The sequence below is a fragment of the Streptomyces sp. NPDC003393 genome (genome assembly GCF_053589015.1).
The window spans coordinates 1-55,744 of record NZ_JBSFRB010000010.1 but is presented as its reverse complement, the minus strand read 5'-3'; the positions used below and the strand labels follow the sequence as shown (position 1 = coordinate 55,744).

Below are 55,744 nucleotides of genomic sequence, written 5' to 3'. Positions count from 1 at the left end.
GCGTACCGAAGGACGTACCGCGCGCGACCGCCTCCTGCACGGCGGCGATCACCTCGGGCCGCCCGTGCCCGAGGATCATCGGCCCCCAGGAGCAGACGAGGTCGACGTACTCCCGCCCGTCGGCGTCCTTCAGATACGGCCCGCTGCCGGACACCATGAACCGGGGCGTGCCGCCCACGGCGCGGAAGGCACGCACCGGCGAGTTCACGCCGCCGGGTGTGACGGCCGCCGCACGATCGAACAGCGCCTGCGAGACGGGGGCTTCGTATGGATATGGCAGTTCGCTCATGACCTGCGACTTCTCCGATTTCTCGGGCTTCTCGGGTTCACGGGGTCCACGGGGGTCCCGGGGTTCGACGGAATCCGGTGGGCAGTGACCTGTTCAGGGTAGGCCAGCGGGGGCGGGGCGCCGGGCGGCGGCGGGGCGGCCCGGCACGCCGGGACGGAGCCCACGGAAGATCCACGCGCCCGAAGAAGCGGATTCGCCCGCGCCCATCTGAGAAACTGGGCTCCTCATACGTATGGACAGGGCGTAGGCCGTGTCGAGGGCCGCGAGGATCCTCGAAGCTCCCGCGGGCAGATGTTTCGGCGCACGTTTCGGCGTGCGGCCGTGGGGGAGGTCACTGACACGATGATCGGGTTGCGCGGCGGGGGCCGCGCGTCCTAGAAAAGCAGTCGGGTGGAGATATGCATCGCGGTGGCGGACTGGGCGAGGGGACTGATGACCTGGGTCCTCGACGTGCCCGGCGGGGAAGGCACCGGCGCGCCGCGGAGCAGGCGGCCGAAGCACGTCAGGCACCGAGTGAGCCCGAGCGGCCCGACCGGCGGATCGACCGGGCGGACCGCCGGGTCGACAGCCTTCGGGCGGGGAGCGGGAATGGTGGTCGGGTGGGGGTGACGTACAAGTACTTCGGCGCGCCGGACGGTGCGACCGCGGCCCGCGTCCCGATCTCGATGCGCCCCGAGGAGCTCGGCGGCGACGAACTCGGTATGAACGGCATGTTCACCAAGATCAAGCCGGAGACCATGGCCGCGATGGTGCTGACGGGCATCGAGGGCGTCCCCCTGCACAAGGTGCCGCCCCTCGAACTGGTCGTCCTGCATCCCGACTACGCCGTCGTCAAGCTCCCCATGACCGTCGTCGACCCCCTCCGCGGCATCGGCGAGGAAGCGGTCGGCGCGGCCGCCTTCATCTGGTCCACGGTCCCCGACCGCGGCGGTCCGAGGGACGCGTTCAACGTGTACCAGCTGCTGCACGAGTGGCAGGACTTCTCCCACCGGCTGCACGAGGCGGGGCACCAGCCGTACTGCCTGGTGTGGCCCTGAGCGCTTGCTGCGGCCGAGCGTCCCGGCATGCCGAACGGGCCGCCGACCGGAGTCGGCGGCCCGCACGCGAGCCGGCCACGGCCGGCCGGAGCCGGCGTCGTGGTGGGTCAGCAGGGGCGGATGTACCAGGTGGAGTACGGGTACGTGACCGCGCCCTTGCTGTAGGCGCCCGGCGTCGTCTGGATGGTGTGCTTGCTGCGGTTCTTGAACTTGGCCCTGGTGCCGTGCGTCTGGTGGTTGATGTAGGAGGTGGGGATCCAGGTGCCCAGGTAGAAGTCGTTGCAGGACCAGTAGTTCTTCCACGTCCAGTCCGACTTGCCGGCGTGGTGCATGTGCACGCAGATCGCCTTGTACGGGCAGGAGTGGGACGCCGCCGTCTGCGCCTGGGCGGGCGCCGCGGCGAACCCGGTCCCCAGGACCGCCGCGGCGGCCACCGCCGCACCCGCGACTCGCTGCTTGATTCCCATGCGGATGTCTCCCCCAGTGTCGGGTGTGCATTGCCTGTGCCGACAGGGTCTTCCCGGCTCCGCCCCGGCGGCGACGGGTTTCGGGCGCACCCGAAAGACTCTGCTCAGCCGCACGACTCCCCGTGCAGCAACGCCGTGCCCAGCGGGGTGAGGGTGTGCAGCACGGTGCCGCCGTCGCGCAGGCTCTCGGCGAGTTCCGCCTCCCGCAGTGCCCGCACGTGTTCGCTGGCCGTGGCCGGGGACACGGCCAGCCGGCGGGCGATCTCGCCGGTCGTCGCCGCGTACTCCAGCACCGCCAGCACCCGCGCCCTGGTGGGCCCCAGCAGCCGGGTCAGCGCGCCGGCGCGCGTGGTGCCGCGGGTACCTTCGGGCAGCCGTGGCTCACCGCGCCGGATCGGGTAGACGAGCACCGGCGGCAGCACCGGATCGGCCAGTGCGACCGGGTTGCGCCAGCAGAAGAAGGAAGGGATCAGCAGCAGTCCGCGGCCCCGCAGGTGCAGGTCGTACTCGACCGGGTAGCGGCTGCGCAGCACCGGGGGGTCCCACACCGCGGCCGGGCGCAGCGAGTCCAGCAGGCCGTGGACACCGCCGTCGCGCAGTGCCCGGGCGCGCAGGGACCGGTCGGCGTCGACAGCGGCGTCGACCCGGGTCCAGTCCGGCTCGATCATCTCGCGGTACAGCGCCCGCATGATGTCCGCCGTCTCGGTGAGAGGTTCCCGGTCGCCGGCGGCCAACGCCCGCTGGAAGGCCGTCGGACGGCGCACCCCGGCGGTGCGGACGGTGAGCATGACCTCCGTACGGACGCGATCGGGAGGTGTCGCGCACAGCGCCTCCAGGCCCGCCTCCAGTCCCGCCGCGCCTTCCGGCGGCGTGAGGAAGTCCGGGAAGTAGGAGGCGAGGGGCGGCGCGACGGACAGCAGCAGACGCGTGGCGCGGGCGAGTCCGCAGCCGGACAGCGCGGCTCGGGCACGCTCGCGCCAGGCCAGGAAGCAGGGTGCGGGCCGGCCTCGCCCCGCCAGGCGGTGGGCGGCCATCAGCGTCTCCCAGATGGGGTCGGGCGCGGTGGCCACCCGGGTGCGGGCGAGGTCTGCTTCGGTGAAGTGGACGTGCAGCATGGATCCCCCGTGGTGGTTCTCTGGGGCATCCGGCACTTTCCGTCCCCGCGGACCGATGGCACCGGGCCCCGTCTCCCCGTTCGTGCGGTGCGAGGTGCCCGGGTGGGGGGGGTCGGAGGGCGGTCGAGGAGTGGTCACAGCGGTCGGCCCACCCGTGGCACGTTCGCGAGAGCGAAGATGGCGGAGCGGAGCGGAGGGCGTCCACCCAGAGTCGGTAAAATGTCCGAACAGGCCACACATTCACCTGAATTCGCCTACGCGTTGTACAGATGCGTTCTGACGTAGGTCACTTGGTCGCGGTCGCTGGTTTCGCGGGGCTGAACTGCGCGGCGAGCAGGGCCGCCAGGGCGAGGACGAAGCCGGCGGTCTGCGCCAGGTTCAGCGACTCGCCCAGCGCGATGCCGACGACGGTCGCGACCAGCGGGGACAGCAGCACCAGCGGTGCGGACGCCCCGACGGGCAGCTTTCCGATGCCGCGGAACCAGAGCGTGTACGCGATCAGCCCGCCCATGCCGCCGAGCCACAGGTAGCCGCCGGCCGCACCGGCGTCGATCCGCTGCGGTACGCCCTCGACCGCGAGCGTGAGCGGGAGCAGCAGCAGACCGCCGGCCGTCAACTGCCAGCCGGTCAGGGTGAGGGGACCGACCCCCTGCGGGCGCCCCCAGCGCTTGGTGAGGACGACGCCGCCGGCCATGGTGGCCGTCCCGCCGAGGCCGGCGAGCACGCCGACGGCGTCCAGGTGGGCCGTGGGACCGAGCACGACGAGTCCGACGCCGGCCACGCCGATCACGCCCCAGATCCAGCGCCAGGCCGTCGGCCGCTCGTGGAGGACCGCGATGGCCAGCCCGGCCACCAGCAGCGGCTGGGCGGCGCCGAGGGTCGCGGCGACACCGCCGGGGAGCCGCTCCGCCGCCAGGAACAGCAGCGGGAAGAAGGCGCCGATGTTGAGCACGCCGAGGACGGCGGCCTTCCACCACCAGTCCCCGCGCGGGAGCACACGGGTGACCGCCAGGGCGAGCAGCCCGGCGGGCAGGGCGCGCATCAGCCCGGCGAACAGCGGATGCCCGGGCGGCAGCAGTTCGGTGGTCACCGCGTAGGTGGTGCCCCAGGAGGCGGGGGCGAGGGCGGTCAGCGCGATGGTCCCCAGCGCCACCCGCGGTGCGTACGAGGCCCGCGTCGGGGCCGGCGATCGCTCGGTCAGGCCATGCATGTGAGGAAGTCTCGGCACAGGCCACCATGAATGCAAAGCATGCTTGTCATGGCAGCCATGAAGGACGACGATGAATGCCGTGGATCTCCAGCAGATGCGGTACGTCGTCGCCGTCGCCGAAACGCGCAACTTCACCCGCGCCGCGGAGCGCTGCCGCGTGGTGCAGTCCTCGCTCAGCCACCGGATCGCCGGACTGGAACGGGAGCTCGGCGTCAGGCTGTTCGCCCGGTCCAGCCGCCGGGTCGAGTTGACCGGCGCCGGAGCGGCGTTCCTCGTCGGTGCGCGGGAGTGCCTGGCCGCCGCCGAGCGCGCGGCCGCCGATGCCGCCGCCGCGGCCGGCGTGGTGCGCGGCCGGCTCGCCGTCGGAGTGATCATGACCACGGCCGCCGTCGACGTGCCCGAGGTGCTCCAGCGGTACCGCGCCCGGCATCCGGACGTCCAGGTCCTGCTCCGTTCCGGACGCAGCGACGAACTGGCGGCGGCGATCCGGAGCGGCGACCTGGACATCGCCTTCCTCGGGCTGCCGGAGGACGAACGGCCCCAGGGGGTGGAGAGCGTCGTCCTCGATCACGACCGGCACGTTCTGGTGGTCCCGGCCGGGCACCGGCTCGCGGGCGCGTCCCGGCTGACGCTGCGGCAGATCGTCGAGGAGCCGTTCGTGGACTTCGTGGCCGGGACGCCCGCCCGGGCCCAGTCCGACCAGGCGTTCGCCGCCGCGGGCCTGGTCCGCGAGGTCGCGTACGAGACCGGTGCCGTCGAGCTGATCACCCGGCTGATCGCGCGCGGGCTCGGTGTGGCGCTGCTCCCGTCGGCGTTCATCCGGCCGCTGGCCGCCGACGACCCCGAACTGGCGCTGGTTCCGGTGGCCGACGGACCGCACCGCGTCGAGTGTCTGGCCTGGAGCCGGTTCAACCCGAGCCCGGCGACCCGGGCGATGCTCGACGTGCTCGGGGTCAGGGCGTCGTCCGGGTGACGCGCCACGGACGTCCCGGAGGCCGCCCTGTCCGCACCCGCTCGTGTGCCGCCGTCGGCTGTGCTCCTTCCCACCCGTCATCACCCGACCGGTGTACGGCCTCCCACGGGCGAGGTCGCCCGTGCCAGCCTGGACGTATGTCCGAGTGACGACGGCCGGTTTCGTCCGGCGGCGTGTCACTACCTACTGTAGGGTCCGGCTCGCCGTCCAACCGTCCACGGGGGATCCATGCAGGAAGCGCATTGTCCAAGACCGGTCCCGTCGTCCGGTGAACAGGCGGAGGGCGGGCTCGGACCGACCGTCGCCGTGCTCGTCGTGAGTCTCACCATCGCGGCCGTCGGCGTGTACGAGCTGTGCGGCTTCGGGCTGCACAGCCTCGACCGGCGGCCGCATCTGTTCAGCGACGGTTTCGCCACGGCCGGGGTGATCGCGGCCACGGTGGCGGCCGGCGCGGCGGCGGGCAACCTGGCGTGGCTGCTGACGGCGTCCCGCAGACGCGCGGCCCACGACGACCGGGGCGGCGACGCGGACGGGCCCGAGATCTCCGACGGCGACCCCGCCTTCGCCGACGGCGGTCGCGCCCCCGTCCCCGGCGAGTGAGGGTCCGAGAGGTCAGCCGCCGCCCCGCAGCCCGCTGAGCCCACCGCCGTGATGTCCCCGGTCGCGGTCCCGTTCACGGTCCCGTTCCGCCCCGACCGTGAACCCGATCACGGCTCCGCCGCCCTCGCGAGGGAAGGCGAACGGTGCGCCCCCGTGGGACAGGGCCACCTCCCGCACGATGGACAGGCCGAGTCCCGAGCCGGGCAGCGAACGGGCGTCGGGGGCGCGGTAGAAGCGGTCGAAGACGCGGATCAGGTCGCCCGCGGCGATACCGGGCCCGCGGTCGAGGACCTCGACGCGGACCGTGCCCGGCCGGGCGGGTCCGCAGACCGCGATCTCGATGGGTGCCGTGCCGTCCCGGTCGAACTTCGCGGCGTTCTCCACCAGGTTGGACACCGCCCGCTGGAGCATGGCGGGGCGGCCGTCGGTCGTGGTGTCGCCGCTCGCGCGGACCACGATCCGGCGTCCGGTGCGGCGGCGGGTGAGACCGGCCACGTCCTCGGCGATCTCGGACAGGTCGACGCGCTGCGGCGGCTCGGTGTCGGACTGGCCGGCCGCGAGGTCGACCAGTTCGTTGACCAGGTCGGTGAGTTCGCGGGCCTCCTGGGCGAGGTCGGTGACCAGTTCCTCGCGGCTCTCGGGCGGCAGTTCGTCGATGCGGCGCAGCAGCGAGATGTTCGTGCGCAGCGAGGTCAGCGGCGTACGGAGTTCGTGTCCGGCGTCCTGGACCAGCCGGCGCTGGTCCTCCTCGGACTGGGCGAGCCGGCCCAGCATGCGGTCGAAGGAGCGCCCGAGCCGGCCCACCTCGTCGTAGCCGGTGACGGGCACCTGGACGCCGAGCCGCCGGGTGCGGGCGACGTCCTCGGCGGCGGAGGTGAGCACCACCAGGCGGCGGGTGATGCGCCGGGCCAGCCACCAGCCGCACAGCCCGGCCGCGATGACCACGACCACCATCAGGATCAGCGTCCGCTGCTGCAGGGCTCGCAGCAGGTCCTCGGTGTCGCTGAACTCCTGGGCGATCTGCACGGCGCCCCGGCCGTCGCCGAGCGCGACCGTCGCGATGCGGTACACGTCGTGGGCGACGACCACGTCCTGGTACTCGATGGTCCTGCCGGCCGTGGCGGCGGCCGCGGTCTCCAGGTCCCGCGCGGTGACGGGCAGCTGCGGGGTGCCGTGGTCCACGATCTGTCCGCGGGCGCCGAGCACCTGGACGTCGGTGCGGCTGGGCCGGACCACCTCGTGGCCGGGGCGGGAGGAGGAGAAGTCCTCGGGCGTGCGGTCGTAGCGCCGCACCTCGTCCCGCACGTCCTGCACGACCTGCGTGAACACCGACTGCTGGTCCACCCGGACCAGACGGGCGGCGGAGCTGTACGACAGGATGCCGACGAGAATCGTGACGGCGGCGGTCACCACGGCGAACGCCACCGCGAACGTGGTCCCCAGCGACGACAGACGGGGCCGCGGCCGGGCCCACAGCCGTGCGAGGCGGCCCACTCAGTCCTCCCGCAGCACGTAACCCACCCCACGCACGGTGTGGATCAGCTGCGGCGCGCCCGGCTCGTCGAGCTTGCGGCGCAGATAGCCGACGTACACGGCGAGGTTCTTGGAGCCGGGGCCGAAGTCGTAGCCCCAGATGCGGTCGTAGATGGTCGAGTGGTCGAGCACGATCCCGGCGTTGCGGACCAGAAGTTCGAGCAGTTCGAACTCGGTGCGGGTCAGCTCCAGTTCGCGGGTGCCGCGCCACACCCGGCGGGCCTGGAGGTCCATGCGGATCCCGGCCGCCTCGATCTGCCGCGCGGGCAGCTGAACCCCCTTCGCCGGCGCGTCCTCGGCCGGGCCGCCGGCCGCAGGGGTGCCGACCGGGCTGGTCCGGCGGAGCAGGGCGCGCAGCCGGGCGAACACCTCCTCCACGTCGAACGGTTTGACGACGTAGTCGTCGGCGCCGGCGTCCAGGCCGGCGATCCGGTCGGCGGTCTCCACCAGGGCGGTCAGCATGAGGATCGGGGTGCGGTCGCCCTCCGCCCGCAGCACCCGGCAGACCTGGAGCCCGTCGATCCCCGGCATCATCACGTCCAGGACGAGCACGTCCGGCGGGGTCTTGTGGGCCTGAGCGAGCGCTTCGACGCCGTCGGCGACCGCCGTCACCTCGTAGCCCTCCAGGATGAGGGCCCGCTCGAGGGCGTGGCGGATCGCACGGTCGTCTTCGGCGAGCAGCACAGTCTGAGGCACTCGTCCAGTCTGCCAAGGCCACAGCGGTACGGGCCGGGTGAGCGGGCCTACGATCACCCCTTTTTACCGGGCTCTCACCGGCCCGGGGGCACCCGGGCCGGTCGCTTGCCCTTCTCTCACCTCGGGCCGCCGCGGTCCGCGCCACCGGTCAGGCGCGGAGCGCGGCCAGCTGCTCCTCGAACGGCACCACGGTCAGGTCGTCCGCCGTGCGAGGCGGCCCCGGCCGCTCGGCCGGTACCGCGGTCATGAGCGCCGCCAGCTCCCCGGCCGCCCGCTCGATCCGCTCCGGCAGCCCTTCCGCGCCCCAGTCCTCCGAGGCGGCGTAGACGCCGGTGGGGACGACCACGGCGTGCAGGTACGCGAACAGCGGCCGCAGGGCGAGGTCCAGGACCAGGGAGTGCCGGGCGGTGCCGCCGGTGGCCGCGATCAGCACCGGCTTGCCCGCCAGCGCGTCCTCGTCCCGCGCCCCGAGGACGTCGAAGAAGGACTTGAACAGCCCGCTGTACGACGCCGAGAACACCGGAGTGACGACGATCAGTCCGTCCGCGGCCGTCACCGCGTCCAGCGCCGCCGCCAGGGCGGGGCCGGGGAAGCCGCTGGTGAGGTTGTGCGCGATCTCGACGGCGAGGTCGCGCACCTCGATCACCTGCACGTCCGCAGCGGTGCGCCCGGTGGTCGCGGCGGCCAGCCGGTCGCCGAGCAGACGGGTGGAGGACGGGACGCTCAGCCCCGCCGAGACGACGACGAGTTTCGTGGGGCGGTTCATCGGGCGGTCGCCTCCGGGGTGCTGTTCGCCGCGGCCAGCAGCGAGGTGTGGGTCGGCGCGTCCGGCACGTCGGCCGGGCGGCCCTTGGCGAACTCCGCGCGCAGCACCGGCACGACCTCCTCGCCGAGCAGATCGATCTGCTCCAGCACGGTCTTCAGCGGCAGCCCCGCGTGGTCCATCAGGAACAGCTGGCGCTGGTAGTCGCCGGCGTACTCGCGGAAGGCCAGCGTCTTCTCGATCACCTGCTGCGGGGAGCCGACGGTCAGCGGCGTCTGGGCCGTGAAGTCCTCCAGGGAGGGGCCGTGGCCGTAGACCGGCGCGTTGTCGAAGTAGGGGCGGAACTCGCGCACCGCGTCCTGGGAGTTCTTCCGCATGAACACCTGGCCGCCCAGCCCGACGATCGCCTGCTCGGGCGTGCCGTGCCCGTAGTGGGCGTAGCGGCTCCGGTACAGCTCGACCATCCGCTTGGTGTGGTCGGCCGGCCAGAAGATGTTGTTGTGGAAGAAGCCGTCGCCGTAGTACGCGGCCTGCTCGGCGATCTCGGGGGACCGGATGGAGCCGTGCCAGACGAAGGGCGGGACGCCGTCCAGCGGACGGGGCGTGGCGGTGAAGCCCTGCAAGGGGGTGCGGAACTTCCCCTCCCAGTCGACCACGTCCTCGCGCCACAGCCGGTGCAGCAGGGCGTAGTTCTCGATGGCGAGGTTGATGCCCTGCCGGATGTCCTGCCCGAACCACGGGTACACCGGGCCCGTGTTGCCGCGGCCCATCATCAGGTCCACCCGGCCGTCGGCCAGGTGCTGGAGCATCGCGAAGTCCTCGGCGATCTTCACCGGGTCGTTGGTGGTGATCAGGGTGGTGGAGGTGGACAGGATCAGGCGCTCGGTCCGCGCGGCTATGTAGCCGAGCATGGTGGTGGGGGACGACGGCACGAACGGCGGGTTGTGGTGCTCGCCGGTCGCGAAGACGTCCAGGCCGACCTCCTCGGCCTTCAGCGCGATGGCGACCATGGCCTTGATGCGCTCACGCTCGGTCGGCGTGCGGCCGGTGGTGGGGTCCGGCGTGACGTCGCCGACGCTGAAGATCCCGAACTGCATGGTCGCTCATCCTCCAGGTTGTTGATTGTTCAACCATACCCTGGAACGGTCCCCCACCCGGAGGTATTCCACGCGCCGCCCACCACCGGGCGACCGGTCAGGGCACCAGCACCAGCCGGCCCTGAAGGTGCCTACGTCACCCGGAGGTGAGCCATGGCGACCATGACCGCGGCCCAGCGGCGCGAGCAGGCAAGGGTCGAGTACGACGCCTTCCTCCGCGACTGCCCCACCAACCAGCTCCTGGACCGCATCAGCGACAAGTGGGTCAGCCTCGTCGTCGCCGCTCTCTCCGCCGGTCCCATGCGCTACAGCGACCTCGGGCGCAAGATCGCCGGCGTCAGCCCCAAGATGCTCACCCAGACCCTGCGCACCCTGGAACGCGACGGAATCCTCACCCGCACCGTCACCCCGTCCGTGCCCGTCCGCGTCGACTACGAACTCACCCTCCCGGGCAGCAGCCTGGCGCGGCTCCTGACCGCCGTGAAGGACTGGGCGGAGACCCACATCGAGGAGGTCCACGCGGCACGGGAGCGGTACGACGAGGGAGGCGCCGGCAAGCAGAACACCGCGGACTGACGCGAACCGGAACGACCCCGGGGCCGGCGCCGGGAGCTACGCGGCGTCGACCGCCGCGGGCAGTGGCTCCGGCAGCGCGGGCCGCTCGCGCCACGGCAGCAGCAGCGGGGTCACCAGCAGGAGCAGCCCGGCGACGCCGATCGCCGCGCGGGGCGTGGTGAGCGCGGCCAGCAGACCCCACAATGCGGTCAGTGTCGCGGTGGTCGCCCTGCCGGTGACCGACCAGGCCGACAGCGTCCGGGCCACCCGGTCCGGCGGGGCCTGTTCCAGCCGGTAGGCGGCGTACACCGGGCCGAACACACCGCAGCACGTGATCAGCACCAGCTCCACCGCCATCACCAGCACCAGCCCGGACACGCCCGGCCGGACGAGGACCAGGCCCACCGGCCAGCACACACGCAGCACCCCCGCGGTGAGCAGGACCCGTCGCTGCCCGAACCGGGCGACCAGCGGACGCGCCAGCCGCGAGCCGACCAGACCGCCCACGCACGGACCGGCGAAGGCGAGTCCGTACTGCCACGGCGCGAACCCGAGCGGGCCCAGCATCAACACCGCGAGCAGTGGCGAGGACACCATGATCAGGGCGTTGACCAGGACCGTGTTGAAGAACAACGGCCGCAGCGACGGGTGCGCCAGGATGAACCGCCACCCGTCGAGCAGATCACCCGGGCGCGGCCGGCCGGCCGGCGTCCGGCCGCGCGCGGCCCGCGGCTCGGGCTCGCTCCCGCCGATCGCCCGGATGCCGGCCGCCGACAGCAGATAGCTGACCGCGTCGGCCGCCACCGTCACCACCGGACCGAACAGCCCCACCAGGGCGCCCCCGACCGGCGGCCCCAGCACCGACGCCGTCCACGTCGTCGACTCGAAACGGCTGCTGGCCACCAGCAGGTCCGCCGCCGGCACCAGGCTCTTCAGATACGCCCCGCTCGCCGCCCCGAACGCGATGTCGGCCGCGGCCACCACCACCGACACCGCGAGCAGCCAGCCCACCCCGAGCCCGCCGACCGCGAACGCCACCGGCACACTCGTCAGCGCCGCGAACCGGACCAGGTCCGTCGCGATCATCACCGGCCGCTTGCGCCGGAACTCGATCCACGGCCCGAGCGGCGCCGCCGCCACCGCACCCACCGCCGGCCCCGCCGCCGACAACAGCGCCACCTCGGCCGACCCTGCGTGCAGCACCACCACCGCGATCAGCGCGAAGGCGTCGAAGGCCAGCCAGGTCCCGAACGTGCTGACCGCGTACGCCGCCCACAGCCACCCGAACCGCCGCCCCAGCACCCGCCGTCCGGCAGCCACGCCCACGCCTCTCACCGCTCCTCACCGACTCGCACGGCAGCGCGCCCGCACACCGCGGCGCCCGCACGCCGGGACACGCTCGCGCCGACCGGCCCGCGCCATCCAAGCCCCCGGCCGGTCCGCACGGCAAACAACCGTCCGGCCCGCCCAGCCACAACCAGCGGTTGTGCCGCGATCGGTCTAGGGTCGACCGACGTGGACCTCAACGCCGTACGCACCTTCGTCGCCGTGGCCGACGCGGGCCGGTTCCAGGACGCCGCCACCGATCTGTCGATCACCCAGCAGGCCGTCTCCAAGCGCGTGGCCGCGCTGGAGAAGGACCTCGGCGCACGGCTGTTCACCCGGACCGCGCGCGGCGCCCGGCTCACCGTCGACGGACAGGCGTTCCTGCCCCACGCCCGCGAACTGCTGCGCGCCGAGGAACGGGCGGCGGCCTCCGTACAGCCAGGCCGACGCGCCCTCCGGGTCGACGTCATCGGCCGCAAGCTCGCCCCCGCCGCCCTGCTGCGCGACTTCCTGCGCGCGCACCCGAGCACCGGACTCGACGTGGTGACCCTCCACGACGTCGACGCGGCCGTCACCGCGATCCGCTCCGGCACGATCGACGCCTCGTTCCGGGCCGTCGCCATGCCCGGCCGGCCACTGCCCGACGACATCCGGGCCACCCCGGTCCACGACGAAGCCCTCCACCTGCTGACCGGCCCCGGCCACCCCTTCGCCGACGCCCCCGCGGTCGCCCCGGCCGAGCTCGCCGGGCACCGGATCTGGATGCCCGAACTCCCTCCCGGCACCGAATGGGCCGCCTACTACGCCGATCTCGCCACCGCGTTCGGCCTCGCCATCGACGTGGTCGGACCGCACTTCGGCACCGAGCCGCTGCCCGACGTGCTCGCCGACTCCTCTACGCTCACCACCTTCGTGGGCGAGCTCACCCGGGTCCTGTGGCCCGCCGACTACGACCTGCGCCGCATCCCCCTGCGCCACCCCACCCCGGTCTACCCGCACTGCCTCCTCCACCACCGTGACAACCCGCACCCGGCGCTCACCGCCCTCCGCGACCACCTCGTGCGGACGCGACACGAGCGGCGGCTCGAAGGCGACGAGGTGTGGACACCGGCGTGGGCCCGGCGGGCGACCCGGTAGCACCACCCGGCGGCCGCGTCCCGGAGCCCCCGGCAGTACGCCCCCCCGTGGCCGCGCCCCGCGGCCGCACCGCGGCCACCGCACCGCCCGGCGCCCGTGCGAAGCTGCCCCCATGCCGCTGCTCCTCCGCTCCGCCGCCCTCTTCGTCGTCGCCGCGCTCTTCGAGATCGGCGGCGCCTGGCTGATCTGGCAGGGCGTGCGCGAGCAGCGCGGCTGGCTGTGGGCCGTCGGCGGGGTCCTCGCGCTCGGCGCGTACGGCTTCGTCGCCACCTACCAGCCCGACGCCCACTTCGGCCGCATCCTCGCCGCCTACGGCGGGATCTTCGTGGCCGGCTCGATCCTGTGGGGCGTCGTCGCGGACGGCTACCGCCCGGACCGCTGGGACCTGACCGGGGCGCTGATCTGCCTGGCCGGCATGGCCGTGATCATGTGGGCGCCGCGCAACGGCGGCTGACGCACGGGGGCACCCGGACGAGCCGTACTCTGGCTGAGCCGACCACGCAGACCGGGCAGACCCCGCCGACCCCTCACAGGAGCAGTTCATGGCCGCCAGCGCCGCACCGTCCGCCGCCTCCCGCATCGCCGTCGTCACCGGCGCGAGCAGCGGCATCGGGGCCGCCACGGCGCGGCAGCTCGCCGCCGCCGGCTACCGGGTCGTCCTGACCGCCCGCCGCAAGGACCGCATCGAGGCGCTCGCCGAGGAGATCAACACGGCCGGCCACGCGGCCACGGCCTACCAGCTGGACGTCACCGACCGCGCGGCCGTCGACGAGTTCGCGACGGCCTTCCGGACCGTGGGGGTCCTGGTCAACAACGCGGGCGGCGCACTCGGCGCCGACCCGGTCGCCACCGGCGACCCCGCCGACTGGCGCACGATGTACGAGACGAACGTCATCGGCACCCTCAACCTCACCCAGGCCCTGCTGCCGAAGCTGGTCGCGAGCGGCGACGGCACCGTCGTGGTCGTGTCCTCCACCGCCGGTCACGCCACGTACGAGGGCGGCGCGGGCTACGTCGCCGCCAAGCACGGCGCCCACGTCCTCGCCGAGACGCTGCGCCTGGAGATCGTCGGACAACCGGTCCGCGTCGTCGAGGTCGCCCCCGGCATGGTCCGGACGGAGGAGTTCGCGCTGACCCGCTTCGGCGGCGACCCGGAGAAGGCGGCGAAGGTCTACCAGGGCGTGGCCGAGCCGCTGACGGCGGACGACGTGGCGGAGACGATCACCTGGGCGGTGACCCGCCCCAGCCACGTCAACATCGACCTTCTGATCGTGCGCCCACGCGCGCAGGCGTCGAACACCAAGGTGCACCGGGAGCAGTGAGACGACGATGACGATGCCCGACACCGGCCGGGGCGGGGCCCCCGAGCAGGACATGACCCCGGAGCAGGAGCGCCTCGCCCTGGAGAAGAAGCGCGAGCGCTACGTCTGGTACTACCTCGGCTACTTCCTCTTCGGCATCCACATCGTGGCGTTCGTCATGATCTACGCCGTACGACACGCGAAGTAGACCGGGACCGAAGGTCACGACCGCCACCTGGAGTAACCGACCGTGGAAAGACACATACCTTTCGACGCCCTGCGCAACCTTCGTGACCTCGGCGGCTACGGCACCGAGGACGGCCGGCACGTCCGCCCGCGCCGCCTCTTCCGCGCGGACGGCCTGGGCAAACTGCGCCGGGGCACCGCGGACTGGGACCGCTTCCTCGCCCTCGGCATCGGCACGGTGATCGACCTCCGCCACGACTGGGAGGTCGAGCGCCAGGGCCGCGTCCCGGAGCACCCGTCCTTCACCTACCACAACCTCAGCATCGAGCACCGGCCCTACGACCAGCCGTCGCTGGGACCCGAGGTGGAGCCGGGCCCGTATCTCGCGGAGCGCTACATGGAGGTGGCGCAGGACGGCACCAAGGAGATCCGCAGGGTCCTGGAACTGATCGCGGACGCGGCCGTCTCCGACACCCCGCTGGTCTTCCACTGCGCCTCCGGCAAGGACCGCACGGGCGAGATGGCCGCCCTGGTCCTGGCCCTGCTCGGAGTCCCCGAGCCCACGATCATCGAGGACTTCTCCCTCACGGAACTGGCCACCCCCGCCCTGCTCGCCGACTGGCGGGCACGCAACGGCGGCCGTAGCCCGGCCTGGCCGGGCTACGGCCGCGCCCCCGAATCGGTGATGCGCCTGTTCCTGTCCGCCCTGAAGCAGAAGTACGGCTCGGTCGAGTCGTACGTGGCCAACGCCCTGGACCTGGACGCCCGGGCCCTGGCGGCCACCCTCCGCGCCCACCTCCTGGAGCCGGCCCCGGCCACCTGGCCCCCGCTCGGCTACCGCCGGGCCACGGCCGCCGACGCCGCCACCCTGGTGCGCCTGCGCGACAGCGCCGCCCTGCGGCAGCTGGCGCTCGGCATCGACCAGTGGAAGCCGGGAGAGAAGGACGAGGCCCACTTCCTCGCCCGGATGCGGGAGGGCGAGGTCTGGCTGGCGCACGCGGGCGACCAGCTGGCGGGCGCCTGGGAGCTGTGGTGGGACGACCCGGCCGCCTGGGGCCCCCGCCCCGCGGACGCGGGCTACATCCACCGCCTGATGACCGCCGCGCACACGGCGCCGCCCGGAACCGGACGCCGCCTGCTGGCCGAGGCGGAGTCCCGCATCGCCGCGACGGGCCGCCCCTACGCCCGCCTCGACTGCCTCGCCTCCAACCCCCGTCTGCGCGCCTACTACGAGTCATCGGGCTACACGGTCGTCGGCGAACAGCCGGCGAAGGCGGACGGCGGAGGCAGCCCGTACGCCGTGACGCTGCTGGAGAAGCGGCTGGTGTGACCGGCTCAGCCCTTCACACACACCACCTGCTTGAGCTTGGCCACCACCTCGACGAGGTCCCGCTGCTGGTCGATGACCTGCTCGATCGGCTTGTAGGCGCCCGGGATCTCGTCGACGACGCCGGAGTCCTTGCGGCACTCCACGCCTCGCGTCTGCTCCTCCAGGTCCTTCGTGGAGAAGCGGCGCTTGGCGGCGTTGCGGCTCATGCGTCGACCCGCGCCGTGCGACGCGGAGTTGAACGCCTTCTCGTTGCCGAGGCCCTTCACGATGTACGAACCCGTGCCCATGGAGCCGGGGATGATGCCGTGCTCGCCGGAGCCGGCCCGGATCGCGCCCTTGCGGGTCACGAGCAGGTCCATGCCCTCGTACCGCTCCTGAGCCACGTAGTTGTGGTGGCAGGAGATCTCCGGCTCGAAGGCGGGCTTCGCCTTCTTGAACTCCTTGCGGATCACGTCCTTCAGGAGCGCCATCATGATGGTGCGGTTGCGCTTGGCGTACTCCTGCGCCCAGAACAGGTCGTTGCGGTAGGCCGCCATCTGCGGGGTGTCCGCCACGAAGACCGCGAGGTCGCGGTCCACCAGTCCCTGGTTGTGCGGGAGCTTCTGGGCCACTCCGATGTGGTGCTCGGCGAGTTCCTTGCCGATGTTGCGGGAGCCGGAGTGCAGCATCAACCAGACGGAACCGGTCGAATCCGTGCAGACTTCGACGAAGTGGTTTCCGGACCCGAGCGTTCCCATCTGATGAGTGGCGCGCTCCTCGCGGAACTTCACCGCCTCCGCCACCCCGTCGAACCGCCCCCAGAAGTCGTCCCACCCCGCCGTGGCCAGCCCGTGGAACCGTCCCGGATCGACCGGGTCCGCGTGCATCCCCCGGCCCACCGGGATCGCCTGCTCGATCTTCGAGCGGAGGCGGGACAGGTCGCCCGGAAGGTCGTTGGCCGTCAGGGACGTCCTCACCGCCGACATTCCGCAGCCGATGTCGACGCCCACCGCCGCCGGGCACACGGCGCCCCGCATGGCGATGACCGAGCCGACCGTCGCACCCTTGCCGTAGTGGACGTCGGGCATGACGGCCAGGCCCTTGATCCAGGGCAGGGTCGCGACGTTGTGGAGCTGCTGCATCGCGACGCCCTCCACCGCCGCCGGGTCCGTCCACATGCGGATGGGGACCTTCGCGCCCGGTACCTCCACGTACGACATATCGTCCTCATTCCCCCGTGAAACGTACAGAATTCTCAGAAGTCGCGAACAGCAATACCGGCGCCAAGGTCTACGAAACAGGGCAACGGACCGGCGTCCACGGCAGTGCGTGCGATACACATTGTCTCCAGGTGCCGCCCCCGCCCGGCAAGCGAATAACCAGCGGGGACCGGGCCACCAGCGGACCGACACCGACACGCACCGAGACCGTCGAGAGGAGCCTGCCCGTGCTGCGGAAGGCGTACGTACCCGGCGCGGCCGCGCTCCTCGCGGCCCTGCTGCTGACCGGCTGCACCGACGGCTCGTCGGATGCCGGCCGGACGGACAACGCCAACCCGGACGGTCCCGGTACGGCGACGGTGGAGGCGCAGCCGGGCAAGTACCGCACGCTGCCCGAGGCCTGCGGCGCGGTCGGCCACGGCACCCTGGACTCGCTGCTGCCCGGCATCAAGCAGATCACGGACCCGGACCAGCGGGACCGCGCCTACCAGGGGCAGGCCGCCCTCACCTACGACACGGACCGCAAGGTGGGCTGCCGTTGGAAGGTGGATTCCACGGAGGCCACCGACCGGCTGCACATCGACCTGGAGCGGGTCGTCTCCTACGACAGCTCGGTGAGCGACGAGAGCCAGGCGCAGTCGGTCTTCGCCACGAAGCAGGCGGACGCGGACCTTCCCGTACCCCCCGTCACCTCCTCCGGCTCGGACACCACCCCCGGCGGCACCCCGTCGTCCGGGACGCCCTCGTCCGGGACGACCTCGCCGTCCTCCTCCGGCACCAGCCCTTCCGCCACCTCGTCGTCCTCGCCGCCCGCCGCGGACCCCGCCGATCTCCGGCCCCGCACCCTCGGCGACCTCGGCGACGAGGCGTTCCTCGACGACCAGCTCAGCAGTTCCGGTTCGACGGCCGAGCAAAGGACGGTGACTGTGGCGTTCCGCACGTCGAACGTCATCGTCACCATCGAGTACGAGGAGCAGCCGGCCGCCGTCGGTGTGCTCCCGGACAGTGAGGAAATGCAGGACAAGGCCCGGAAACTGGCCGCGCGACTGGCGGATTCGCTGGGCGGCTGACGCCTGCCGTCCGGCATGGGCGGCCCGGCCGTGATGCCCGGGAAGGCGAACCGCACGGCTGTCTCACCGCGTACCGTGGCCCCTCGGACCCGATCCGACCGCAGGAACCACGAGCGTCATGAGTGAAGGAACCATGCAGCGAGCAGCCCAGCGAGACCATCGTGCCCAGCGACCCGAGCGTGCCCGGCGACTGAACCGCCTCGTTGTCTGCGCGGCGGCGGTACCCGTGATGCTGCTGGCCGCGGCCTGCTCCTCGGACTCCGGCTCCGGTGACGGCGACGCCGGGAAGAAGACACCGGCGGGTGACGCCACGGCGTCCGCGAGCGCGAGCGCCTCCCCGACGGTGCAGGCGGCCAGGTACGTGAAGCTGCCTGAGGCGTGCAAGGTGCTGTCGGGCAAGACGCTGGGCGAACTGGTCCCGAAGGGGACGAAGTCCGCCAAGGAGGGCACCTCCAGCGATGTCTCCTCGCGTGCCAGCTGCTCCTGGAACAGTCTGAAGAACAACGGGGTGAAGGGCTCTCAGTTCCGTTGGCTGAACGTCTCGTTGCTGCGTTTCGCGTCGGACGTCAACCGCGGTTCGGGCGAGGAACAGGCCAAGGCGTACTACGCGCAGCAGGTCCAGGACGCGAAGTCCGTCGCGGGTGCGAAGAACACCAAGTCGGAGCCGGTGTCCGGGACGGGCGACGAGGCGACGGCGGTGCGCTACGACCTGAAGAAGAAGGAAGGCACCTTCAAGCAGCAGACGGTCGTGGCGCGGGTGGAGAACGTGGTCGTCACCCTGGACTACAACGGTGCCGGTCTGGCCGGTGACAAGAGCCCGGACGCCGACGGCCTGGCCAAGGACGCGAAGTCGGCGGCCAAGGAGGCGGTGGCCGCGGTGGCGAAGGCGAACGGTGACGGTGGCGCCGCCTCGTCGACGTCGGGCTCCGCGTCTCCCTCCAAGTCCGCGTCTCCGTCGAAGTCCCCCTCGAAGTCGCCGTCGCCCTCGTCGACGAAAGCCGCCTCGAAGGGCTGAGCGGGCCCAAGTCGGCTCGTAGTCGGGCATTCTCATCCGCCCGCCCGCGCGTCGGACGAGTGTGCCACTCTGTTGCGCGCAACAACACGCAAGGGGAGGGGAGTACGAGTGGCCGGGCCACTGAAGCTGACTCGGATGCACCGCATCCTCATCGGCGTGGTCGTGACCGGCGCCGTGATCATCGCCGGTATCGGCTTCGCGGGTTCGTACGCGGCCGTCCGTGAGCTCGCGATCAAGAAGGGCTTCGGGAACTTCAGCTATGTGTTCCCGGTCGGCATCGACGCGGGCATCTGTGTGCTGCTGGCCCTGGACCTGCTGCTGACCTGGATTCGCATCCCCTTCCCGCTGCTGCGTCAGACGGCGTGGCTGCTGACGGCGGCGACGATCGCGTTCAACGGCGCGGCGGCATGGCCGGACCCGCTGGGTGTGGGCATGCACGCGGTGATCCCGGTGCTGTTCGTGGTCGCGGTGGAGGCGGCCCGGCACGCGATCGGCCGCATCGCCGACATCACCGCCGACAAGCACATGGAGGGTGTCCGTCTCACCCGCTGGCTGCTGTCCCCGGTGCCGACGTTCCTGCTGTGGCGCCGGATGAAGCTGTGGGAGCTGCGCTCCTACGACCAGGTCATCAAGCTGGAGCAGGAGCGTCTGGTCTACCAGGCGCGGCTGCGCTCCCGTTTCGGCCGTGCCTGGCGCCGCAAGGCCCCGGTGGAGTCGCTGATGCCGCTGCGGCTGGCCCGTTACGGGGTGCCGCTGGCGGAGACGGCCCCGGCCGGTCTGGCGGCGGCCGGGATCGAGCCCGTGCTGATCCCGCCGACGCCGGAGGCCGGGGCGACGGCGGCGGGTTGGCCCGCCGTGACGGGCGCCGTCCCGCAGCAGCGGGCGGCGACAGCCGCCGGGCAGCGCCCGCAACTGGTCGCCGAGCAGGAGCCCGGTGGGCCGGCGTACGAGGAGCAGTTGCCGCCCGACGAGCAGAGCCCCTGGTTCCAGGCGCCCCACCAGGTCGACTACCACGGCGGCTACGATCCGACGTACGACCCGGAGCCCGTGTACGAGGACTGGTACGAGGAGCAGCAGCCGGAGCGGTTCGAGCAGCCCTCCATGGAGGACACGGGCAGCTTTCCCATTCCGGTGGGCCCGAACCGTACGCGCGAGCTGGGCGAGGGCGGCGGCCCGCCGGAGCCCGCGCCGCCGGACGAGGAGTCGTATTACCAGGTCTTCAAGCAGTCGATCAGCGGCAGCGGCTATCCGACCCCGCGCGAGTTCAGCGACAACGTCGAGGCGACCTACGGCATTCCCGTGCCCGATGCCGAGGCCAAGAAGATGGTCATGCGCTTCCAGAACCGCCACACCGCGGAGCTGGAGGACGACCACATCGCGTAGGGCGGGACGCCCGTCGCACGGGAAAGGGGGCCCCCTGAGGAGGGCCCCCTTTCCCGTCGGGTTTTCCTTCGGCGGTTACTCGCCGAGCAGCCTGCGCACCCGCTCCTGGCCCACCGCGAGCAGCAGCGTGGGCAGACGCGGACCTGTGTCACGCCCCACCAGCAGGTGGTAGAGCAGCGCGAAGAACGACCGCTGGGCGGTCTTGATCTCCGGCGGCAGCTCCTTGGGCGTGGCGTCGGCGGGGAACCCGGCCTGCACCTTGGGCACGCCGTACACGAGGTGGGTCAGCCCGTCGAGGGACCAGTGGTCGGCGAGCCCGTCGAGCAGCAGCCGCAGGGACTGCTGGGACGCGTCGTCCAGGGACTTCAGCAGTTCGGCGTCGGGCTCGTCGCGGACGATGGTGCGCTGCTCGGCGGGGACGTGGGTGTTGATCCACGCCTCGGCCTTGTCGTAGCGCGGGCGGGCCTCGTCCAGCGAGCCGAGGGGGTTGTCCGGGTCGAGCTCGCTGAGGATGCGCAGCGCCTGGTCCTGGTGGCCGGCGGTGATGTCGGCGACGGACGCGAGCGTGCGGTAGGGCAGCGGGCGGGGGGTCTTGGGCAGCTCACCGGCGGCGGTGCCCACGGCCCGCGTGTACGCGGCGACGTCGCCGGGGAGGGCGGAGCCTCCCCCAGCGCCCGACGCCTGGGAGGTACCCCCAGCGACCTTGCCGGCGAGCTTGTCCCACTCGTCGTAGAGGCGCTGGATCTCCTGGTCGAAGGCGATCTTGAAGGACTGGTTCGGCCTGCGCCGGGCGTACAGCCACCGCAGGAGCTGCGGCTCCATGATCTTCAGCGCGTCGGCGGGGGTGGGGACCCCACCCCGGGACGACGACATCTTCGCCATGCCGGAGATCCCGACGAAGGCGTACATCGGGCCGATCGGCTGCTCGCCGCCGAAGATCCCGACGATCTGCCCGCCGACCTGGAAGGAGGAGCCCGGCGAGGAGTGGTCGACGCCGGACGGCTCGAAGATCACGCCCTCGTACGCCCATCGCATGGGCCAGTCGACCTTCCAGACCAGCTTGCCGCGGTTGAACTCGCTGAGCCGGACGGTCTCGGAGAAGCCGCACGCCGTGCAGGCGTAGGTCAGCTCGGTGGAGTCGTCGTCGTAGGAGCTGACGGTGGTGAGGTCCTTCTCGCAGTTGCCGCAGTACGGCTTGTACGGGAAGTAGCCGGCGGAGCCGGAGCTGCCGTCGTCCTCGGCGGCGGCGCCCGAACCCTCGGCGGCCTCCAGCTCGGCCTCGTCGACCGGCTTCTGCTTGGCCTGCTGCTTCTTCTGGTCGGCCGGCTTGGGCTTGGTGCGGTACTGGGCGAGGATCGCGTCGATGTCGCCGCGGTGCCGCATCGCGTGCAGGATCTGCTCGCGGTAGGCGCCGGAGGTGTACTGCTCGGTCTGGCTGATGCCCTCGAACTCCACGCCCAGCTCGGCGAGCGAGGCGATCATGGCGGCCTTGAAGTGCTCGGCCCAGTTCGAGTACGCCGAGCCACGGGGGGCCGGGACGGAGGTGAGCGGCTTGCCGATGTGCTCGGCCCACGACTCGTCGACGCCGGAGACGCCGGCCGGGACCTTGCGGTACCGGTCGTAGTCGTCCCAGGAGATCAGGTGCCGTACCTCGCGGCCCCGGCGGCGGATCTCGTCGGCGACGAGGTGCGGGGTCATGACCTCGCGCAGGTTCCCCAGGTGGATGGGGCCGGACGGGGAGAGCCCGGACGCGACGACTACGGGTTTGCCCGGGGCCCGGCGCTCCGACTCCTCGATGACCTCATCCGCGAAACGGGAGACCCAGTCGGTGGTCTCGGTGCTCTGAGCCACGATCGGCACGTCCTCTTTGTCTGATGGTTCTCTGCGGGATTCTCCGTGAACAGCCGCCACGGTCGCACGGCTGACCGCCTTCATTGTCCCAGGCGGCCCCACATCCACGAAAACGCCTCATCACCACGCCGGACGGGGCGGCACGGCCCGGGGTCGGCCCGGCGACCGGAAAATTCGCTTTACCCCGCATGGGATACTGGCGGGGACCATCCATCCCACGAGGAGAACGGCACCCATTCCTATGGCCTCGGTCACGTCCCTCACCGCTTCCGTCCATCAGCGCCTCGCGAACGCACTCTCGGCCGCCCTGCCGGAGACCGCCGACGCGGACCCGCTGCTGCGACGTAGCGACCGGGCGGACTTCCAGGCCAACGGGATCCTGGCGCTGGCGAAGAAGGCGAAGGCGAACCCGCGGGAGCTGGCGGCGCAGGTCGTCTCGCAGGTGGTCACCGGTGACGTGATCAAGGAGATCGAGGTCTCGGGCCCCGGCTTCCTCAACATCACCGTCACCGACGGCGCGATCGTCGAGAACCTGGCCGCGCGGGCCACCGACCCGGCGGGCCGGCTCGGCGTGCCGCTCGCGGACCATCCGGGCACCACGGTGATCGACTACGCCCAGCCCAACGTGGCCAAGGAGATGCACGTCGGACACCTGCGCTCGGCGGTGATCGGCGACTCGGTCGTCCAACTCCTGGAGTTCACGGGCGAGAACGTGGTCCGGCGCCACCACATCGGCGACTGGGGCACCCAGTTCGGCATGCTCATCCAGTACCTGGACGAGCACCCGCACGAGCTGGACCACAAGGCGTCCACCGAGGACACGGCCGCCTCCGGCGAGGAGGCGATGTCGAACCTCGACCGCCTCTACAAGGCGGCCCGGAAGAAGTTCGACTCCGACGAGGAGTTCAAGACCCGCGCCCGGCGCCGGGTGGTCGACCTCCAGGCCGGCGACCCGCACACGCTGGCCAAGTGGCAGAAGTTCGTCGACGAGTCGAAGATCTACTTCTTCTCCGTCTTCGAGAAGCTGGACATGGAGATCCGGGACGCCGACATCGTCGGCGAGTCCGGCTACAACGACATGCTGGCCGAGACCTGCCGCATGCTGGAGGAGTCCGGCGTGGCGGTCCGCTCCGAGGGCGCCCTGTGCGTCTTCTTCGACGACATCAAGGGCCCGGACGGCAACCCGGTGCCGCTGATCGTCCAGAAGTCCGACGGCGGCTACGGCTACGCGGCCACCGACCTGTCGGCGATCCGCGACCGCGTCTTCAACCTGAAGGCGGACACGCTGCTCTACGTCGTGGACGCCCGCCAGTCCCTGCACTTCAAGATGGTCTTCGAGACGGCGCGCAGGGCCGGCTGGCTCGGCGACGGCGTCAAGGCCCAGCAGCTGGCCTTCGGCACGGTCCTCGGCAAGGACGGCAAGCCGTTCAAGACGCGTGCGGGCGAGACGATCCGCCTGGTCGACCTGCTCGACGAGGCGATCGACCGCGCCTCGGCCGTGGTCCGGGAGAAGGCCCAGGACCTCTCCGAGGAGGAGATCGCCGAGCGGGGCGCCCAGGTGGGCATCGGTGCGGTGAAGTACGCGGACCTGTCGACGTCGGCGAGCCGGGACTACAAGTTCGACCTGGACCAGATGGTCTCGCTCAACGGCGACACCTCGGTCTACCTCCAGTACGCCTACGCCCGTATCCGGTCCATCCTCCGCAAGGCGGGCGAGCTCCGCCCGGCCGCCCACCCGGAGCTGGAACTGGCCCCCGCCGAGCGGGCGCTGGGCCTGCACGTGGACGCCTTCGCGGAGACGGTGCGGGAGGCGGCGGGAGAGTACGCCCCGCACAAGCTGGCGTCGTACCTCTACCAACTGGCGTCCCTGTACACGACCTTCTACGACAAGTGCCCGGTGCTGAAGGCCGAGACGCCGCAGCAGGTGGAGAACCGCCTCTTCCTGTGCGACATCACGGCCCGCACCCTCCACCAGGGCATGGCCCTGCTGGGCATCAGGACGCCGGAGCGACTCTGACACGCAGCCCTTAGGGTCTGTGGAGACCCGTCTCCACAGACCGAAAGGCAGCCCGATGCCCGAGCGCGTCCCCGATCCGTCCGTGGCCCACTTCGGCGAGGACGGCATGCGCCGGTTCACGGTGCCGGCCTCCTACCGGGTGCAGCTGCCCGACGCGGCCCGCGAGGCGCTGGCGGGCACCGGGGTTCCGCTCCACGTGGCGCCGTACTTCGCCGCGGCGGGAGAGACCGACGGACTGACCCTGGGAATGGCCGCCGGGCACCACGGGCTGTCCGCGCCCGCCGGACGGGAGAACTGGCTGCGCATCGGCACGGACCCGTTGGCCCACCTGTGCGTACGACCGGACGGGGCGGTGCAGGCGGTGTTCCTGGGGTGGGAGGCGGACGACATGTTCGTCAACTCCGGCGTCCCTGTCTTCGACGCCTCGCTCACGGCACTCGACCGGCGGCTGCCGGTGATCGCCGCCTCGACGAGTCTTCCGGTGGCCGCCGCCGCGTTCCGTGAGCTGAACGCCGAACTGCGGCAGATCGACGCCGCCGCCTTCGCGGAGCGGGAGAACTGGTGGCCGAGGGTGCTGGACGACGTCCGGCACACCCTCAACTTCCCTTTCTCGTCGGCCTTCGAGTACGTCGACGCACGCGGCGCCAAGCAGATCGTCACCGACGCGACGGGACCCGGCCGTGCGCACCCGGAGGAACTCGTCTGGGAACGCCTGCGGGCCGAGGGTGTCACGCCGGAGCAGGTGCGGCGCGTCTACTGCGAACTGGAGCCCTGCATGCTGCCGGGCCATTACTGTGCGGTCTGGCTCCAGGCCACCTTCCCGCACGCGGAGTTCACCCACAGCTTCGACTACGGCTCCACCGCCGAGTCCCGGGAAGCGGGTCTCCAGGAGTTGATCACGCGCGCGGCCGAGCAGGAGGGACGCCGGTGACCGACCGGAAGTGGGAGCGCCCCGCGGCGGGGCGTGAACCGGCCGCCTCCGCCTTACTGGTCTGGCTGGCGGATGCGGACGCACCACGGATGTGCGTCGTGACCGGGAGCACGGGATGCGGCAAGTCCAGCCTGCTGGCCTGGCTGATCGCGCACGGGACGCGGGAGGGAACACGGCCCGACCGCCGCGTGCACGCCTTCGTGCCACTCGCCGGACTCACCGCACTGACCGCCGCCTGGACCCTGGCCCAGCAGCTCTCGGTGGCCGCCCGCACCCCGGGTGAGCTGGTGAGCGCGCTGGCCGCCGACAGGCGCCGCACGGTGATCGTGCTGCCGGAACTGCATGCGGCGGCGGATCCCGCGGGCATCGCCGAACTCGTTCTCCTCCTCGTGGGCCTGGCGCACGTCCGGCTGATCACCGAGGTGCGGAGCGAGAGCGGCGAGGTCCAGAGCCTCATGGCGGCCCGCCCGGCCGTCATGGACCTCGACGAGGCACGGTGGACGGACCCGGAGCGGTACGCGGCCTGGGCCGCCACGCAGCCCTCCGGCCGCAGGGCGGCGGACGGGAGTGCGCCGCTTACGTCGAGGCCGGCCGTCGGCCTGAACGACCCTGCCGCGGTCTGCGCCGCGGACCCGTGGCAGGTGTCCGTCCGCTACGAGCGCTCCGAGCGGGATCATGGGGGGCTGCGCACGGCATGGCTGCGGGCAGGAGCGTCCCTGACCCGGGAACAGACGGCCGCCGACCGGGCCGTCGTACTCCTGGCGGCGCTGGGAGACGATGCCGACCCGCGGATCCAGGAGGAGCTCGCCGATCTCGCCGGCGGGGCCGCGTGGCGGGTCGCCTGGCGCAGAGTGCGCGGTGACGTCCGCCCACCGTGGCCGGGACCGGCCTGTGCGCTGGCGGCCGGGCGTGGGCTGCTCGCCGGAAAGGTGCTCGTCGCCGATCACCAGGGCACGGTCCGTCTGCTCGACGAGTCGGGCGCCGCTCCGGTCGGCCGGTTGCCGAAGCCGGTCCCGCAGATCCGCGCGCTCGCCGCCACACCCGAGGGAGACGTGCTGATCCTGGACATACAGGGCCGTCTGCACACCCGGCGCAGCCCCTCCGTACCGAGGGCCACAGGCCTGTCGGCGCTGCTGGAGGACGGCCCGACTCCTCTCGAACGGCTGGTGTCGGCGGCGACATCCCGGCCGGAGGAACCCTCGACGGCGTCGGCGGTCTGTGCCGGACTGCTCGCCGTCGGGAGTGCGACGGGCCGGGTGCACGCCTTCGCGGCGGACGGACAGGGGGACGGACTGTGGACTGTCCGTCCGCACGAAGGCGGTGTGACCGCCCTGGCGGCGCTGGACCTTCCCCTGCCGGCGGACGGTGCGACCCTCCCCCTGGTCTACAGCGGCGGTTCCGACGGAACCGTGCGGGCCTGGGGTCCCGGGACCGAACCGCTCGCCACTCCCCTCCGGTCCCGGCCGTGCCCGGTGACGGCCCTGGCGGCGGCGAACACGGAGAACGGCCCGGTGCTCGCCATCGGATGGGCGGACGGGCTGGTCGAGCATCACGACCTGGACGGCGACGCCGCGGTCCGCACCTACCGGCCGGGACCTCCCGTGCGCTCGCTGGCAGCGACGGCCTCGGGGATGCTGCTGGTCGGCACGGACGACATGATGGTGTGCCTGCGTCCCGCCTGAATCGCGGAAGCGTTGTCACAACCGTGCCATAGAGCCACCACGCCGTCTTGCGCTCCAACGCCCCCTTGTCGTTAGGGTTTTCGTACTCATATGGAGATCGGGAGGGCGAGGGGGCGTCACGGGGGATGGGGTACACGCTGCCCGGTTGGCTGGATGAGGTCCTGGACTTCATCGGCATCAATTTTCCGAACGTCGACGAGGACGACTACCGCGACATGGCCGATGCCATGCGGGACTTCGCCGACAAGTTCGAGGGTCACGGCGCCGACGCCCACAAGGCGGTGGGCCGCATACTCGCCTCGTCCCAGGGGTGGGCCGTCGACGCGATGGAGAAGCACTGGTCGCAGGTGAAGGCCGGCCACCTGGACAAGGTCCCGGAACTGGCACGCCTGTTCGCCGACGCCTGCGACGTGGTCGCGGACATCATCTTCGGGATGAAGACCAAGGCCGAGGCCGAACTCGCCGTCATGGCCGGTTCGGTGGGCCTCTCGGTCGGTCTGGCATTCGTCACCGGCGGCCTGTCCGCGGTCCTCGGGGCCGCGGAGACGGCGGCGATGCGGCAGTTGGTGAAACGCATCATCGACGAGGCGGCCGATCGGATCGTGGACGAGTTGGTCGCCCGCGTCACCGCACCGGTCAACGCCAAGCTGGAGGCGATGGTCGAGGACGCCGTGCTGGACCTGGCCGAGGGCGCGTTCTCGCTCCCCCCGGCGCCCGGAAGCGGAGCCGACGGCGGCAAGCACGGTCACGGAGGCATGCAACTGGCCTCCGCCGGCGGGGCGAGCGGCTGGGAGCTCGCCTCCGCGAGCGGCGGCGGGGGGCCCGACGCGGACCTCTTCATCGACCACATGGAGTTCGAGGACGGAGCCGGCAAGGTCTCCGGCCACGGCAGCGAACTCCACCTGGCCAGCTCCACCCCGCTCGGCCGCGCCAAGGGCGCCTTCGGGCGGACCAAGGGCAAGGACCCCTTCACACAGACCTTCGACTCCGTCCTCGACGGGGCGCTGAAGGGCTCCGAGAAAGCCCTCGCCAAGATCGCCAAACACGTCACCGAGACGGTGCCGGACCGAGTGAAGGCGACCTCCCGCCTGCACAAGGGCAAGGACGTCCAGATCGGGGAGCGCGCCAACAGTGTCAGGACGTACCTGCTCAACGCGGACGGGACCGTCGAGCGGCTGCACGCCGACGGCAGGACGCCCACGCGCATCAGGGGCGATGAGGCAGGGCTGCCGGACATCGTGGGCAGCGACGGCAGGGTCTGGCGGCACCGCTCGACGGACAAGGGAGCCAACCCCTTTCCGCTGACCCCCTCACCCGACAATCCGAAGGTCACATCCAGACGGCTGGACCCGGACGAGACCAGCGACCTGGCGTACGCCACCCAGTTGGCGCGGTACAGCAAAAAGGACTACGGCGGCGGCAACTACGCTGCCGCGCACTATGTCGACTCCAATGGGGAATCGTTCATCCTGGTCGGCCACAGCAAGGGAGTCCACTCCGAGCGGACCATCGGGTACCCGGTGCTCAGAGACGGCAACCCGGACGGAATACAGTCCCTCTACACGGAACGGGAACCTTGTCAGGACTCGAGTTCCTGGTGCGACCAGTGGCTCGCCGAGCATTTCGGAGAGGACCAGCAGGTCACCCACTCGCACAGTTACGACCAGTCCCCCGTCGACGGAAAGCGCCCGAGTTCCTACAGCATCGACGGTGAGCACCGGGCGTACAGAAGGAACCTGGAGGCCTGGCACAATCAGCACGGCCTGGGTGCGGGGATGATGACGGAGTCGGACGGTGCGGCCATGGAAGCCGCGAGGAAAGGCAAGCGGGGCTGACAGATGCTCTTCGACGTCGATCACGATGCGTTGGTGGAGGTAGTCGGCGCGGACAACGTGTTCCGGCTGCCCGAAGCGACAGCCGTGCGGTACGGCTTCTCCGGCGAGACCCTCGACTTCCTCGCCCGCGTCGGACTCCCCGGCGCCGAGGACTTCGAGCTCTCGTTCGGCCTGCCCGCGGAATACGACGCCGGCTTCGTCTGGGACTGCGCGGAGCGTGCGGAACAGGGCTGGACCTTCCCCGACGGAGTGGAGAAGGTCGTCAAGATCGGTAATTTCCCCATCAACGCGGTCGTCGTCGACCCGGCGACCGGGCTGGTGTATCAGTACACCGATGCCGCGAAGGAGGCGATCCCGGTCCACGGCGACGTCTCCTCGCTCGCCAGGACCATGATCTCTTTCCTGGGCTACATCGACTCCTACAGCCGCGGCGAGGACGAGGACGACGAGGACGTGGAGTACGCACGCCGTAAGCGCGAGGTCGACGCCATGACGGCGGACATCCGTCTCACCGACCCACTGCCCTTCGCCCACGAGTACAGCGAGTGGGTGGAACTGTTCGACAACCTCGAGGGCGGCATCTACACCTGACACTTCGGCGCGTCGGCCTCGAGTCCTGCCGGGCCTTGCGGCCCACGGCCGCGTAGACGTCGATGTCGGCGTCCGTCACATCGTTGATGTCGGCGTGACGCACTTCGTCGATGTCCTCGAGAGCCCCCAGGCCGGAGGCCGTTGTCCGCCGGACCGGCATCCCGCCGTCGAGGGGCACCTCGGCTGGACACCTGTCCCGGCAAGCCATCCGTGACAGGTCGCCGTCACCCTTGCGAACGTACGCTGCCGGGTGCGGAAGAGCTCCTGCAACCCGCAGCGACAGCCCCGGCGTGGACTGGAACGCGGTCAAGGCCTTCGGCTGACCCCTGCGCACGCCACCGGGCCCCGGCCCCCTTTCCCAGGGGCGGACGGGGCCCGACCGCCGCCCGGCCTCCGGCTCGCGTCCTACGCCTTGCGGCCCAGTGCCGCGTAGACGTTGATGTCGGCATCCGTCACGTCGTTGATGTCGGCGTAACGGACCTTCTCGATGTCCTCGAGACCCTTGAGGTAGGAGGCTTCCGGCTGCTCGGGCACGGGGGCCGCGTGGTCGGGGCGCCAGTGGTGGGCGGGGACGACTCCGGGCTCCACCGGCTTCAGGCCGCTGTCCGTGAAGAAGCGCTCGACCTCGGCCCTGGAGCGCAGCACGAACGTGAAGCCCCGTTCGGTGTAGGTGCGTTGCACCGCACGGATGTTCTCCGGGTTGAGGTCCTCGGTGAGATGGCTGAGGACCAGCCGGCTGCCGGAGGGCAGAGCTTCGACGAGTTCGCGCACGATGCCGTACGCCTCCGCGTCCTCGACGAAGTGCAGGATCGCGACCAGGCACAGTGCGATCGGCTGGTCGAAGTCGAGGGTCCTGGCGGCCTGTTCGAGGATGTGCGCCGGGTTCCTCAGGTCGGCGTCGATGTAGTCGGTACGGCCCTCGGGGCCGCTGGTCAGCAGCGCGCGGGCGTGGGCGAGGACCACGGGGTCGTTGTCGACGTACACCACCCGGGAGTCCGGGTTGATCCGCTGGGCGATCTGGTGGACGTTCTCCGACGTGGGCAGGCCGGTGCCGATGTCCAGGAACTGGCGGATGCCGTCCTGGGTGGACAGCGTGGTCACGGCGCGCCGCAGGAAGTCGCGGTTGTGCCGTACGTCGAGATAGCCGCGCGGATTGGCGGCGAGCCCGGCGGCGGCCGCGGCGCGGTCGGCCGGGTAGTGGTCCTTGCCACCGAGGAAGACGTCGTAGACCCGGGCGGGATGAGCCTTGCCGGTGTCGATCCTCCTTCGCAGCTCGGCGGGGTCCTGACTGAGGGCGTCACCGGACATGAGCGTCTCCCTGACAGTTGCGGCTGATCTTCAACAACCTAACTCCCACGGAGACTTGATGGTGCCCAGGACGGCGAACCCGGACGGGCCGCTTTCCCTGAGACCGGGTGACGGTCCTGGAGCCGCCCTCGACCACGACGGCGGCTCCACCACCCCGCCGGGAGGCGCCGCCGACTGCTCGTCGGGCATTAGGGTCACCGCCATGACCACACTGATGACGTACGCCGGTCCGGTCGGTGATCGGGCTCCTGTGGCGCGCACGGGCGGAATCCCCTTGGCGCCCGACGCCTTTACCTGGCCGTTGTGCGCCGCCTGCTCCGGGCCGATGATGTTTCTCGCCCAGTTGCCGGTGGACGGCCCCGACGCTCAGGGTTCGGGTTCGGTCGTGGACGCACGGCACATCCTGTCCGTCTTCATGTGCCAGAACGACCCTGGGCTGTGTGAGGAGTGGGATTCCCTCGCCGGTGGCAACCGAGCCTTCCTCTTCCCGAGATCCGGTCTCGCGGCCGTCGTCGTGCCGACGGATGGCGTGACCGTTGCTCCGGAGACGTGCGGCATCGACTGCGCGGTCGTGGCCGAGGACGACTATCACACGGCGCGAAGCCATTGGTCCGAGGCCCACGGCCGACCTGTGCGGGATGTCCTCGGTCAGTTGGCCGGGACTCCGTCGTGGCTGCAGGCCGACGAGACTCCCGCGTGTCCTTCGTGCGGCCGCGCGATGGGTTTCGTGGCTCAGCTGGAAGAAGGACACGACCATCGGACATCGATGAACTTCGGTGGAGGCGGCCGAGGGTACGCCTTCGCCTGCACGCCCTGCGGGAAAGGGTCCTTCCTCTGGCAATGCTGAACTGTTCAGCACCTGTGCGGCACAGCACGGGTCCACGACCCTCACCTGACCATCGCGGGTACCACCATCAGGGTCCCGGCCAGGGGCGGCCGGGGCCCGGCCTCCACCCGGCCTCCGCCGGAGATGGGCACCGCCCGTAGGCGCGGGTCGAGTCGGTCGCCGGCGACTGCTGTGCCCGGTGCTGCGGGCGTCCCGGACCGCGTTCGAGCGGGAGGGCGTTCCCGCAGCTCAAAGCTGGTTCGGCCGTCCCGGCGTCCCGCATCCGCGGCAGGCTGTGGCGCGCGAGGCGGGTCACGGGCGAGGCTGTCGGCATGCCTGTACGACCTCGGACCCCGACGATGCCCGCACGCACTGTCCGTACCCGCCGACTGGCCGCGGCCGCGGCCCTTGTCGCCCTCGCGACCGGCGCCCTGACGGCCTGCCACGACGGCGAGGGCCTGCGCGACGAGGGCCCCTCGCACACCGTGCGGCAGCCGTGCCCCGCCACGGCCCCGGCTCAGCGCAGCTTCTGCGCGACCTCGGTGGCCCAGTAGGTGAGGATGTTCCGCGCCCCGGCCCGCTTGATGCCGGTCAGGGTCTCCATGATGGCGCGGTCCCGGTCGATCCAGCCCTTCTCGGCGGCGGCCTCGATCATCGAGTACTCGCCGGAGATCTGGTAGGCGGCGACGGGCACGTCCACGGCGTCGGCGACCCGGGCGAGGACGTCCAGGTAGGGACCGGCAGGCTTCACCATCACCATGTCCGCCCCCTCCTCCAGGTCGAGGGCCAGCTCGCGCAGCGACTCGCGCAGGTTCGCCGGGTCCTGCTGGTAGGTCTTGCGGTCGCCCTTCAGCGAGGAGCCGACGGCCTCCCGGAAGGGCCCGTAGAAGGCGGAGGAGTACTTGGCCGTATAGGCGAGGATGGCCACGTCCTCCCGCCCGATCTGGTCCAGCGCGTCACGGATGACACCGATCTGCCCGTCCATCATCCCGCTGGGCCCGACGACATGGGCGCCGGCGTCGGCCTGCACCTGGGCCATCTCGGCGTACCGCTCCAGGGTGGCGTCGTTGTCGACGCGGCCCTCGGCGTCCAGGACGCCGCAGTGCCCGTGGTCGGTGAACTCGTCCAGGCACAGGTCGGACATGACGAGCAGCTCGTCCCCGGCCTCGGCCCGCACGTCGCGCAGCGCGACCTGGAGAATCCCCTCCGGATCGGTCCCGGCCGTCGCGAGGGCGTCCTTCTTGGACTCCTCCGGCACGCCGAACAGCATGATCCCGGAGATCCCGGCCTCCACCGCCTGGGCAGCGGCCTTCTTCAGGGTGTCCCGGGTGTGCTGCACGACCCCGGGCATCGCCGCGATCGGCACGGGCTCGCTGACACCCTCCCGCACGAACGCGGGCAGGATCAGGTCCGCCGGGTGCAGTCGCGTCTCGGCGACCATGCGGCGCATCACGGGGGTGGTACGCAGCCGACGAGGACGCGTACCGGGAAAGGATCCGTACTTCGTCATGCCCTCTACGCTACGCCCGCCGCTCCCGTGCCTTTGCCGACGCCGAGTCGGTCGCCCGCGCACGCCTCGTCGTCCGCGTTGAGCTCCAGCAGCTCCCGGGTACGGCGCGCCAGGGCGTGGCGTACGGCGTCGGGGGCCAGCACCCGCAGGGGTACGGCCAGGCCGGCGAGGTACCGGGCGAGCCCGTCGGCGTCGGGTCCGCCGACGTCGACGATCGTGGCGTCCGGACCCTCCGGCCGGTGCGTGCCGACCGTCGCCGGGATCACGCGCAGCGCCTCGTCCAGGGGCAGGGCCAGCCGGATCGTCGCGCTCAGCGGGTAGGGGCCGTTGGCCGTGGAGCGGGAGACCAGCTGAGCGGGGTCGGGCGGGTCGGCCAGTTCCACAGGCTGCCCGGTCGGCTGGAGCCGCGCGACCCGGTCCGCCCGGAAGGTACGCCACTGGTCGCGTGCCACGTCCCGGGCGACGAAGTACCAGCGGCGTCCGGTGTGGACGAGACGGTAGGGGTCGACGTCCCGGACGGTGGCCCGTCCCTGCACGTCCCGGTACGACAGGCGGGCGCGCTCGCCCCGGCGGCACGCGGCGGCCAGGTCCAGCAGCATGCTCGGCGCGATCTGCGGCTCGCTGGCTCGCGGGGTGTGCACGAAGGCGGCATCCATCTCGCCCAACCGGTCCGCGATCCGCCGCGGCAGCACCTGCCGCAGCTTCAGCAGGGCCGACAGCGCAGCCTGGTCACCGCCCAGAGCGCCGCTCAGCGCCGCCTCGCGCAGCCCCACGGCCACGGCGAGGGCCTCCTCGTCGTCGAGGATCAGCGGCGGCACCCGGGAGCCGGCCCGCAGCCGGTAACCGCCCCACGGACCGGGCTCGGACTCGACGACGTAGCCGATCTCCCGCAGCCTGGCGACGTCGCGCCGCACCGTGCGCTCGGTGACCCCGATCCGCTCGGCCAGCTCGGCACAGGTCCACGACGGCCGGGCGGCCAGCACGGAGACCAGCCGGAGCAGACGGACGGAGGCACTGATCACTCTCGGAAGTCTTCCACGGACGGGTCAGGATGAGGACCGGAACTGTCCGGGTCATGGCCTACGGTCCTGCGCATGACGACTGAGAACACCGCCTCCGCGCCCACGTTCCGCTACGCGGCGGTCACCTTCGACTGCCCCGACCCCGCCGAACTGGGCCGCTTCTACGGGGAGGCCCTGGGCCTGCCCGTCGCCTTCTCCACCGACGACTTCGTCTTCCTCGCCCGGGAGGGCGCGCCCGGCCTGGGCTTCAACCGCCTCACCGACTACCGCCGCCCCACCTGGCCGGACCCCGCGCAGGAGAAGCAGGCCCACCTCGAGGTGGGCGTCGACGACCTGGAGGCCGCCGAGTCCCGCCTGCTCTCCCTGGGCGCCGCCAAGCCCGACCACCAGCCGTCCCCCGACCGCTGGCGAGTCCTCCTGGACCCCGCCGGCCACCCGTTCTGCATCACCACGCTGGTCTGACCGCCGACCGTCCTGCCTGCCTGCCCGCAGGCGCCCGACGCCGAACCTCTGCGATGCGCCGCCACCGCGGTGCAAGCGGCCGACGAGCACCGGGCGACGCCATCGTGCACCTCCTGCCCCCTGCCGTGGAACGCGGGGGGAGGACGGCGGCGCCGCGCCGTCCCCTTCACAGGGGCGACACCTGGTCGAGCCGTCGGTCCGGCGTGGCATGCTCAGGTCGATGGATGGAGCAACACTGGGGTACCCGGTGGGCGGACCCGCGTCCGCCTCCGGGTGGGGGCGCCACGAACCGGCGGTGCTCGACACCGCGGACCATGACAGCGCCGTACCGCACTCGCCCGGTGACGGGCAACACCGTGCGGCTCGACGCGCTGGGCCGACCGGTCCGGTACATGCGCGAAGCGGAGTCCGGACCGCGGGAGTTCGCCGCACGCCTGCCCGGCGACGGCCGGTGGCCGACCGCCTCGGCCGGCGTGGCGTGCGAACTCGCGGAACCAGGCTTCCTGTACGCATCAAGGCCCTGGCCCCGGAGGGGCGCGGACGCGCCCGCGCTGTCGGCCACGGGGTGACGGAAATCGATGACTGACGCCGGCCTGCGCTCCGAATCCGCCCCCGACCGCTCCGGAGCCGCGCTCCTGCGCCGGCTCGTCAGGGCCAACGCGCTCAGCGCGGTGGGGGACGGCGCACGGTACGCCGGGCTGCCGCTGCTCGCGGCGGAGGTCACCGACGGTGACCCGTTCCGGGTCTCGGTGGTCGCGGCCGCGGGCCGGGCCGCGTGGCTCCTGGCACCGGTCATCGGCACCCTGGTGGACCGCATGCCCGGTCGCCGGGCCATGGTCGGCGCCGATCTGGCGCGCTGCCTGATGCTGGCGCTGCTCGGCGTGCTGGCGACGGTCCACGCAGCACCCGTCGCGGTCCTGGTCCCGATCGCCTTCGTGTCGGGCATCGCGGAGATCTTCTTCGACGGCGCGGCCCAGGCGATCGTGCCCGCACTGGCTGCCGACCACGAGTTGGAGCCGGCCAACGCGCGGATCATCGCAGCACAGATCACCGGTACCGGATTTCTGGGACCGCCCCTGGGCGCCGCGCTGTGGGCGGTGTGGCAGCCGCTGCCGTTCCTGCTGGACGCACTCACCTTCCTCGGCTCCGCGGCACTGCTTCGGAGCCTTCCCACCCGGGCCTGGGGCGTGCGCGCGGACGGGGACGAACGCGCCCGCCGCGGCATTGCGGGCGTGCTCCGCGACAGCTGGGCCGGGCTGGCTCTGCTCGCACGGCACATGGTGTTCCGCCGCCTGATGGTGGTCGTCGCTGTCCTCGGCATCGGACAGCAGGCGGTCTACGCCATCCTCGTGGTGTACGTCGAGCGACGGCTGGGGCTACCGTCCTACGGCTACAGCCTGATGCTCGTGGCGGCGGCGCTGGGCAGCCTCGCGGGGGCGAGGACAGCGGCCCGAGCGGCCCGCAGGCTCGGCACCCGGGGCAGTCTCGTGCTCTCGGTCAGCGGGTCGGCGATGAGCTATCTCGTCGTCGCCGTACTGCCGTGGTGGCCCCTGGTCGGGATCATGCTGGCGGTGAACAGCGCCGCCGTCGTGCTGTGGAACGTGTGCACCGTGTCACTGAGGCAGCGGCTCGCCCCGGCGGACATGCTGGGCCGAGTCATCAGTGGGTACCGGCTCGCCGCCTGGGGCACCATGCCGCTGGGCGCGGCGCTCGGCGGCACCCTGGCGCGGCGCGAGGGCCTGGACACGCCCTGGCTCATGGCCGGGGTCCTGCTGCTGGCATGTCTTCCGCTGCTGCGCGGCATGACGGCACCTGCCGCGACTGCCCCGCCGGGGAGCCCCTCGACGACTACGACGAAGCCGATGAAAACCGATGATGCCTGAGAACTGTTTCCCTGGGTTCTTTGGTCTCTCACCGCCGAACCCTGGGGTCCCGCGTCACCGGTCACGCACTTCCCGGCTCCGGTGCGAAGTGCGTGGACCGCCCGGCCGGGTCGAGTTCCGCCCACACCGTCGTGCACGGCGCCGGGCCGGTCCGTACGCCCCAGCGGTCCGCCAACTCCTCGACCAGCAGCAGGCCGTAGCCGGTCTCGGCCGGTCCGGTGGCGGACGCCCGCCGGGCGGGCAGTGCGTCGCCGCGTGTGTCGGTGACCTCGATGCGCAGCACTCCCCCGGCCGTCACCGCGAGGGCGAGCCGGAAGCTCCGGCCGGGAACCCTGCCGTGCAGCGCGGCGTTCGCCGTCAGTTCGGCGACGATCAGCCGGGCGGGATCCAACGGCAGCCCCAAGGAGCGCAGTTGCTCGGTCGCGAGCAGCCGGCCGAGGCGGGCGCCGCGCCGGGTCGCGGAGAGGGTCACGCAGAACTGACGCGCAGGAATGTGGAGGGTGGAGATTTGCTCGTTCACGTTACTCAGCGTGTCCGGGCGCGCATAGCCTGTGAAGAACGGCGGCCCGTGCGGACCGGGGCTGTCCGTGTGGTGTCCGGCTCCGTCCGGGCCGTACGGGGTGACTGGTGTCGGGAGGGCGACGGACGTGAGCGACTGGGACGCGGGGCTGGAGGACGACGAGGCCGGGGCGGTGATGCGGACGGTCTCACGGCAGCTGAAGCTGTGGCGGGAGGCGGCCGGGCTCACCCAGGCCGAGTTCGGGGCCGCGATCGGGTACGGGGAGGAACTGGTCTCCTCGGTGGAGCGGGGGCGGCGGATTCCCCGGGCGGAGTACCTGGACAGCGCGGACGAGGTGCTGGGCGCGGGTGGCCGGATCGCAGCGATGAAGAGGGACGTGGCGGAGGTCCGGTATCCGAAGAAGGTGCGGGGTCTGAAGAAACTGGAGGCAGAGGCCACTGAGCTGTGCGCCTACAACAACTCCGTCGTCCATGGGTTGTTGCAGACGGAGGAGTACGTGCGTGCGTCGATGGCCACCCGGCGGCCACCGTTCACGGAGGAGGAGTTGGAACAGCAGGTGGCCGCCCGCCTGGCGCGTCAGGAGATCCTCGCCGAAGCGCCCTTGCGCGTCTTCAGCTTCGTCCAATGCGAGTCGACGCTGCGACGCCCGGTCGGTGGCAGGATGGTCATGCGAAGGCAGCTCGAACACCTGTTGGCCGTCGGTCGGTTCAGGAACGTCGACTTGCAGGTCCTGCCCATGGACCGCGAGGACAACGCCGGTCTGGCGGGCTCGTTCAGGCTGCTGCGGCTGCGGGATGGCAGCACTGTCGGACACAACGAGGTCCAACTCGTCAGCCGCGTGATCACCGACCCGAAAGAAGTTCAGGTGCTGGACATCCGCTATGGGATCATCCGCGCACAGGCTCTCACCCCTCGTGAGTCACTGGCCTTCATCGAGAAAGTGCTTGGAGAGACATGAAGCTGGAGTGGATAAAGAGCAGCTACAGCACGCCTGACGGCCCCGACTGTGTCGAGGTGGCCGCCCCCGACCGGGACCACGTCCTCGTCCGCGACTCCAAGAACCCCACCGGCCCCCGCCTCACCCTCGCCCCCGCCGCCTGGGCGACCTTCCTGCCGTACGCCGCCACCGGGCGCTGAAAAGCGGTTGGAGCGCCCCGCAAGGGCGCTCCAACCGCCTCGAAACCCGCCTCAGGTCGTCGACCGACGCCTCCGCGCCCCCGGCCGCCGCTCGCTGGGCCGCGTCACCGGGTCGCCGGCCTCCAGGGCGGCGGCCCTCCGCTTCATGCCGAAGTCGGCCAGCGCCTCCGCCAGCTTGTGGACCGACGGCTCCGGGGCCATGACGTCCACCCGCAGGCCGTGCTCCTCGGCCGTCTTGGCGGTCGCCGGGCCGATGCAGGCGATCACGGTCACGTTGTGCGGCTTGCCCGCGATGCCGACGAGGTTCCGGACCGTCGACGAGGACGTGAACAGGACCGCGTCGAAGCCGCCGCCCTTGATCGCCTCGCGAGTCTCCGCCGGGGGCGGCGAGGCGCGCACGGTGCGGTACGCCGTGACGTCGTCGACCTCCCAGCCCAGCTCGATCAGGCCCGCCACCAGGGTCTCCGTGGCGATGTCGGCGCGCGGCAGGAAGACGCGGTCGATCGGGTCGAACACCGGGTCGTAGGGCGGCCAGTCCTCCAGGAGACCCGCCGCCGACTGCTCGCCGCTGGGCACCAGGTCGGGCTTCACGCCGAAGGCGATCAGGGCCTTGGCCGTCTGGTCCCCGACCGCCGCGACCTTGATGCCGGCGAACGCGCGGGCGTCCAGGCCGTACTCCTCGAACTTCTCGCGGACCGCCTTGACCGCGTTGACCGAGGTGAACGCGATCCACTCGTAGCGGCCGGTGACCAGGCCCTTGACGGCGCGCTCCATCTGCTGGGGGGTGCGCGGCGGCTCCACGGCGATCGTGGGCACCTCGTGCGGCACGGCCCCGTAGGAGCGGAGCTGGTCGGAGAGCGATGCGGCCTGCTCCTTGGTGCGCGGCACGAGCACCTTCCAGCCGAACAGCGGCTTGGACTCGAACCAGGAGAGCTGCTCGCGCCGCGCGGCGGCGCTGCGCTCACCGACCACCGCTATCACCGGCCGGCCGCCGTCCGGGGACGGCAGGACCTTGGCCTGCTTCAGGGTCTGCGCGACCGTGCCGAGGGTGGCGTTCCAGGTGCGCTGGCGGGTGGTCGTACCGGCGACGGTGACCGTCATCGGGGTGTCCGGCTTGCGGCCGGCCGACACCAGTTCCCCGGCCGCCGCGGCCACCGAGTCCAGCGTCGTGGACATCACGACCGTGCAGTCCGAGGCGCCGACCTCCGTCCAGCAGCGGCCTGAGGCGGTGCGGGCGTCGACGAACCGTACGTCGGCGCCCCCGGCGTCGCGCAGCGGCACACCGGCGTACGCGGGCACGCCGACGGCGGTCGCGATGCCGGGGACGACCTCGAAGGGCACCCCGGCCGCGGCGCAGGCGAGCATTTCGGCGGCGGCGTCCGTATCCAGTCCCGGGTCCCCGGACACCGCACGGACGACCCGCCTGCCGCCCCGTGCGGCCTCCATGACAAGATGTGCGGCATCCCGCACCGCGGGGGCTCCGACGGTTGTTGACGTGCTGTCAACGACTGTGAGCTGGGGCGTGCCCGTGCCCGGAACAGGGTCCGACGAGGGATCCGTGTCCGTGTGCACGACGGCGACGCCCTGGCGGGCGTGCGTGCGTACGACGTCGAGCACCTCGTGCTCGGCGACGAGGACGTCCGCGTTCGCCAGTGCCTCGACGGCGCGCAATGTCAGCAGTCCCGGATCCCCGGGTCCGGCACCGAGGAAGGTGACGTGCCCGTGCTCCGGACCGGCGGCAGGAAGGGTGGTGGGGCTCAATGTGCTCGCTCCCCCATCAGACCGGCCGCGCCCTGGGCGAGCATCTCGGTGGCGAGTTCGCGACCGAGTGCCCTCGCATCGTCGTGCGTCCGGGGCACGGGACCGGTGGTGGACAGCTGCACCAGCGTGGTGCCGTCGGGGGTGCCGACGACGCCGCGCAGGCGCATTTCCTTGACAGTCTGCCCGTCGGCCAGAAGGTCGGCCAAGGCGCCCACAGGGGCGCTGCAACCGGCCTCCAGGGCGGCGAGCAGTGACCGCTCGGCCGTCACGGCGGCCCGTGTGAACGGGTCGTCGAGCTGGGCGAGCGCGGCGAGGAGTTCCGCGTTGCCCGCGGTGCACTCGATCGCCAGGGCCCCCTGGCCGGGGGCGGGCAGAACCGTGTCGACCGACAGGAAGTCGGTCACTTCGTCGCTGCGGCCGATCCGGTTCATGCCGGCCGCGGCCAGCACGACCGCGTCCAGCTCGCCGCCGCGCACGTATCCGATGCGGGTGTCGACGTTGCCCCGGATCGGGACCGTCTCGATGTCCAGGCCGTGGGCGCGGGCGTACGCGTTCAGCTGGGCCATGCGGCGCGGCGCGCCGGTGCCTATCCGCGCGCCGCGGGGCAGGTCGGTGAACTTCAGCGCGTCCCGGGCGACGACCACGTCACGCGGGTCCTCGCGCTCGGGTATCGCGGCCAGGACCAGCTCGTCGGGCTGCGTGGTGGGCAGGTCCTTGAGCGAATGAACCGCGAAGTCCACCTCGCCCCGCAGCAGCGCCTCGCGCAACGCCGCGACGAACACGCCCGTGCCGCCGATCTGCGCCAGGTGCTCGCGGGAGACGTCGCCGTAGGTGGTGATCTCGACGAGCTCGACGGGCCGTCCGGTCACCTGGCTCACGGCGTCCGCCACCTGCCGGGACTGGGCCATGGCGAGTTTGCTCCGCCTGGTCCCCAGCTTCAGTGCCTTGGTACTCATGCCGGCCCTCGGTTCTTGCCGTTCTTCTCGGAGTCTTCGTCGGCCCGGGAGACGGAGGCCACCGTCTCCGGGTCGAGGTCGAACAGGGTGCGCAGCGCGTCCGCGTACCCGGCGCCGCCGGGTTCGGCCGCGAGCTGCTTGACCCGGACGGTCGGCGCGTGCAGCAGCTTGTCGACGACGCGCCGCACGGTCTGCGTGATCTCCGCCCGGTGCTTGCCGTCCAGGCCGGGCAGCCGCCCTTCCAGGCGGGCGATCTCGCTGGCCACGACGTCGGCGGCCATGGTGCGCAGGGCGACGACGGTGGGTGTGATGTGTGCCGCCCGCTGGGCCGCCGCGAAGTCGGAGACCTCGCCCGCGACGATACGGCGGACCTGGTCGACGTCGGCCGCCATCGGCGCGTCCGCGGACGCCTCCGCGAGCGACTCGATGTCCACCAGGCGCACCCCGGCCAGCCGGTGCACGGCCGCGTCGACGTCCCGCGGCATGGCCAGGTCCAGCAGGAACAGCACCGGCTCGGGGCGCGGCGGCACGGCCACCGGCTCGGGCCGGCGCAGCTCGGGGACGCGGCCGACGGTGGCGACGGTCGCGGCGAGCGCGGTGATCAGCTCGGCGTCGGCCTCGACGACCCGCTCGACGGGCTCCCGGCGGTCCACGGTGCCGTTGTCCACCCAGGTGCCGTGCTGCTCCAGGGTGGCCGCGTCGATGCCGGCGACGGCGGACTGGCCCAGCAGGGAGAAGCCGGGCTCCACGGAGGCCAGGTCGAGCGGGCAGCCGTCCTCGGCGCCGACACCGGCGGGCGGCAGCGGGGTCTCGCGTACGTCCGCCTTCACGGCCGTACGACGCTCCCCGGCGTCCTCGGCGGGGCCCTGGCCGTCGGCTTCCGTGGCGGGCGCGCCCGTGCGGCCCTCGACGGCGGCGGCGATCGACTCGGCGGTCAGCACCAGCCCGGTCGCACCCGTGCAGGAGACGGCGACGTCGGCACGTGTCAGCTCGCGCGGTACCGCGTTCATCGGTACCGCGCGGGCCAGCACGTCCGTGTCGTCGCCCTCGGTGAGGATCCGGGCCAGGCGCTCGGCGCGCTCCTGGGTGCGGTTGGCGATCACGATCTCGGCGACTCCGGCGCGCGCCAGCGTGGCGGCGGCCAGCGACGACATCGAGCCGGCGCCGATGACCAGGGCCTTCTTGCCGCGGGCCCAGTCGGTGACGGCCGTGCCCGCGGACAGCTGCTCCAGGCCGAAGGTCACCAGGGACTGTCCGGCGCGGTCGATGCCGGTCTCGGAGTGAGCGCGCTTGCCCACCCTGAGGGCCTGCTGGAACAGGTCGTTCAGCAGGCGCCCGGCGGTGTGCAGCTCCTGCGCGCGGGCCAGGGAGTCCTTTATCTGGCCGAGGATCTGGCCCTCGCCGACGACCATGGAGTCCAGCCCGCAGGCCACCGAGAACAGGTGGTGGACGGCCCGGTCCTCGTAGTGGACGTAGAGGTAGGGGGTGAGCTCCTCCAGACCGACGCCGCTGTGCTGGGCGAGCAGGGTGGACAGCTCGGCCACACCGGCGTGGAACTTGTCCACGTCCGCGTACAGCTCGATGCGGTTGCAGGTGGACAGGAGCGCGGCCTCGGTGGAGGGCTCCGCGGCGACGGTGTCCTGCAACAGCTTGACCTGGCCGTCCGTGTTCAGCGAGGCCCGCTCCAGCAGGCTGACCGGGGCGCTGCGGTGGCTCAGTCCGACGACGAGAAGACTCATGCCGGCATCACGGCGGGCACGTCCCCGTCGGGTCCCTGGTCGGTGGACGCCTTGCGGGCGGCGGCAGCGGCCGCGGCGGCGCCGGGCAGGGCGGTCTCGGCGGCGGACTCCTCGCCCGCCTTGCGCTGCTCGTGGAAGGCGAGGATCTGCAGCTCGATGGAGAGGTCGACCTTGCGCACGTCCACGCCCTCCGGGACGTTCAGCACGGTCGGCGCGAAGTTCAGGATGGAGGTCACCCCGGCGGCGACGAGCCGGTCGCAGACCTGCTGGGCGGCGCCCGCGGGGGTCGCGATCACGCCGATCGACACGCCGTTGTCCTGGATGATCTTCTCCAGGTCGTCGGTGTGCTGGACCGGGATGCCGGCCACGGGCTTTCCGGCCATCGCGGGGTCGGCGTCGATGAGGGCGGCGACCCGGAAGCCGCGGGAGGCGAAGCCGCCGTAGTTGGCGAGCGCGGCGCCGAGGTTACCGATACCGACGATCACAACCGGCCAGTCCTGGGTGAGCCCCAGTTCACGGGAGATCTGGTACACGAGATACTCGACGTCGTAGCCGACGCCCCTGGTCCCGTAGGAACCGAGGTAGGAGAAGTCCTTGCGCAGCTTCGCGGAGTTGACCCCCGCCGCGGCCGCGAGCTCCTCGGAGGAGACCGTGGGTACCGAGCGCTCCGACAGCGCGGTCAGGGCTCGGAGGTACAGCGGAAGCCTGGCGACGGTGGCCTCGGGAATCCCTCGGCTACGGGTCGCCGGTCGGTGAGTTCGGCCAGTTGCCACGGTGCTCCTGCGGGTAGAGCGGGGCTGTGGGCGGTCATACGTCCCCGGACCGCCCCGTCGACAGCAGGCTATGTCTTTGTGAACGCGTGCACAAAGATTGTGTCCGATTTGCCCGGCCAACGTGACCGGGGTCACGCGCCCCCGGCGCACATGTGGGGAACCGGCGCACTCGCACCCGCGTTCCTTCTTTGTCGGGGGCAAAACCGCACACGCTCCTCTACGATCCCCACCCCCGAGACCAGGTCGCCGTCGATCCTAAGCGACATTCGGCCAGTTTGGACTCGTCGGTCAGTTCCCGGACCGGACCGTCAGACAGACCCGCCGGTCAGCGCCTTGCGCAGCCGTTCCTCGTGCACACGCCAGAAGGTGTGCTGCTCCCCGTCGATCAGCACCACGGGAATCTGCTCCCAGTACCGCTCGTGCAGCCGCGAGTCCTCGGTGATGTCCTTCTGCTCCCACGGCACGCCGAGATCGGCGCAGACCTTCTCGACGACGGCCTGGGCGTCGTCGCACAGATGACAGCCGGGCTTGCGGACGAGCGTGACGAGCCGGTCCCCGGGGGCCGGGGGCCTACGACGGAAGAGGGGAGTCATGTCGGCCATTGTCACTCGTCTCCGGCCCGCCCCCACCACCGCGCGGGATCCGCCGTCACCACTTCCCCACGACCGCTTTCACCGGTTCCCGCGGACCGGGCCCCGTGGTCCCCTTGACGACACGGACGCGCGGAGTTCACGGCCTGCGAACCTCATGGCCCCGGAACCGCCGAACGGACTGGCTATGCTCACGGCATGGCCGCTCTCGGATGGCTCACCCCCCGTAGGCGCTCCGCCACCGCGCGGAGCGTGCTGGCAGGCGAGGCCTCGGCGGAGGCCGCGCGCAAGTCCTCGCAGGAGACGAACGTCGCGCCGCCTGCCGAGGAAGCGGAGTTCCCCGTGCCCGGGGACGACCGCGCCGCCGCCTTCTTCGACCTGGACAACACCGTCATGCAGGGCGCGGCGCTGTTCCACTTCGGCCGGGGTCTGTACAAGCGGAAGTTCTTCGAGACGCGCGACCTCGCCAAGTTCGCCTGGCAGCAGGCGTGGTTCCGGCTGGCCGGCGTCGAGGACCCCGAGCACATGCAGGACGCCCGGGACTCGGCTCTGTCGATCGTCAAGGGCCACCGGGTCGCCGAGTTGCAGTCCATCGGCGAGGAGATCTACGACGAGTACATGGCCGAGCGGATCTGGCCGGGCACCCGGGCCCTTGCCCAGGCCCACCTGGACGCCGGCCAGAAGGTCTGGCTGGTCACCGCCGCGCCGGTGGAGATCGCCCAGGTCATCGCCCGGCGCCTCGGCCTGACCGGCGCACTGGGCACGGTGGCCGAGTCGGTCGACGGCGTCTACACCGGGCGCCTGGTCGGCGAACCGCTGCACGGCCCGGCCAAGGCCGAGGCGGTACGCGCCCTGGCGGCGGCGGAGGGCCTGGACCTGTCCCGCTGCGCCGCCTACAGCGACTCCCACAACGACATCCCCATGCTGTCGCTGGTCGGCCACCCCTACGCCATCAACCCCGACGCCAAACTGCGCCGCCACGCCCGCGAGATGGACTGGCGCCTGCGCGACTACCGCACCGGCCGCAAGGCCGCCAAGGTCGGCATCCCCGCCGCGGCGGGCGTGGGCGCGGTGGCCGGCGGCACCGCTGCGGCCATCGCCCTCCACCGCCGCCGCCGCTGACGCCATCCCGCGACCGCGTCGAGGAGAGCGCCCGGGGAGCCCGGGGCGCACCCCGGCGGGTGCGGGGTGCGCCCCGGACCGCACCCCGCACCCGTCCCCGCGTGCCGCCCGCCGCGGCCGGCCGGCACGCAGCGTGACCAGAGCCCGTTCGAGACAGACCGGACGCCTCCTGCCGGGCTTCACATCGGTCGCACGGGTGCGACGCACCCGGATTCCGATCAAACGACCGAACATACCCATGCACCGCCCTGGCCATACCCCTTGGCGGTACACCGCCACAACACGCCCCCGACCGACACCGAACCCGGACCGGACCGGTCAACAATCGGTCACTCCCCGACACTTGATAGGGCGTCAATCGGTTACGGAAGCGACGTAATCGATGATTTGAGCAACTCGGCGTAGCAGTGCCTGTACGAAGCGTTATTCTCCTCAGACGCAATCCGGTACCCCTCCGTCGCCACGACGGGTGAACGGTTCCGCACTGCACGTGATGGAAGCTCTGCCTCTGGGAGTCCCGTGTACCCACACGTCGGGGTTGACGCCTCGGGCCTGGCTACGCTCCGCGCAACGGTCCTCGACCTGCTGCGCGGCCTCGTCCCCACCGCGTACGCCGGCCCCGCATTCGCCACCGCCGCCCCCGTAGGCCCGTGCTACGCGCTGGCCGAGGGCGGCGCCGCCGCCGTGGGCAGACGCGGACGCCCGAGCGCCGGCGCGACCGTACGCCGCCCGGCCGCGGACAGCGACAGCGCCCGGATGATGGACCTCGTCGAGCGCGCCCAGGCGGGCGAGGCCGAGGCCTTCGGCCGCCTCTACGACCAGTACAGCGACACCGTGTACCGGTACATCTACTACCGCGTGGGCGGCAAGGCCACCGCCGAGGACCTCACCAGCGAGACCTTCCTGCGCGCACTGCGCCGCATCGGCACCTTCACCTGGCAGGGCCGCGACTTCGGCGCCTGGCTGGTCACCATCGCCCGCAACCTGGTCGCCGACCACTTCAAGTCCAGCCGCTTCCGCCTGGAGGTCACCACCGGCGAGATGCTCGACGCCAACGAGGTCGAGCGCTCCCCCGAGGACTCCGTCCTGGAGTCCCTGTCCAACGCCGCCCTCCTCGACGCCGTACGACGGCTCAACCCCCAGCAGCAGGAGTGCGTCACGCTCCGTTTCCTCCAGGGCCTCTCCGTCGCGGAGACCGCCCGGGTGATGGGCAAGAACGAGGGCGCCATCAAGACCCTTCAGTACCGCGCCGTACGCACGCTCGCCCGGCTCCTCCCGGACGACGCCCGCTGACCGCCCACGCTCGGCCACGTCCAACTCACTTTCCGTCACGGCGTGTTGACTTTCCGATCGGATGCTCCGGCGTCCGTAACCGAAGTGCCGAGCCGCTCGTTGTGCGGGATACAGGCTCCCTGTGGTCACGCCTTGGCCCACGCTGATCACTCGTTCGGGTGGTGCGGACGTGGGCGGGCAACCCCCAGGACCCCGGGGGAGTCGACCGTCATGACGAGAGGAGGTGCCGCCAGTGATCGCGAACGTATCGGCGCACCGGCGGGCGAACGCCTTCGCCCAGGCCCTGGAGGAGCTGTCCGACCAGGGCACGGCGGCCGAGCAGCCCGAAGGACCGGCCCCCGCCCCGGCAGCCACGGAACAGACCGAGCAGGGCCGCCTGTTGGCTCTCGCCGACGGTCTGGGCGCGCTGCCCCGGCCGGAGCTGGACCCCGAGGTCAAGGTCGTCCAGCGGGCCCGACTGGTGGCCGCGATGGAGGCCATGCTTCAGGAGGGCACAGCTGCGGGCGAGGCGAGTGACCTGTCAGTGCCCGGCCAAAGGGGCGCAGCGACTTCCTTGGAAGGGCGGTGGCGGGAGACGGGCGGGCGTTCTCACCGGGCCAGAGGCGCCCACCGGGCGAGCGGCCTGGGGAAACTACGGCCGCGCACGCGGCTGACCAAGGGCCTGGCGGCCGGCGGACTCAGCGTGGGTGTGGCCGCGGGAGCCTTCGGCGGGGTTGCCGCCGCCAGCTCCGACGCCCTCCCCGGTGACTCGCTGTACGGCCTGAAGCGCGGCATCGAGGACTTCAAGCTCAACTACCTGACCGACGGCGCCGACGAGCAGGGCCAGGCCTACCTCGACCTGGCCTCGACCCGCTTGAACGAGGCCCGCCGGCTCCTCGACCGGGGCCGCGGCGGCCATCTCGACCACGAGTCCCTGGGCGAGATCCGCCGCACCCTGACCGGGATGCAGCACGACGCCTCCGAAGGCCACCGCCTGCTGCACGAGGCGTACCAGCGCGACCCCGACCACCTCGGCCCCATCCAGGCCCTGTCGACCTTCTCCAAGGCCCACCGCGAGACCTGGGGCGCCCTGCGCGAGAAGCTGCCGGTGCAGCTCGGCGACGTCAGTGACCAGGTGTCGTCGGTCTTCGACGCCATAGACCAGGAGGTCGCCCCGCTCCAGTCGCTGCTCCCCCAGCCGCCCGCGCCCGGCGCCGGCGCCGGCACACAGCGTGGAACCGGCGCTCACCCGTCCTCCGAGCCGCCCGGCTCCGACCGGTCGGCCCGGCCCGGTACCGGTACCGCCTCGGACGGTCACCCGTCCCACAGCGGCAGCCCCAGCTCCTCGGCCGGTTCCGGCGGCGAGAGCGGCGAGGGCCTGCTCGGCGGCACCACCGGCGGCCTGCTCGACCCGCCCAAGGCCGGCGGCAGCGCCTCCCCCTCCGAGAGCACACCGCCCGCAAGCGATCCGGACGTGACCATCCCGCCCCTCCTCCCAGGCCTCCTCCCCGGCCTCGGCATCGACAGCGACGACGCGAGGTAGGCGCACGGCCGAGCACACGGCCCGGACGAAAGGCAGAGACCGGTCCACGACGACGGGGCGCCCGCTACGCGAGGGCGCCCCGTCGTCGTGGCTCCGCCGGACTCACCGCCGCCCGGCTCCGGAAATCTCGGGGGAACAGAGTCAGAAGAACACCGACCTGCGCTGCACCAGCAGCTTGTACAGCGTGTGCTGGATCTGCTCACGGACCTGGTCGGTCAGGTTGAACATCAGCATCGGATCCTCCGCCGCCTCCGGCGGATACCCGTTGGTCGGGATCGGCTCACCGAACTGGATCGTCCACTTCGTCGGCAGCGGGATCGCCCCCAGCGGCCCCAGCCACGGGAAGGTCGGCGTCAGCGGGAAGTACGGGAAGCCGAGCAGCCGGGCCAGAGTCTTGGCGTTGCCGATCATCGGGTAGATCTCCTCCGCCCCGACGATCGAGCAGGGAATGATCGGCGCGCCCTGCCGCAGCGCCGTGGAGACGAAACCGCCACGGCCGAACCGCTGGAGCTTGTAGCGCTCGCTGAAGGGCTTCCCGATCCCTTTGAACCCCTCCGGCATCACACCGACCAGCTCGCCCTGCCCCAGCAGCCGCTCGGCGTCCTCCGCGCAGGCCAGCGTGTGGCCCAGCTTGCGGGCGAGCTCGTTGACCACCGGCAGCACGAAGACCAGGTCGGCGGCGAGCAGCCGCAGGTGCCGCCCGGCCGGGTGGTGGTCGTGGACGGCGACCTGCATCATCAGCCCGTCCAGCGGCAGCGTCCCGGAGTGGTTGGCGACGATCAGCGCGCCGCCCTCCTTCGGGATGTTCTCGATGCCCTTCACATCGACCCGGAAGTACTTCTCGTACACCGGCCGCAGCAGGGACATCAGCACCTGGTCGGTGAGCTCGGCGTCGTAGCCGAAGTCGTCGACGTCGTACTCCCCGGTCAGCCGTCGGCGCAGGAACGACAGACCGCTCGCGACCCGCCGCTCCAGGCCGCCGCGCCCGCCCGCACCCTCCTCGGCTCCCTCGGGCTCGCCCGTCGGCGGAGACGGCACCGACGGCCCCGCCTGGAGCGTCGGCCGGTCCCGCGAACCCTCGCCGGCCTCGGAACCGCCCTCCGGTCCGGCGGCGGCCCTGCCCGGCAGCGGCTGCACCTCCCGGACGACCGCGGGCTCGGCGCCGGAGCGCCGGCTCCCCGCGCTCCGGCGCCGCGACGGCCGTGCTCCGCCGCCCCCGCGGGACCGGTCGTCGTCGAACGGAATGACCTTGGCGTCCGCCATCGTTGCTGCGCTCCTCAGTTGGCGCTCTGCGTCGGGGGGTGGCCGCTGCCCCGCAGGGACAGCGCGGCGATCCGGTCGACGGCCCCCGCAAGGGCCTCCGGCGGCAGCAGTCCGGGGCCGCGGCTGCGGACGAAGTCCGCGAAGGTCTCCGCGGTCGTGTACTTGGGTGTGAAGCCCAGCGTCTCGCGCATCTGATCAGTGGCCACGACCCGGCCGTGGGTGAGCAACCGGATCTGCTCCGGTGAGAAGTCCGTCATACCCAGCGTACGCACCAACGAGCCCACCCACGTGACGGCGGGCAGCAGCAGCGGCACCGTGGGGCGCCCCAGCCGCCGCGCGCACTGCGAGAGCAGCAGGACGCCGTCACCGGCGATGTTGAAGGTGCCGCTGTTCAGCGTGCCGCGACGCGCCTCGTGCGAGGCGATCCGCAGCACCTCGATCACATCGTCCTCGTGCACGAACTGCAGCCGCGGGTCGTAGCCGAACACCGTCGGCAGGACCGGCAGCGCGAAGTAGGAGGCCAACGGGGTGTCCACGGTCGGCCCGAGGATGTTGGCGAACCTGAGCACGCACACGGCCACGTCCGGCCGCCGCCGCGCGAAGCCGCGCACGTAGCCCTCGACCTCGACCGTGTCCTTGGCGAAGCCGCCGCTGGGCAGGGATTTGGCCGGGGTGGTCTCGGTGAAGACCGCCGGGTCGCGGGAGGCGGAGCCGTAGACGTTGGTGCTGGACTTCACCACCAGCCGCTTCACGCTCGGCGACTTCTGGCAGGCGCCGAGCAGCTGCATGGTACCGATGACGTTGGTCTCCTTGACCGTCGCCCGGCTGCCGCCGCCCAGCGCGATGCCGGTGACGTCCATGTGGACGACCGTGTCGGCACCAGTCTCGGCGAGCACCCGCGCGATGGTGGGGTGCCGGATGTCCGCCTGGATGAAGTCCGCACCGCCCAGATGATGCTCCGGTGGCACCGCGTCCACGGCGACGACCCGGTCCACCTGCGCATCACGCTGGATCCGCCGTACGAACCGGCCCGCGAGCCGGCGGGCCACTCCGGTCACCAGCACGACCTGTCCCACGATCAGCGCCTTCCTTCGCGTCGCACACCGCGTTCCCCGTGGACGCCAACCTATCGGGTCGGTGTTGCGCTGTGATGACCACCGACTGCGCGAAGTGACAAAAATGGCCCCCACCAGGCGAAGAACGGATACGGCCCCCCACCGTGGAGGTGGGGGGCCGCGGTCACGCTCTCGCGATGCCGCGCACCAGATCTCAGGGGATCACGGCGCGACGGGCGTCACTACTTCTTGTTGCGACGCTGGACGCGCGTGCGCTTCAGCAGCTTGCGGTGCTTCTTCTTGGCCATCCGCTTGCGCCGCTTCTTGATAACAGAGCCCACGACTACCCTCGCTCACTTCTCATCACTCGGTGTTTGGGCGCCATGGGCCCACACGACCTACGAGGGGTCAGCCTACCCGCCCGAGCCCCAAGGTCGTTAATCGAGGTGCCCGGAGGGACCCGGAAGTGCCCTGTACTGCCCGTACGGATCCCCCACGGATCGTCTGGTCGTCAGGCGGTTTCCACCCCCACATAGCTCTCACGGAGGTACTCGTGAACCGCCTGCTCCGGGACGCGGAAGGACCGCCCGACCCGGATCGCGGGCAGATGACCGCTGTGCACCAGCCGGTACACGGTCATCTTCGACACTCGCATCACCGAGGCGACCTCCGCCACGGTAAGGAACTGAACCTCGTTGAGAGGCCTCTCGCCAGCTGCAGCCATGACACACCTGCACCTTCCGCACTCGACGGCCACCGGCTTCCCCTTCCGGTGACTCTTCGTCGCTGCGTGCTCACTCCCCAGACTAGGGGCGGGTGATGCAAGTGGGGAAGAGGTGCACCCATCGGCGGCCTACTGTGACAGACACGCTCGATTGAGCACGTAGCGGGTGAGCGGGCGGTAGTAGGCGGCCCGCACCGCGTCGTCAAGCGGAACGACGACGGACACGCGCCCCTCCGCCTGCCCCACGAACAACGCGGGGTCGTCCGTATCGGCCAGCCCCATGGCCTCGAACCCCAGCTGACCTGCTCCGCAGACCCAGCCGTGGTCCCCGATCACCAGCTCGGGCAGCGGGCCGCCGGCGTCCGCGGCCGCCTGAAGCGCCAGCCGAACCGGGAGCGGCGAGTGCGAGTGCGCGCCGGGCTCACAACCGGGGCGTTCGCCCTCGGCGGGCCGCACCAGCCCGACACCCCGTACGTAGGCGAGACGGTGCGTACGTAGACCGAACCGGGTCGTTATGTCGACACAGCGACCCTGCGCCGGGGTGAGGACGGTACATCCCGCCGCCGACAACGCGTCCGCCAGCGCGGCGTAGAAACCGAGCAGCCGGTGCGGGTGCCCGGTGCCCAGGAGCACGCACGCGCGGCGCCGGGCGGCCGTGCCGAGCCGGTCCGCGAAAGCCCCCAGGGCGGCGAGCGTCAGCTCCGGGTCGATCACGTCACGGCCGGCGGTGTGCCCGGGATCGGCCGAGACCCCGCACCTTCGTGCCATCAACTCGATCAGTTCCCGTTGCTCCCATGCCCGTTCGGGATCGATTCCGATCAGTGTCCGGGGGTCCCGGGCCGCGAACAGCCGATAGCTGCGCAGACTGGCCTCCCTCATGGTGGCCACGACCCCGGCCAGTCCGGCACCCACCAGATGGGCGCGCAGTGCGGCGGTGTTCAACACGAGTGCGATGGTGACGCACGGACGACGGGGGCGTCCCGGGAACCACGGAACACCCCACGGTCGGCCTAACAGGAGCTGACGGCACCGTCCCGACCTCCTACGCCAGCATCCCGCGCAGCGGGAACACCGCCCGCCGGGTCGCCAGGATCGCCTGGTCCAGCCGGTCCGCCGGGTCGTAGCCCGCCTCCCAGTCCGCCCAGGACACCGGCCACCGCCCGTCCGTCATCCGCATCGGCCCCAACTGCCGGGTCCGCGCGTACACTTCCTGCCGCCAGCTCTCCGGGATCACCGTCTCCGGTTCCACCGGCCGCCCCGCCACGATCCCCACCAGATGCGTCCACGAGCGCGGTACGACCTCCACCACGGCGTACCCGCCGCCGCCCAACGCGACCCACCGCCCGCCCGCGTACTCGTGCGCCAGGTCGTGGCAGGCCAGCTGCACCGCCCGCTGTGCGTCCAGCGACACCGCCAGATGCGCCAGCGGGTCCTCGAAGTGCGTGTCGGCGCCGTGCTGCGTCACCAGCACCTGCGGCCGGAAGTCGGCGAGCAGTTCCGGCACCACCGCGTGGAACGCCCGCAGCCAGCCCCGGTCCCCCGTCCCCGCCGGCAGCGCGACGTTGACGGCCGACCCCTGCGCCCGCGGGGCGCCCGTCTCCTCCGGCCAGCCCGTCTGCGGGAACAGCGTCCGGGGGTGCTCGTGCAGCGAGATCGTCAGCACCCGGGGGTCCTCCCAGAACGCGGCCTGCACGCCGTCCCCGTGGTGCACGTCGACATCGACGTACGCGACCCGCTCGGCCCCCAGTTCGAGCAGGCGGGCGATCGCCAGCGCCGCGTCGTTGTAGACGCAGAACCCCGAGGCCGAGCCCGGCATCGCGTGGTGCAGCCCGCCCGCGAAGTTCACCGCGTGCGACACGTCCCCCTGCCAGACCGCCTCCGCGGCCCCCACCGACTGCCCGGCGATCAGCGCGGACACCTCGTGCATCCCGGCGAACGCCGGGTCGTCCAGCGTCCCGAGGCCGTACGACCCGTCCGCCGACGCCGGATCCGCCGACGCGGCCTTCACCGCCTCGAGGTAGTCCTCCCGGTGGACCAGCCGCAGCGTCGAATCCCCGGCCGGTCTGGCCGCCACCACCCGCGCCTCCCGGTCCACACCGAGGGCGTCGACCAGTTTCCGGGTCAGGGCCAGGCGGACCGGATCCATCGGATGGTCCGGCCCGAAGTCATACCCCGTTACTGCCTCGTCCCACATCAGCTGTGCGCGGCCGCTCATGCCCGCCACCGTATCGGTCCGGCCGCGCCTCGAAGGACCTGGCGTACACCAGCGTCACCAGCACCAACACCATCGGCACCAGCATCGCCCCGCGATAGCTCCACGCGTCGCCCAGCGCGCCCACCAGCGGCGAGCCGACCAGGAAGCCGACGTAGTTGAAGATGTTGAGCCGCGCGACAGCCGCGTCCGAAGCACCCGGGAACAGCCGTCCCGCCGCCGCGAACGTCTGCGGCACCAGCACGCACAGGCCCAGACCCAGCAGCGTGAACCCGAGCATCCCGAACCACGCCCCGGGCGCCGAGGCCACCACCGCGAACCCGCCGGCCGCCACCAGCGTCCCGAGCCGTACGACCGTCACCGCCCCGAACCGCCGGACCCCGAAGTCCCCGATGGCCCGCCCCAGCAGCGTGGTCACCATGTACACGTTGTACGGCACGGTCGCCAGCTGCTCGGAACTGCCCAGCACGTCCTTCAGATACTTCGCGCTCCAGTTGGAGACGGTGGAGTCCCCGATGTAGGCGAAGGTCATCACCAGGCACAGCGGCAGCAGCAGCTTGAAGACGACGCCCCCGCCCCCGGCGCCCTGCTCCTCGACGGGAGCCGGATCCCCGTCCACGTACCAGCGGCTCCCGACGAGCGTCGCCGGCAGCAGCACCGCCACCACCGGCAGATACGACACCCACAGCGCCAGATGCCAGTGCGCCCCCGCCCAGGCCAGCGAGGCCCCCAGGATCCCGCCCAGGCTGTACACGGCATGGAAGCTGAGCATGATGCTGCGCCCGTACGACCGCTGGAGGCTCACCCCGAGCATGTTCATGGAGGCGTCCAGCGCGCCGACGGCCAGCCCGAACGCCGCGAGGGCGACGGCCATCTCGACGAGGCGGTCACCGGCCCCCACGCCGAGCAGGGCCAGCAGCACCACCGGCTGGGACCAGCGCAGCAACCGGCTGGGCCGCACCCGCCGCACCAGGCGCTCGGTGGTCACGCTGCCGACTCCGGCGAGGATCGGCACGGCCGCCAGAAAGACCGGCAGCAGGGCGTCGGAGACGCCGTACCGGTCCTGGACGGCGGGAATGCGCGTCACGAGAAGGGCGAAGGCGACGCCCTGGGCGAAGAAGCTGAACGCCAACGAGGCCCTACCGCGCCGCAGCACTTCTGTCATGGCGGCGAGCGTAGGGCCCAGGGCTACCGGTGGGTAGATCCGGTCAAAGATGAATTCTGTTCAGCTTCCCTCGGGTCACTCGGCGGGGGCACCGGCCGCCGCGAGAGTGGAACCAGGGGTCGGGGTCGGGGTCGCGGTCGTGCGGTCGGCGGCGGCGGGGGTCGTGGCGGTGCGTTCGGCGCGGCAGGTCTCCACGAGGAGCATCCGCGCCATCGGCCCGGCGGCGAGCGCACCGCTCACGAGGAACCCGGTCACCATCGCCGCGACCATGATCACGTTTCCCAGCCACACCATGGTGTCCACGGGCAGTGTGTAGGCCCCTACCACGCGGACCACGCACTCGCCGAGCAGCACCACGCCCCACACCACCGAGAAGACCTTCTCGGCGCGCCGGAACTCCGCGGAGCCGGCCACCAGCCGCGCCCACCCGGCCTCGCGCTCCGCGTCACCCTTGACCAGCCAGGGCTTCATGCCCGCGGTCATCATGGGCCTGCCCAGTGCCACGGACACCAGGATGCCGATGCCGATCGCGCTGCTCACCCCGCTGTCCTTGGCGAGCATCAGCCGCGGGTCGCCGGCCACGAGGCTGAGCAACAACCCGACCACGTTGACGAACAGGATGAGCGCGGCGAACGCGTTGACCCTGCGCTCCCTGACCAGGCTCCACCCGGTCCGCAGGGCGGGCACCACACTGCTCCACCCCAGGGCCGCGAGCGTGCTCATCCCGAACGCGTCCTTGAGCAGGTAGTACCCGCCGACCGGCACCGCCACGTCCACCAGCAGGGGGGCGAGCTTCGCGCGCTTCGTGTTCGTCGTCATGCCCTCAGCTTCGCGGTCGAGGGGGGTCCTCCAGTAGAAACGATCGTCCGGAGGTCCGCGTGACAAATGTCAGCCCGGAGCCGATGGCCCCGGTCATATCAGCAGGTCAGCCAACTCCTCCATGGTGGCGAAGAGTTGTGTCGCCCCGTCGAGCCTGCTCGCGGGCGTCATCCCGGTGAACCCGAACACGTCCATCCCGGCGGCCGCGGCCGCCTCGACGCCGAGCGGGGAGTCCTCCACGACCAGGCACCGGACGGGCTCCACGCCCATCCGCTCGGCCGCGTACAGGAAGAGGTCGGGTGCCGGCTTCCCGCGCCCGACGTCCTGCGAGCTGAAGATGCGCTCTTCCCCGAACCACCGGTCGAGTCCGGTCGTTCTGTGGCCCACCCGGATCCGTTCATGGCTGCCCGACGACGCCACGCAGTACGGCACCTCGTCCGCCGCCAGCTTCTCCAGCACCTCGGTGACACCGGCGACCGGCTTCAACTCCCGCTCGAACGCGGCGAAGACTCTGGCGTGGAAGACGTCGTCGAACTCGTCCGGCAGCCTCCGGCCGGTCCGCTCCAGGACCAGGTCGTGCACGCGGTGCATGGCCGACCCCATGTAGTCGCGGATAGAGTCCTCGTAGGAGGTGGGGTGCCCCAGTTCGGTGAGGTAGGCGGCGAGCAGCCTGTTGGAGATGGGCTCGCTGTCGACGAGGACGCCGTCGTTGTCGAAGATGACGAGGTCGTAGCGCATGCAGTCGAGCATAAACGCAGAAAGGCCCACGCCTTTTCGGCGTGGGCCTTTCCTGAAGAGTTGTTCGGCGGTGTCCTACTCTCCCACAGGGTCCCCCCTGCAGTACCATCGGCGCTGTAAGGCTTAGCTTCCGGGTTCGAAATGTAACCGGGCGT

The 55,744-nt window shown here is 71.7% G+C and carries 56 protein-coding genes, 1 rRNA gene and 1 pseudogene (1 of these 58 cut by a window edge); 28 read left to right on the top strand and 30 right to left on the bottom strand.

Going from position 1 to position 55,744, the window contains the following annotated elements; genetic code table 11:
• Positions 1-289: the beginning of a glutamate-1-semialdehyde 2,1-aminomutase gene (gene hemL / locus ACWDUZ_RS13085; protein ID WP_451631895.1), read on the bottom strand. The gene continues 1,028 nt to the left of window position 1, outside the view; the window shows 289 of its 1,317 coding nt (coding positions 1-289); the start codon lies at positions 287-289; its stop codon lies beyond the left edge, outside the window.
• Positions 290-888: 599 nt separating this feature from the next.
• Between hemL and ACWDUZ_RS13080 the strand changes: the two genes are divergently transcribed.
• Positions 889-1,326, top strand: coding sequence for a hypothetical protein (locus ACWDUZ_RS13080; protein ID WP_003974483.1), 438 nt, complete (start codon positions 889-891; stop codon positions 1,324-1,326).
• 107 nt (positions 1,327-1,433) lie between these two features.
• Here ACWDUZ_RS13080 and ACWDUZ_RS13075 read toward each other — a convergent pair whose 3' ends face one another.
• From ACWDUZ_RS13075 to ACWDUZ_RS13065, 3 genes are all read right to left on the bottom strand, one after another.
• Positions 1,434-1,793, bottom strand: a complete 360-nt coding sequence (locus ACWDUZ_RS13075; protein WP_451631894.1) for a hypothetical protein — start codon at positions 1,791-1,793, stop codon at positions 1,434-1,436.
• Positions 1,794-1,897: 104 nt separating this feature from the next.
• Positions 1,898-2,908, bottom strand: coding sequence for a winged helix-turn-helix domain-containing protein (locus ACWDUZ_RS13070; RefSeq protein ID WP_451631893.1), 1,011 nt, complete (start codon positions 2,906-2,908; stop codon positions 1,898-1,900).
• 286 nt (positions 2,909-3,194) lie between these two features.
• Positions 3,195-4,118 (bottom strand): EamA family transporter, encoded by a 924-nt coding sequence (locus ACWDUZ_RS13065; protein ID WP_451631892.1) that lies wholly within the window; start codon positions 4,116-4,118, stop codon positions 3,195-3,197.
• A 79-nt stretch (positions 4,119-4,197) separates the two neighbouring features.
• Here ACWDUZ_RS13065 and ACWDUZ_RS13060 point away from each other — a divergent pair, with 79 nt between their 5' ends.
• Both ACWDUZ_RS13060 and ACWDUZ_RS13055 read left to right on the top strand, forming a co-directional pair.
• Positions 4,198-5,091 carry a LysR family transcriptional regulator gene (locus ACWDUZ_RS13060; protein WP_451631891.1) on the top strand — a complete coding sequence of 298 codons (894 nt, stop codon included), beginning with the start codon at positions 4,198-4,200 and terminating at the stop codon, positions 5,089-5,091.
• A 315-nt stretch (positions 5,092-5,406) separates the two neighbouring features.
• Positions 5,407-5,691 (top strand): hypothetical protein, encoded by a 285-nt coding sequence (locus ACWDUZ_RS13055; protein WP_451631890.1) that lies wholly within the window; start codon positions 5,407-5,409, stop codon positions 5,689-5,691.
• Between the two features lie 12 nt (positions 5,692-5,703).
• Here ACWDUZ_RS13055 and ACWDUZ_RS13050 read toward each other — a convergent pair whose 3' ends face one another.
• The 4 genes from ACWDUZ_RS13050 to ACWDUZ_RS13035 form a co-directional block, all read right to left on the bottom strand.
• Positions 5,704-7,185 carry a HAMP domain-containing sensor histidine kinase gene (locus ACWDUZ_RS13050; RefSeq protein WP_451631889.1) on the bottom strand — a complete coding sequence of 494 codons (1,482 nt, stop codon included), beginning with the start codon at positions 7,183-7,185 and terminating at the stop codon, positions 5,704-5,706.
• Positions 7,186-7,908: a response regulator transcription factor gene (locus ACWDUZ_RS13045; RefSeq protein ID WP_451632006.1), complete on the bottom strand. Its 723-nt coding sequence runs from the start codon at positions 7,906-7,908 to the stop codon at positions 7,186-7,188.
• A 160-nt stretch (positions 7,909-8,068) separates the two neighbouring features.
• The gene (locus tag ACWDUZ_RS13040; protein WP_451631888.1) at positions 8,069-8,686 is read right to left on the bottom strand and encodes a CE1759 family FMN reductase; all 618 of its coding nucleotides are present in this window, start codon (positions 8,684-8,686) and stop codon (positions 8,069-8,071) included.
• Entirely contained in the window at positions 8,683-9,780 is a 1,098-nt protein-coding gene (locus ACWDUZ_RS13035; protein ID WP_451631887.1) for an LLM class flavin-dependent oxidoreductase, read from the bottom strand. Before ACWDUZ_RS13035 ends, ACWDUZ_RS13040 begins: the two co-directional genes overlap by 4 nt.
• A gap of 153 nt (positions 9,781-9,933) precedes the next feature.
• Between ACWDUZ_RS13035 and ACWDUZ_RS13030 the strand changes: the two genes are divergently transcribed.
• Entirely contained in the window at positions 9,934-10,356 is a 423-nt protein-coding gene (locus ACWDUZ_RS13030; RefSeq protein WP_451631886.1) for a winged helix-turn-helix transcriptional regulator, read from the top strand.
• A gap of 36 nt (positions 10,357-10,392) precedes the next feature.
• Here the strand turns inward: ACWDUZ_RS13030 and ACWDUZ_RS13025 are convergent, their stop codons facing one another.
• Positions 10,393-11,661: an MFS transporter gene (locus ACWDUZ_RS13025; RefSeq protein WP_451631885.1), complete on the bottom strand. Its 1,269-nt coding sequence runs from the start codon at positions 11,659-11,661 to the stop codon at positions 10,393-10,395.
• Between the two features lie 189 nt (positions 11,662-11,850).
• Here ACWDUZ_RS13025 and ACWDUZ_RS13020 point away from each other — a divergent pair, with 189 nt between their 5' ends.
• The 5 genes from ACWDUZ_RS13020 (at position 11,851) to ACWDUZ_RS13000 (ending at position 15,615) form a co-directional block, all read left to right on the top strand.
• Positions 11,851-12,798: a LysR family transcriptional regulator gene (locus ACWDUZ_RS13020; protein ID WP_451631884.1), complete on the top strand. Its 948-nt coding sequence runs from the start codon at positions 11,851-11,853 to the stop codon at positions 12,796-12,798.
• A gap of 112 nt (positions 12,799-12,910) precedes the next feature.
• The gene (locus ACWDUZ_RS13015; RefSeq protein WP_451631883.1) at positions 12,911-13,252 is read left to right on the top strand and encodes a YnfA family protein; all 342 of its coding nucleotides are present in this window, start codon (positions 12,911-12,913) and stop codon (positions 13,250-13,252) included.
• 88 nt (positions 13,253-13,340) lie between these two features.
• Complete coding sequence (locus ACWDUZ_RS13010; RefSeq protein ID WP_451631882.1) at positions 13,341-14,120, top strand: SDR family NAD(P)-dependent oxidoreductase; 780 nt, start codon at positions 13,341-13,343, stop codon at positions 14,118-14,120.
• A 7-nt stretch (positions 14,121-14,127) separates the two neighbouring features.
• Positions 14,128-14,307 (top strand): hypothetical protein, encoded by a 180-nt coding sequence (locus ACWDUZ_RS13005; RefSeq protein WP_451631881.1) that lies wholly within the window; start codon positions 14,128-14,130, stop codon positions 14,305-14,307.
• Between the two features lie 42 nt (positions 14,308-14,349).
• The gene (locus ACWDUZ_RS13000) at positions 14,350-15,615 is read left to right on the top strand and encodes a GNAT family N-acetyltransferase (RefSeq protein WP_451631880.1); all 1,266 of its coding nucleotides are present in this window, start codon (positions 14,350-14,352) and stop codon (positions 15,613-15,615) included.
• Between the two features lie 5 nt (positions 15,616-15,620).
• Here ACWDUZ_RS13000 and ACWDUZ_RS12995 read toward each other — a convergent pair whose 3' ends face one another.
• Positions 15,621-16,814 (bottom strand): RtcB family protein, encoded by a 1,194-nt coding sequence (locus ACWDUZ_RS12995; protein WP_451631879.1) that lies wholly within the window; start codon positions 16,812-16,814, stop codon positions 15,621-15,623.
• 227 nt (positions 16,815-17,041) lie between these two features.
• Here ACWDUZ_RS12995 and ACWDUZ_RS12990 point away from each other — a divergent pair, with 227 nt between their 5' ends.
• From ACWDUZ_RS12990 to ACWDUZ_RS12980, 3 genes are all read left to right on the top strand, one after another.
• Positions 17,042-17,884: a DUF3558 domain-containing protein gene (locus ACWDUZ_RS12990; protein WP_451631878.1), complete on the top strand. Its 843-nt coding sequence runs from the start codon at positions 17,042-17,044 to the stop codon at positions 17,882-17,884.
• 118 nt (positions 17,885-18,002) lie between these two features.
• A complete protein-coding gene (locus tag ACWDUZ_RS12985) occupies positions 18,003-18,899 on the top strand; it encodes a DUF3558 domain-containing protein (RefSeq protein ID WP_451631877.1) in 897 nt (298 codons plus the stop codon).
• Between the two features lie 135 nt (positions 18,900-19,034).
• The gene (locus ACWDUZ_RS12980) at positions 19,035-20,282 is read left to right on the top strand and encodes a DUF2637 domain-containing protein (RefSeq protein WP_451631876.1); all 1,248 of its coding nucleotides are present in this window, start codon (positions 19,035-19,037) and stop codon (positions 20,280-20,282) included.
• Positions 20,283-20,357: 75 nt separating this feature from the next.
• Here the strand turns inward: ACWDUZ_RS12980 and lysS are convergent, their stop codons facing one another.
• Positions 20,358-22,142 carry a lysine--tRNA ligase gene (lysS, locus tag ACWDUZ_RS12975; protein WP_451631875.1) on the bottom strand — a complete coding sequence of 595 codons (1,785 nt, stop codon included), beginning with the start codon at positions 22,140-22,142 and terminating at the stop codon, positions 20,358-20,360.
• Between the two features lie 232 nt (positions 22,143-22,374).
• On the opposite strand from lysS, the gene argS reads away from it, so the two are divergent.
• From argS to ACWDUZ_RS12945, 6 genes and pseudogenes are all read left to right on the top strand, one after another.
• Positions 22,375-24,150 carry an arginine--tRNA ligase gene (gene argS / locus ACWDUZ_RS12970; protein WP_451631874.1) on the top strand — a complete coding sequence of 592 codons (1,776 nt, stop codon included), beginning with the start codon at positions 22,375-22,377 and terminating at the stop codon, positions 24,148-24,150.
• 55 nt (positions 24,151-24,205) lie between these two features.
• Positions 24,206-25,081: a nucleic acid/nucleotide deaminase domain-containing protein gene (locus ACWDUZ_RS12965; protein ID WP_451631873.1), complete on the top strand. Its 876-nt coding sequence runs from the start codon at positions 24,206-24,208 to the stop codon at positions 25,079-25,081.
• Complete coding sequence (locus ACWDUZ_RS12960) at positions 25,078-26,763, top strand: hypothetical protein (protein WP_451631872.1); 1,686 nt, start codon at positions 25,078-25,080, stop codon at positions 26,761-26,763. Before ACWDUZ_RS12965 ends, ACWDUZ_RS12960 begins: the two co-directional genes overlap by 4 nt.
• Before the next feature lie 125 nt (positions 26,764-26,888).
• A pseudogene (locus ACWDUZ_RS12955) lies at positions 26,889-27,899 on the top strand (WXG100-like domain-containing protein); the annotation flags it as partial.
• 102 nt (positions 27,900-28,001) lie between these two features.
• Positions 28,002-28,598 (top strand): nucleic acid/nucleotide deaminase domain-containing protein, encoded by a 597-nt coding sequence (locus ACWDUZ_RS12950; RefSeq protein WP_451632005.1) that lies wholly within the window; start codon positions 28,002-28,004, stop codon positions 28,596-28,598.
• 3 nt (positions 28,599-28,601) lie between these two features.
• Positions 28,602-29,189, top strand: a complete 588-nt coding sequence (locus ACWDUZ_RS12945; RefSeq protein WP_451631871.1) for an SUKH-4 family immunity protein — start codon at positions 28,602-28,604, stop codon at positions 29,187-29,189.
• A gap of 405 nt (positions 29,190-29,594) precedes the next feature.
• Here the strand turns inward: ACWDUZ_RS12945 and ACWDUZ_RS12940 are convergent, their stop codons facing one another.
• A complete protein-coding gene (locus tag ACWDUZ_RS12940) occupies positions 29,595-30,497 on the bottom strand; it encodes an SAM-dependent methyltransferase (protein WP_451631870.1) in 903 nt (300 codons plus the stop codon).
• Positions 30,498-30,699: 202 nt separating this feature from the next.
• On the opposite strand from ACWDUZ_RS12940, the gene ACWDUZ_RS12935 reads away from it, so the two are divergent.
• Both ACWDUZ_RS12935 and ACWDUZ_RS12930 read left to right on the top strand, forming a co-directional pair.
• Positions 30,700-31,344: a hypothetical protein gene (locus ACWDUZ_RS12935; protein WP_451631869.1), complete on the top strand. Its 645-nt coding sequence runs from the start codon at positions 30,700-30,702 to the stop codon at positions 31,342-31,344.
• A gap of 338 nt (positions 31,345-31,682) precedes the next feature.
• Positions 31,683-31,877 carry a hypothetical protein gene (locus ACWDUZ_RS12930; protein WP_451631868.1) on the top strand — a complete coding sequence of 65 codons (195 nt, stop codon included), beginning with the start codon at positions 31,683-31,685 and terminating at the stop codon, positions 31,875-31,877.
• Here ACWDUZ_RS12930 and hemB read toward each other — a convergent pair.
• On the bottom strand, positions 31,841-32,833 hold the full coding sequence (hemB, locus tag ACWDUZ_RS12925) for a porphobilinogen synthase (RefSeq protein WP_451631867.1): 993 nt from the start codon (positions 32,831-32,833) through the stop codon (positions 31,841-31,843). The two genes, ACWDUZ_RS12930 and hemB, sit on opposite strands and share 37 nt — an antisense overlap.
• Before the next feature lie 5 nt (positions 32,834-32,838).
• Positions 32,839-33,855 carry a helix-turn-helix transcriptional regulator gene (locus tag ACWDUZ_RS12920; protein ID WP_451631866.1) on the bottom strand — a complete coding sequence of 339 codons (1,017 nt, stop codon included), beginning with the start codon at positions 33,853-33,855 and terminating at the stop codon, positions 32,839-32,841.
• A gap of 72 nt (positions 33,856-33,927) precedes the next feature.
• On the opposite strand from ACWDUZ_RS12920, the gene ACWDUZ_RS12915 reads away from it, so the two are divergent.
• From ACWDUZ_RS12915 to ACWDUZ_RS12905, 3 genes are all read left to right on the top strand, one after another.
• Positions 33,928-34,317, top strand: coding sequence for a VOC family protein (locus tag ACWDUZ_RS12915; protein WP_451631865.1), 390 nt, complete (start codon positions 33,928-33,930; stop codon positions 34,315-34,317).
• A 314-nt stretch (positions 34,318-34,631) separates the two neighbouring features.
• The gene (locus ACWDUZ_RS12910) at positions 34,632-34,886 is read left to right on the top strand and encodes a hypothetical protein (RefSeq protein ID WP_451631864.1); all 255 of its coding nucleotides are present in this window, start codon (positions 34,632-34,634) and stop codon (positions 34,884-34,886) included.
• Between the two features lie 9 nt (positions 34,887-34,895).
• Positions 34,896-36,200 carry an MFS transporter gene (locus ACWDUZ_RS12905; RefSeq protein ID WP_451631863.1) on the top strand — a complete coding sequence of 435 codons (1,305 nt, stop codon included), beginning with the start codon at positions 34,896-34,898 and terminating at the stop codon, positions 36,198-36,200.
• A gap of 61 nt (positions 36,201-36,261) precedes the next feature.
• Here the strand turns inward: ACWDUZ_RS12905 and ACWDUZ_RS12900 are convergent, their stop codons facing one another.
• Positions 36,262-36,720 (bottom strand): ATP-binding protein, encoded by a 459-nt coding sequence (locus ACWDUZ_RS12900; RefSeq protein WP_451631862.1) that lies wholly within the window; start codon positions 36,718-36,720, stop codon positions 36,262-36,264.
• 127 nt (positions 36,721-36,847) lie between these two features.
• Between ACWDUZ_RS12900 and ACWDUZ_RS12895 the strand changes: the two genes are divergently transcribed.
• Complete coding sequence (locus ACWDUZ_RS12895) at positions 36,848-37,678, top strand: helix-turn-helix domain-containing protein (RefSeq protein ID WP_451631861.1); 831 nt, start codon at positions 36,848-36,850, stop codon at positions 37,676-37,678.
• Entirely contained in the window at positions 37,675-37,857 is a 183-nt protein-coding gene (locus ACWDUZ_RS12890) for a DUF397 domain-containing protein (protein ID WP_451631860.1), read from the top strand. The genes ACWDUZ_RS12895 and ACWDUZ_RS12890 overlap by 4 nt, the downstream gene beginning before the upstream one ends.
• 51 nt (positions 37,858-37,908) lie before the next feature.
• On the opposite strand, the gene ACWDUZ_RS12885 is transcribed toward ACWDUZ_RS12890, so the two are convergent.
• The 5 genes from ACWDUZ_RS12885 to ACWDUZ_RS12865 form a co-directional block, all read right to left on the bottom strand.
• Positions 37,909-39,618 (bottom strand): uroporphyrinogen-III synthase, encoded by a 1,710-nt coding sequence (locus tag ACWDUZ_RS12885; RefSeq protein WP_451631859.1) that lies wholly within the window; start codon positions 39,616-39,618, stop codon positions 37,909-37,911.
• The gene (gene hemC, locus ACWDUZ_RS12880) at positions 39,615-40,574 is read right to left on the bottom strand and encodes a hydroxymethylbilane synthase (protein ID WP_451631858.1); all 960 of its coding nucleotides are present in this window, start codon (positions 40,572-40,574) and stop codon (positions 39,615-39,617) included. Before hemC ends, ACWDUZ_RS12885 begins: the two co-directional genes overlap by 4 nt.
• Positions 40,571-42,313 (bottom strand): glutamyl-tRNA reductase, encoded by a 1,743-nt coding sequence (locus tag ACWDUZ_RS12875; RefSeq protein ID WP_451631857.1) that lies wholly within the window; start codon positions 42,311-42,313, stop codon positions 40,571-40,573. The genes hemC and ACWDUZ_RS12875 overlap by 4 nt, the downstream gene beginning before the upstream one ends.
• Complete coding sequence (locus tag ACWDUZ_RS12870; protein ID WP_451631856.1) at positions 42,310-43,086, bottom strand: redox-sensing transcriptional repressor Rex; 777 nt, start codon at positions 43,084-43,086, stop codon at positions 42,310-42,312. The genes ACWDUZ_RS12875 and ACWDUZ_RS12870 overlap by 4 nt, the downstream gene beginning before the upstream one ends.
• Before the next feature lie 308 nt (positions 43,087-43,394).
• Positions 43,395-43,688 carry a glutaredoxin family protein gene (locus ACWDUZ_RS12865; RefSeq protein ID WP_451631855.1) on the bottom strand — a complete coding sequence of 98 codons (294 nt, stop codon included), beginning with the start codon at positions 43,686-43,688 and terminating at the stop codon, positions 43,395-43,397.
• 186 nt (positions 43,689-43,874) lie between these two features.
• On the opposite strand from ACWDUZ_RS12865, the gene ACWDUZ_RS12860 reads away from it, so the two are divergent.
• The 3 genes from ACWDUZ_RS12860 to ACWDUZ_RS12850 all read left to right on the top strand — a co-directional run bounded on the left by ACWDUZ_RS12860 (position 43,875) and on the right by ACWDUZ_RS12850 (position 47,613).
• The gene (locus tag ACWDUZ_RS12860; RefSeq protein WP_451631854.1) at positions 43,875-44,798 is read left to right on the top strand and encodes an HAD family hydrolase; all 924 of its coding nucleotides are present in this window, start codon (positions 43,875-43,877) and stop codon (positions 44,796-44,798) included.
• Positions 44,799-45,317: 519 nt separating this feature from the next.
• Complete coding sequence (locus ACWDUZ_RS12855) at positions 45,318-46,091, top strand: ECF subfamily RNA polymerase sigma factor, BldN family (protein ID WP_451631853.1); 774 nt, start codon at positions 45,318-45,320, stop codon at positions 46,089-46,091.
• Positions 46,092-46,323: 232 nt separating this feature from the next.
• Entirely contained in the window at positions 46,324-47,613 is a 1,290-nt protein-coding gene (locus tag ACWDUZ_RS12850; protein WP_451631852.1) for a DUF5667 domain-containing protein, read from the top strand.
• Between the two features lie 141 nt (positions 47,614-47,754).
• Here the strand turns inward: ACWDUZ_RS12850 and ACWDUZ_RS12845 are convergent, their stop codons facing one another.
• The 10 genes from ACWDUZ_RS12845 to rrf form a co-directional block, all read right to left on the bottom strand.
• Complete coding sequence (locus ACWDUZ_RS12845; RefSeq protein ID WP_451631851.1) at positions 47,755-48,876, bottom strand: lysophospholipid acyltransferase family protein; 1,122 nt, start codon at positions 48,874-48,876, stop codon at positions 47,755-47,757.
• Between the two features lie 14 nt (positions 48,877-48,890).
• Positions 48,891-49,952 (bottom strand): NAD-dependent epimerase/dehydratase family protein, encoded by a 1,062-nt coding sequence (locus ACWDUZ_RS12840; RefSeq protein ID WP_451631850.1) that lies wholly within the window; start codon positions 49,950-49,952, stop codon positions 48,891-48,893.
• A 221-nt stretch (positions 49,953-50,173) separates the two neighbouring features.
• Positions 50,174-50,272, bottom strand: a complete 99-nt coding sequence (locus ACWDUZ_RS12835; RefSeq protein ID WP_003948845.1) for a 30S ribosomal protein bS22 — start codon at positions 50,270-50,272, stop codon at positions 50,174-50,176.
• Positions 50,273-50,442: 170 nt separating this feature from the next.
• Positions 50,443-50,655: a helix-turn-helix domain-containing protein gene (locus ACWDUZ_RS12830; RefSeq protein WP_004984898.1), complete on the bottom strand. Its 213-nt coding sequence runs from the start codon at positions 50,653-50,655 to the stop codon at positions 50,443-50,445.
• A 129-nt stretch (positions 50,656-50,784) separates the two neighbouring features.
• Complete coding sequence (locus tag ACWDUZ_RS12825; protein WP_451631849.1) at positions 50,785-51,600, bottom strand: phosphatase; 816 nt, start codon at positions 51,598-51,600, stop codon at positions 50,785-50,787.
• A 97-nt stretch (positions 51,601-51,697) separates the two neighbouring features.
• Positions 51,698-52,870, bottom strand: a complete 1,173-nt coding sequence (locus tag ACWDUZ_RS12820; RefSeq protein WP_451631848.1) for an acetoin utilization protein AcuC — start codon at positions 52,868-52,870, stop codon at positions 51,698-51,700.
• Positions 52,821-54,032 (bottom strand): MFS transporter, encoded by a 1,212-nt coding sequence (locus tag ACWDUZ_RS12815; protein ID WP_451631847.1) that lies wholly within the window; start codon positions 54,030-54,032, stop codon positions 52,821-52,823. The genes ACWDUZ_RS12820 and ACWDUZ_RS12815 overlap by 50 nt, the downstream gene beginning before the upstream one ends.
• Positions 54,033-54,107: 75 nt before the next feature.
• Complete coding sequence (locus ACWDUZ_RS12810; RefSeq protein ID WP_451631846.1) at positions 54,108-54,851, bottom strand: VC0807 family protein; 744 nt, start codon at positions 54,849-54,851, stop codon at positions 54,108-54,110.
• Positions 54,852-54,944: 93 nt separating this feature from the next.
• On the bottom strand, positions 54,945-55,589 hold the full coding sequence (locus ACWDUZ_RS12805; RefSeq protein WP_451631845.1) for an HAD family hydrolase: 645 nt from the start codon (positions 55,587-55,589) through the stop codon (positions 54,945-54,947).
• Between the two features lie 62 nt (positions 55,590-55,651).
• Positions 55,652-55,744, bottom strand: a 5S ribosomal RNA gene (gene rrf, locus ACWDUZ_RS12800); the annotation flags it as partial.

Excerpts from the sequence above, each read along its gene's own strand:
- ACWDUZ_RS12865 (WP_451631855.1), bottom strand. The coding sequence starts at position 43,688 with ATGGCCGACATGACTCCCCTCTTCCGTCGTAGGCCCCCGGCCCCCGGG.
- hemC (WP_451631858.1), bottom strand. The coding sequence starts at position 40,574 with ATGAGTACCAAGGCACTGAAGCTGGGGACCAGGCGGAGCAAACTCGCC.
- ACWDUZ_RS12980 (WP_451631876.1), top strand. The coding sequence starts at position 19,035 with ATGCACCGCATCCTCATCGGCGTGGTCGTGACCGGCGCCGTGATCATC.
- ACWDUZ_RS12995 (WP_451631879.1), bottom strand. The coding sequence starts at position 16,814 with ATGTCGTACGTGGAGGTACCGGGCGCGAAGGTCCCCATCCGCATGTGG.
- ACWDUZ_RS12985 (WP_451631877.1), top strand. The coding sequence starts at position 18,003 with ATGAGTGAAGGAACCATGCAGCGAGCAGCCCAGCGAGACCATCGTGCC.
- ACWDUZ_RS13010 (WP_451631882.1), top strand. The coding sequence starts at position 13,341 with ATGGCCGCCAGCGCCGCACCGTCCGCCGCCTCCCGCATCGCCGTCGTC.
- ACWDUZ_RS13075 (WP_451631894.1), bottom strand. The coding sequence starts at position 1,793 with ATGGGAATCAAGCAGCGAGTCGCGGGTGCGGCGGTGGCCGCCGCGGCG.
- ACWDUZ_RS13005 (WP_451631881.1), top strand. The coding sequence starts at position 14,128 with ATGACGATGCCCGACACCGGCCGGGGCGGGGCCCCCGAGCAGGACATG.
- ACWDUZ_RS12890 (WP_451631860.1), top strand. The coding sequence starts at position 37,675 with ATGAAGCTGGAGTGGATAAAGAGCAGCTACAGCACGCCTGACGGCCCC.
- ACWDUZ_RS13065 (WP_451631892.1), bottom strand. The coding sequence starts at position 4,118 with ATGCATGGCCTGACCGAGCGATCGCCGGCCCCGACGCGGGCCTCGTAC.
- ACWDUZ_RS12830 (WP_004984898.1), bottom strand. The coding sequence starts at position 50,655 with ATGGCTGCAGCTGGCGAGAGGCCTCTCAACGAGGTTCAGTTCCTTACC.
- ACWDUZ_RS12940 (WP_451631870.1), bottom strand. The coding sequence starts at position 30,497 with ATGTCCGGTGACGCCCTCAGTCAGGACCCCGCCGAGCTGCGAAGGAGG.
- ACWDUZ_RS12930 (WP_451631868.1), top strand. The coding sequence starts at position 31,683 with ATGCCCGCACGCACTGTCCGTACCCGCCGACTGGCCGCGGCCGCGGCC.
- ACWDUZ_RS12915 (WP_451631865.1), top strand. The coding sequence starts at position 33,928 with ATGACGACTGAGAACACCGCCTCCGCGCCCACGTTCCGCTACGCGGCG.
- ACWDUZ_RS12805 (WP_451631845.1), bottom strand. The coding sequence starts at position 55,589 with ATGCGCTACGACCTCGTCATCTTCGACAACGACGGCGTCCTCGTCGAC.
- hemB (WP_451631867.1), bottom strand. The coding sequence starts at position 32,833 with ATGACGAAGTACGGATCCTTTCCCGGTACGCGTCCTCGTCGGCTGCGT.
- ACWDUZ_RS12810 (WP_451631846.1), bottom strand. The coding sequence starts at position 54,851 with ATGACGACGAACACGAAGCGCGCGAAGCTCGCCCCCCTGCTGGTGGAC.
- ACWDUZ_RS13015 (WP_451631883.1), top strand. The coding sequence starts at position 12,911 with ATGCCGCTGCTCCTCCGCTCCGCCGCCCTCTTCGTCGTCGCCGCGCTC.
- ACWDUZ_RS12845 (WP_451631851.1), bottom strand. The coding sequence starts at position 48,876 with ATGGCGGACGCCAAGGTCATTCCGTTCGACGACGACCGGTCCCGCGGG.
- argS (WP_451631874.1), top strand. The coding sequence starts at position 22,375 with ATGGCCTCGGTCACGTCCCTCACCGCTTCCGTCCATCAGCGCCTCGCG.
- ACWDUZ_RS12860 (WP_451631854.1), top strand. The coding sequence starts at position 43,875 with ATGGCCGCTCTCGGATGGCTCACCCCCCGTAGGCGCTCCGCCACCGCG.
- ACWDUZ_RS12910 (WP_451631864.1), top strand. The coding sequence starts at position 34,632 with ATGACAGCGCCGTACCGCACTCGCCCGGTGACGGGCAACACCGTGCGG.
- ACWDUZ_RS13035 (WP_451631887.1), bottom strand. The coding sequence starts at position 9,780 with ATGCAGTTCGGGATCTTCAGCGTCGGCGACGTCACGCCGGACCCCACC.
- ACWDUZ_RS13040 (WP_451631888.1), bottom strand. The coding sequence starts at position 8,686 with ATGAACCGCCCCACGAAACTCGTCGTCGTCTCGGCGGGGCTGAGCGTC.
- ACWDUZ_RS12945 (WP_451631871.1), top strand. The coding sequence starts at position 28,602 with ATGCTCTTCGACGTCGATCACGATGCGTTGGTGGAGGTAGTCGGCGCG.
- ACWDUZ_RS13030 (WP_451631886.1), top strand. The coding sequence starts at position 9,934 with ATGGCGACCATGACCGCGGCCCAGCGGCGCGAGCAGGCAAGGGTCGAG.
- ACWDUZ_RS12875 (WP_451631857.1), bottom strand. The coding sequence starts at position 42,313 with ATGAGTCTTCTCGTCGTCGGACTGAGCCACCGCAGCGCCCCGGTCAGC.
- ACWDUZ_RS12820 (WP_451631848.1), bottom strand. The coding sequence starts at position 52,870 with ATGAGCGGCCGCGCACAGCTGATGTGGGACGAGGCAGTAACGGGGTAT.
- ACWDUZ_RS12935 (WP_451631869.1), top strand. The coding sequence starts at position 30,700 with ATGACCACACTGATGACGTACGCCGGTCCGGTCGGTGATCGGGCTCCT.
- ACWDUZ_RS12815 (WP_451631847.1), bottom strand. The coding sequence starts at position 54,032 with ATGACAGAAGTGCTGCGGCGCGGTAGGGCCTCGTTGGCGTTCAGCTTC.
- ACWDUZ_RS12965 (WP_451631873.1), top strand. The coding sequence starts at position 24,206 with ATGCCCGAGCGCGTCCCCGATCCGTCCGTGGCCCACTTCGGCGAGGAC.
- ACWDUZ_RS13070 (WP_451631893.1), bottom strand. The coding sequence starts at position 2,908 with ATGCTGCACGTCCACTTCACCGAAGCAGACCTCGCCCGCACCCGGGTG.
- ACWDUZ_RS12905 (WP_451631863.1), top strand. The coding sequence starts at position 34,896 with ATGACTGACGCCGGCCTGCGCTCCGAATCCGCCCCCGACCGCTCCGGA.